This window comes from Exiguobacterium sp. TNDT2, assembly GCF_003331145.1.
Taxonomy (GTDB): Bacteria; Bacillota; Bacilli; order Exiguobacteriales; family Exiguobacteriaceae; genus Exiguobacterium.
Window position 1 is genome coordinate 113,854 of record NZ_QLVE01000004.1, and the last position, 57,671, is coordinate 171,524.

General features: G+C 54.3%; 58 protein-coding genes, 1 pseudogene and 1 riboswitch (2 of these 60 only partly in view). Of the genes and pseudogenes, 56 read left to right on the top strand and 3 right to left on the bottom strand.

The genetic code is table 11. From position 1 onward, the window contains the following. From DPV68_RS03820 to DPV68_RS03855, 8 genes are all read left to right on the top strand, one after another. Positions 1–7, top strand: the 3' portion of a protein-coding gene (locus tag DPV68_RS03820; protein ID WP_114165494.1) for a carbamoyl phosphate synthase small subunit. 1,076 nt of this gene lie to the left of the window's left edge; the window shows 7 of its 1,083 coding nt (coding positions 1,077–1,083); its start codon lies off the left edge, out of view; it ends in the stop codon at positions 5–7. 1 nt (position 8) lies between these two features. Then, positions 9–3,212 carry a carbamoyl-phosphate synthase large subunit gene (carB, locus tag DPV68_RS03825; protein WP_114165495.1) on the top strand — a complete coding sequence of 1,068 codons (3,204 nt, stop codon included), beginning with the start codon at positions 9–11 and terminating at the stop codon, positions 3,210–3,212. Then, entirely contained in the window at positions 3,209–3,928 is a 720-nt protein-coding gene (locus tag DPV68_RS03830; RefSeq protein ID WP_114165496.1) for a dihydroorotate dehydrogenase electron transfer subunit, read from the top strand. The genes carB and DPV68_RS03830 overlap by 4 nt, the downstream gene beginning before the upstream one ends. Continuing rightward, entirely contained in the window at positions 3,925–4,851 is a 927-nt protein-coding gene (locus DPV68_RS03835) for a dihydroorotate dehydrogenase (RefSeq protein WP_114165497.1), read from the top strand. The genes DPV68_RS03830 and DPV68_RS03835 overlap by 4 nt, the downstream gene beginning before the upstream one ends. Further along, complete coding sequence (gene pyrF / locus DPV68_RS03840) at positions 4,826–5,530, top strand: orotidine-5'-phosphate decarboxylase (protein WP_114165498.1); 705 nt, start codon at positions 4,826–4,828, stop codon at positions 5,528–5,530. The genes DPV68_RS03835 and pyrF overlap by 26 nt, the downstream gene beginning before the upstream one ends. Continuing rightward, positions 5,514–6,140, top strand: coding sequence for an orotate phosphoribosyltransferase (gene pyrE / locus DPV68_RS03845; protein ID WP_114165499.1), 627 nt, complete (start codon positions 5,514–5,516; stop codon positions 6,138–6,140). The genes pyrF and pyrE overlap by 17 nt, the downstream gene beginning before the upstream one ends. A gap of 119 nt (positions 6,141–6,259) precedes the next feature. Next, positions 6,260–7,075, top strand: a complete 816-nt coding sequence (locus tag DPV68_RS03850) for a hypothetical protein (RefSeq protein ID WP_232819487.1) — start codon at positions 6,260–6,262, stop codon at positions 7,073–7,075. After that, complete coding sequence (locus DPV68_RS03855; protein ID WP_114165501.1) at positions 7,072–8,007, top strand: FUSC family protein; 936 nt, start codon at positions 7,072–7,074, stop codon at positions 8,005–8,007. Before DPV68_RS03850 ends, DPV68_RS03855 begins: the two co-directional genes overlap by 4 nt. Positions 8,008–8,408: 401 nt before the next feature. Here DPV68_RS03855 and DPV68_RS03860 read toward each other — a convergent pair whose 3' ends face one another. After that, positions 8,409–10,097, bottom strand: coding sequence for an Rqc2 family fibronectin-binding protein (locus DPV68_RS03860; protein ID WP_114165502.1), 1,689 nt, complete (start codon positions 10,095–10,097; stop codon positions 8,409–8,411). Positions 10,098–10,228: 131 nt separating this feature from the next. Here DPV68_RS03860 and gmk point away from each other — a divergent pair, with 131 nt between their 5' ends. The 14 genes and pseudogenes from gmk (at position 10,229) to DPV68_RS03925 (ending at position 24,100) form a co-directional block, all read left to right on the top strand. Continuing rightward, positions 10,229–10,876, top strand: coding sequence for a guanylate kinase (gmk, locus tag DPV68_RS03865; protein ID WP_052090097.1), 648 nt, complete (start codon positions 10,229–10,231; stop codon positions 10,874–10,876). Then, entirely contained in the window at positions 10,876–11,085 is a 210-nt protein-coding gene (rpoZ, locus tag DPV68_RS03870; protein ID WP_114165503.1) for a DNA-directed RNA polymerase subunit omega, read from the top strand. The genes gmk and rpoZ overlap by 1 nt, the downstream gene beginning before the upstream one ends. Before the next feature lie 59 nt (positions 11,086–11,144). After that, the gene (gene coaBC / locus DPV68_RS03875) at positions 11,145–12,335 is read left to right on the top strand and encodes a bifunctional phosphopantothenoylcysteine decarboxylase/phosphopantothenate--cysteine ligase CoaBC (RefSeq protein WP_114165504.1); all 1,191 of its coding nucleotides are present in this window, start codon (positions 11,145–11,147) and stop codon (positions 12,333–12,335) included. After that, the gene (priA, locus tag DPV68_RS03880; RefSeq protein ID WP_114165505.1) at positions 12,332–14,656 is read left to right on the top strand and encodes a primosomal protein N'; all 2,325 of its coding nucleotides are present in this window, start codon (positions 12,332–12,334) and stop codon (positions 14,654–14,656) included. The genes coaBC and priA overlap by 4 nt, the downstream gene beginning before the upstream one ends. Positions 14,657–14,667: 11 nt before the next feature. Beyond that, positions 14,668–15,099 (top strand): annotated as a pseudogene (gene def, locus DPV68_RS15035) (peptide deformylase); the annotation flags it as partial. Between the two features lie 39 nt (positions 15,100–15,138). Continuing rightward, on the top strand, positions 15,139–16,053 hold the full coding sequence (gene fmt, locus DPV68_RS03885; RefSeq protein WP_232819497.1) for a methionyl-tRNA formyltransferase: 915 nt from the start codon (positions 15,139–15,141) through the stop codon (positions 16,051–16,053). 1 nt (position 16,054) lies between these two features. Further along, positions 16,055–17,383, top strand: a complete 1,329-nt coding sequence (gene rsmB / locus DPV68_RS03890) for a 16S rRNA (cytosine(967)-C(5))-methyltransferase RsmB (protein WP_114165507.1) — start codon at positions 16,055–16,057, stop codon at positions 17,381–17,383. A gap of 2 nt (positions 17,384–17,385) precedes the next feature. Further along, on the top strand, positions 17,386–18,471 hold the full coding sequence (gene rlmN / locus DPV68_RS03895) for a dual-specificity RNA methyltransferase RlmN (RefSeq protein WP_034777130.1): 1,086 nt from the start codon (positions 17,386–17,388) through the stop codon (positions 18,469–18,471). Positions 18,472–18,479: 8 nt separating this feature from the next. Beyond that, entirely contained in the window at positions 18,480–19,214 is a 735-nt protein-coding gene (locus DPV68_RS03900; protein ID WP_114165508.1) for a Stp1/IreP family PP2C-type Ser/Thr phosphatase, read from the top strand. Positions 19,215–19,219: 5 nt separating this feature from the next. Continuing rightward, positions 19,220–21,157, top strand: coding sequence for a Stk1 family PASTA domain-containing Ser/Thr kinase (gene pknB / locus DPV68_RS03905; RefSeq protein ID WP_114165509.1), 1,938 nt, complete (start codon positions 19,220–19,222; stop codon positions 21,155–21,157). 44 nt (positions 21,158–21,201) lie between these two features. Beyond that, positions 21,202–22,086 (top strand): ribosome small subunit-dependent GTPase A, encoded by an 885-nt coding sequence (rsgA, locus tag DPV68_RS03910; RefSeq protein ID WP_114165510.1) that lies wholly within the window; start codon positions 21,202–21,204, stop codon positions 22,084–22,086. Between the two features lies 1 nt (position 22,087). Beyond that, positions 22,088–22,744 carry a ribulose-phosphate 3-epimerase gene (rpe, locus tag DPV68_RS03915; protein WP_114165511.1) on the top strand — a complete coding sequence of 219 codons (657 nt, stop codon included), beginning with the start codon at positions 22,088–22,090 and terminating at the stop codon, positions 22,742–22,744. Positions 22,745–22,763: 19 nt separating this feature from the next. Continuing rightward, positions 22,764–22,864: riboswitch (TPP riboswitch) on the top strand. A gap of 76 nt (positions 22,865–22,940) precedes the next feature. Then, on the top strand, positions 22,941–23,513 hold the full coding sequence (thiT, locus tag DPV68_RS03920; RefSeq protein WP_114165512.1) for an energy-coupled thiamine transporter ThiT: 573 nt from the start codon (positions 22,941–22,943) through the stop codon (positions 23,511–23,513). Beyond that, a complete protein-coding gene (locus DPV68_RS03925; RefSeq protein WP_114165513.1) occupies positions 23,513–24,100 on the top strand; it encodes a thiamine diphosphokinase in 588 nt (195 codons plus the stop codon). The genes thiT and DPV68_RS03925 overlap by 1 nt, the downstream gene beginning before the upstream one ends. A 58-nt stretch (positions 24,101–24,158) precedes the next feature. Here the strand turns inward: DPV68_RS03925 and rpmB are convergent, their stop codons facing one another. Continuing rightward, positions 24,159–24,347 carry a 50S ribosomal protein L28 gene (gene rpmB, locus DPV68_RS03930; protein ID WP_015881349.1) on the bottom strand — a complete coding sequence of 63 codons (189 nt, stop codon included), beginning with the start codon at positions 24,345–24,347 and terminating at the stop codon, positions 24,159–24,161. 253 nt (positions 24,348–24,600) lie between these two features. Between rpmB and DPV68_RS03935 the strand changes: the two genes are divergently transcribed. The 11 genes from DPV68_RS03935 (at position 24,601) to rnc (ending at position 34,777) form a co-directional block, all read left to right on the top strand. Beyond that, entirely contained in the window at positions 24,601–24,963 is a 363-nt protein-coding gene (locus DPV68_RS03935) for an Asp23/Gls24 family envelope stress response protein (protein ID WP_114165514.1), read from the top strand. A 22-nt stretch (positions 24,964–24,985) separates the two neighbouring features. Further along, a complete protein-coding gene (locus DPV68_RS03940) occupies positions 24,986–26,677 on the top strand; it encodes a DAK2 domain-containing protein (protein WP_114165515.1) in 1,692 nt (563 codons plus the stop codon). Positions 26,678–26,740: 63 nt separating this feature from the next. Beyond that, positions 26,741–27,403, top strand: coding sequence for an L-serine ammonia-lyase, iron-sulfur-dependent subunit beta (gene sdaAB / locus DPV68_RS03945; RefSeq protein WP_021067084.1), 663 nt, complete (start codon positions 26,741–26,743; stop codon positions 27,401–27,403). A 12-nt stretch (positions 27,404–27,415) separates the two neighbouring features. Next, positions 27,416–28,303 (top strand): L-serine ammonia-lyase, iron-sulfur-dependent, subunit alpha, encoded by an 888-nt coding sequence (sdaAA, locus tag DPV68_RS03950; RefSeq protein WP_114165516.1) that lies wholly within the window; start codon positions 27,416–27,418, stop codon positions 28,301–28,303. Then, complete coding sequence (gene recG, locus DPV68_RS03955; protein WP_114165517.1) at positions 28,290–30,320, top strand: ATP-dependent DNA helicase RecG; 2,031 nt, start codon at positions 28,290–28,292, stop codon at positions 30,318–30,320. Before sdaAA ends, recG begins: the two co-directional genes overlap by 14 nt. A 92-nt stretch (positions 30,321–30,412) precedes the next feature. Continuing rightward, positions 30,413–30,982 (top strand): transcription factor FapR, encoded by a 570-nt coding sequence (gene fapR, locus DPV68_RS03960; protein WP_114165518.1) that lies wholly within the window; start codon positions 30,413–30,415, stop codon positions 30,980–30,982. Further along, the gene (gene plsX / locus DPV68_RS03965) at positions 30,979–31,968 is read left to right on the top strand and encodes a phosphate acyltransferase PlsX (protein ID WP_114165519.1); all 990 of its coding nucleotides are present in this window, start codon (positions 30,979–30,981) and stop codon (positions 31,966–31,968) included. Before fapR ends, plsX begins: the two co-directional genes overlap by 4 nt. 18 nt (positions 31,969–31,986) lie before the next feature. Beyond that, entirely contained in the window at positions 31,987–32,907 is a 921-nt protein-coding gene (fabD, locus tag DPV68_RS03970) for an ACP S-malonyltransferase (protein ID WP_114165520.1), read from the top strand. Further along, the gene (fabG, locus tag DPV68_RS03975; protein ID WP_114165521.1) at positions 32,900–33,640 is read left to right on the top strand and encodes a 3-oxoacyl-[acyl-carrier-protein] reductase; all 741 of its coding nucleotides are present in this window, start codon (positions 32,900–32,902) and stop codon (positions 33,638–33,640) included. The genes fabD and fabG overlap by 8 nt, the downstream gene beginning before the upstream one ends. Positions 33,641–33,698: 58 nt before the next feature. Next, positions 33,699–33,938 carry an acyl carrier protein gene (gene acpP / locus DPV68_RS03980; RefSeq protein WP_021067091.1) on the top strand — a complete coding sequence of 80 codons (240 nt, stop codon included), beginning with the start codon at positions 33,699–33,701 and terminating at the stop codon, positions 33,936–33,938. 59 nt (positions 33,939–33,997) lie between these two features. Continuing rightward, complete coding sequence (gene rnc, locus DPV68_RS03985; protein ID WP_255418296.1) at positions 33,998–34,777, top strand: ribonuclease III; 780 nt, start codon at positions 33,998–34,000, stop codon at positions 34,775–34,777. Between the two features lie 46 nt (positions 34,778–34,823). Here rnc and DPV68_RS03990 read toward each other — a convergent pair whose 3' ends face one another. Beyond that, on the bottom strand, positions 34,824–35,018 hold the full coding sequence (locus tag DPV68_RS03990; RefSeq protein WP_021067093.1) for a DUF1128 family protein: 195 nt from the start codon (positions 35,016–35,018) through the stop codon (positions 34,824–34,826). A gap of 115 nt (positions 35,019–35,133) precedes the next feature. Between DPV68_RS03990 and smc the strand changes: the two genes are divergently transcribed. From smc to flgB, 23 genes are all read left to right on the top strand, one after another. Continuing rightward, positions 35,134–38,691: a chromosome segregation protein SMC gene (gene smc, locus DPV68_RS03995; RefSeq protein WP_198662236.1), complete on the top strand. Its 3,558-nt coding sequence runs from the start codon at positions 35,134–35,136 to the stop codon at positions 38,689–38,691. Further along, positions 38,688–39,689, top strand: a complete 1,002-nt coding sequence (gene ftsY, locus DPV68_RS04000; RefSeq protein ID WP_114165523.1) for a signal recognition particle-docking protein FtsY — start codon at positions 38,688–38,690, stop codon at positions 39,687–39,689. Before smc ends, ftsY begins: the two co-directional genes overlap by 4 nt. Before the next feature lie 96 nt (positions 39,690–39,785). Next, complete coding sequence (locus DPV68_RS04005; protein WP_021067096.1) at positions 39,786–40,109, top strand: putative DNA-binding protein; 324 nt, start codon at positions 39,786–39,788, stop codon at positions 40,107–40,109. Positions 40,110–40,120: 11 nt separating this feature from the next. Then, the gene (gene ffh, locus DPV68_RS04010; RefSeq protein WP_114165524.1) at positions 40,121–41,461 is read left to right on the top strand and encodes a signal recognition particle protein; all 1,341 of its coding nucleotides are present in this window, start codon (positions 40,121–40,123) and stop codon (positions 41,459–41,461) included. Positions 41,462–41,542: 81 nt separating this feature from the next. Further along, positions 41,543–41,818, top strand: coding sequence for a 30S ribosomal protein S16 (rpsP, locus tag DPV68_RS04015; RefSeq protein ID WP_114165525.1), 276 nt, complete (start codon positions 41,543–41,545; stop codon positions 41,816–41,818). A 53-nt stretch (positions 41,819–41,871) separates the two neighbouring features. Continuing rightward, positions 41,872–42,387 (top strand): ribosome maturation factor RimM, encoded by a 516-nt coding sequence (rimM, locus tag DPV68_RS04020; protein WP_114165526.1) that lies wholly within the window; start codon positions 41,872–41,874, stop codon positions 42,385–42,387. Continuing rightward, a complete protein-coding gene (gene trmD, locus DPV68_RS04025; protein ID WP_114165527.1) occupies positions 42,377–43,093 on the top strand; it encodes a tRNA (guanosine(37)-N1)-methyltransferase TrmD in 717 nt (238 codons plus the stop codon). Before rimM ends, trmD begins: the two co-directional genes overlap by 11 nt. Positions 43,094–43,206: 113 nt before the next feature. After that, positions 43,207–43,560, top strand: coding sequence for a 50S ribosomal protein L19 (gene rplS, locus DPV68_RS04030; RefSeq protein ID WP_015881369.1), 354 nt, complete (start codon positions 43,207–43,209; stop codon positions 43,558–43,560). A gap of 82 nt (positions 43,561–43,642) precedes the next feature. Continuing rightward, positions 43,643–44,185, top strand: coding sequence for a signal peptidase I (gene lepB / locus DPV68_RS04035; protein WP_113926544.1), 543 nt, complete (start codon positions 43,643–43,645; stop codon positions 44,183–44,185). Between the two features lie 12 nt (positions 44,186–44,197). Beyond that, on the top strand, positions 44,198–45,058 hold the full coding sequence (gene ylqF, locus DPV68_RS04040) for a ribosome biogenesis GTPase YlqF (RefSeq protein ID WP_114165528.1): 861 nt from the start codon (positions 44,198–44,200) through the stop codon (positions 45,056–45,058). A 41-nt stretch (positions 45,059–45,099) separates the two neighbouring features. Further along, positions 45,100–45,852, top strand: a complete 753-nt coding sequence (locus DPV68_RS04045; RefSeq protein ID WP_114165529.1) for a ribonuclease HII — start codon at positions 45,100–45,102, stop codon at positions 45,850–45,852. Between the two features lie 11 nt (positions 45,853–45,863). Next, positions 45,864–46,712, top strand: a complete 849-nt coding sequence (locus DPV68_RS04050) for a hypothetical protein (protein WP_114165530.1) — start codon at positions 45,864–45,866, stop codon at positions 46,710–46,712. Next, entirely contained in the window at positions 46,709–46,978 is a 270-nt protein-coding gene (locus DPV68_RS04055; protein ID WP_114165531.1) for an EscU/YscU/HrcU family type III secretion system export apparatus switch protein, read from the top strand. The genes DPV68_RS04050 and DPV68_RS04055 overlap by 4 nt, the downstream gene beginning before the upstream one ends. A gap of 111 nt (positions 46,979–47,089) precedes the next feature. Then, positions 47,090–48,250: an ADP-forming succinate--CoA ligase subunit beta gene (sucC, locus tag DPV68_RS04060; RefSeq protein WP_114165532.1), complete on the top strand. Its 1,161-nt coding sequence runs from the start codon at positions 47,090–47,092 to the stop codon at positions 48,248–48,250. Positions 48,251–48,262: 12 nt separating this feature from the next. Next, the gene (gene sucD, locus DPV68_RS04065) at positions 48,263–49,180 is read left to right on the top strand and encodes a succinate--CoA ligase subunit alpha (protein ID WP_034777173.1); all 918 of its coding nucleotides are present in this window, start codon (positions 48,263–48,265) and stop codon (positions 49,178–49,180) included. 54 nt (positions 49,181–49,234) lie between these two features. Further along, positions 49,235–50,026, top strand: coding sequence for a DNA-processing protein DprA (dprA, locus tag DPV68_RS04070; RefSeq protein ID WP_114165533.1), 792 nt, complete (start codon positions 49,235–49,237; stop codon positions 50,024–50,026). A 65-nt stretch (positions 50,027–50,091) separates the two neighbouring features. Then, a complete protein-coding gene (gene topA / locus DPV68_RS04075; protein WP_114165534.1) occupies positions 50,092–52,188 on the top strand; it encodes a type I DNA topoisomerase in 2,097 nt (698 codons plus the stop codon). Continuing rightward, on the top strand, positions 52,140–53,498 hold the full coding sequence (trmFO, locus tag DPV68_RS04080; RefSeq protein WP_114165535.1) for an FADH(2)-oxidizing methylenetetrahydrofolate--tRNA-(uracil(54)-C(5))-methyltransferase TrmFO: 1,359 nt from the start codon (positions 52,140–52,142) through the stop codon (positions 53,496–53,498). Before topA ends, trmFO begins: the two co-directional genes overlap by 49 nt. Before the next feature lie 185 nt (positions 53,499–53,683). Beyond that, complete coding sequence (locus DPV68_RS04085) at positions 53,684–54,565, top strand: tyrosine-type recombinase/integrase (protein ID WP_114165536.1); 882 nt, start codon at positions 53,684–53,686, stop codon at positions 54,563–54,565. Between the two features lie 11 nt (positions 54,566–54,576). Then, positions 54,577–55,125 carry an ATP-dependent protease subunit HslV gene (gene hslV, locus DPV68_RS04090; protein ID WP_114165537.1) on the top strand — a complete coding sequence of 183 codons (549 nt, stop codon included), beginning with the start codon at positions 54,577–54,579 and terminating at the stop codon, positions 55,123–55,125. Further along, complete coding sequence (gene hslU, locus DPV68_RS04095; protein ID WP_114165538.1) at positions 55,122–56,492, top strand: ATP-dependent protease ATPase subunit HslU; 1,371 nt, start codon at positions 55,122–55,124, stop codon at positions 56,490–56,492. Before hslV ends, hslU begins: the two co-directional genes overlap by 4 nt. A gap of 37 nt (positions 56,493–56,529) precedes the next feature. Continuing rightward, entirely contained in the window at positions 56,530–57,309 is a 780-nt protein-coding gene (gene codY / locus DPV68_RS04100) for a GTP-sensing pleiotropic transcriptional regulator CodY (RefSeq protein WP_114165539.1), read from the top strand. 272 nt (positions 57,310–57,581) lie between these two features. Continuing rightward, positions 57,582–57,671: the start of a flagellar basal body rod protein FlgB gene (gene flgB, locus DPV68_RS04105; RefSeq protein ID WP_114165624.1), read on the top strand. It continues 279 nt past the right edge of the window; 90 of the gene's 369 nt are visible here — the first part of the coding sequence; it begins with the start codon at positions 57,582–57,584; its stop codon lies beyond the right edge, outside the window.

Below are 57,671 nucleotides of genomic sequence, written 5' to 3' on the forward strand. Positions count from 1 at the left end.
AATGTGACATGCCAAAACGACCAGATATTCAGAAAATCCTTGTAATCGGATCCGGCCCGATCGTCATCGGACAGGCGGCAGAATTTGACTATGCTGGTACCCAGGCGTGTCTTGCCTTGAAAGAAGAAGGATACGAGGTCATCCTCGTCAACTCGAACCCGGCCACGATTATGACCGACCCGACGACGGCGGACCGCGTCTATATCGAACCGCTCGAACCGGAGTTCGTCGAACGGATTATCCGTCAAGAGCGACCAGACGCGCTCCTCGCCACACTCGGCGGGCAGACCGGCCTCAACTTGGCGATGGAACTCGATCGCCGCGGCGTACTTGAAGATTGCGGCGTCGAATTGCTCGGGACGAAATTATCGGCCATCGAACAGGCTGAGGACCGGGAACAGTTCCGCGACCTCATGTATAAACTCGGGCACGGGGTCCCGGAAAGCGAGATCGTGCAGTCACTCGAGTCGGCTTGGGGCTTTGCCGACCGAATCGGCTACCCGATCATCATCCGTCCGGCGTACACACTCGGAGGAACCGGTGGCGGGATCGCCCATGACCGGAATGAATTTGAGCAGTTCGTCGAATCGGGGCTGAAAGCGAGCCCGGTGACGCAAGTTTTGCTCGAAAAATCGATCGCTGGCATGAAAGAAGTCGAGTATGAAGTGATGCGCGATTCGAGCGACCAAGCAATCATCGTCTGTGCGATGGAAAACTTTGATCCGGTCGGGGTCCATACGGGCGACTCGATCGTCTTCGCACCGACCCAAACACTGTCTGACCGCGACTACCAGATGCTTCGCAGCGTCTCACTCGACATCATCCGCGCCCTCGGCATCGAAGGCGGATGCAACATCCAATTCGCCCTCGACCCGGACAGCTTCACGTATTACGTCATCGAGGTCAATCCGCGTGTTTCGCGCAGTTCGGCGCTCGCCTCGAAAGCGACGGGGTACCCGATTGCCAAGCTGGCTGCGAAAGTGGCGGTCGGATACAAGTTGTCAGAACTGAAGAACCCGGTAACGGAGACGAGTTACGCCTCGTTCGAACCGGCGCTCGACTATGTCGTCGCCAAAATCCCGCGCTTCGCCTTTGATAAGTTCGAGACGGCTGATCGCCGGCTCGGCACGCAGATGAAAGCGACCGGGGAAGTGATGGCGATCGGCCGTAACTTGGAAGAAGCACTCTTGAAGGCCGTCCGTTCGCTCGAACTCGGGACAGAAGACTTGGCTGTGCCACGTCTCGCGCAACTCAGCACCGCGGAGCTCGACCGCGAGCTGACGACACCGACGGATGAGCGGCTGTGGATGCTCTATGAGGCGCTCCGCCGCGGCTACTCGACAGAACAGTTGCATGTGCTGACAAAAATCGATCGTTTCTTCTTATCGAAACTCGCTCGGATTTGGCAACAAGAAGAGACGCTTCAGCATGAGCCGCTTTCGAAAGAACGCCTCATCGAGACGAAACGTCTCGGTTTCAGTGATAAGATGATCGCCCGAATCACGAATGAGACAGTGGAGACGGTGACATCGCTTCGGAACGACTGGGACATCTGCCCGGTGTACAAGATGGTCGACACGTGTGCGGCCGAGTTCGCTTCGGAGACACCATACTTTTACGGGACGTACGAAGTTGAAAACGAAGCCGTTAAGACGGACAAGCCGTCGATTCTCGTCCTCGGTTCGGGACCGATCCGGATCGGGCAAGGTGTCGAGTTCGACTACGCGACCGTCCACTCGATCCAGACGATTCGTGACGCAGGCTACGAAGCGATCATCATCAACAATAACCCGGAGACGGTGTCGACCGACTTCTCAATCTCTGACCGACTTTACTTCGAACCGCTCACGACCGAGGACGTGCTCGAAGTCATCCGTAACGAACAGCCGCTCGGCGTCATCGTCCAGTTCGGTGGCCAGACGGCGATCAACTTGGCGGCCTCGCTCGAAGCGGAAGGGGTCCAAATTTTAGGGACGTCGCTTGAAGATATCGACCGCGCTGAAGACCGGAAAGCGTTCGAAGCGACGCTCTCGGCCGAACGACTCGCCCAACCGCCGGGCAAGACGGCTGTCACGGTCGAAGAGGCCGTCGCTTGCGCCGATATGCTTGGCTATCCGGTACTCGTCCGTCCGTCATACGTGCTCGGCGGCCGGGCGATGGAAATCGTCTATGAGCGCTCGGAGCTCGAACGATATATGCGCCACGCCGTCGTCGCCTCGAAAGACCGTCCCGTCCTCATCGACCGCTACTTGACAGGCATCGAGATTGAAGTCGATGCCATCTGTGACGGGACAGACGTCTACATCCCGGGCATCATGGAACATATCGAACGGGCCGGGATCCACTCGGGCGACTCGATTGCCGTGTATCCGCCGCAACGATTGAGTGAGGCATTGAAAGAAAAAGTCGTCGACTACACGATCAAACTCGCCAAGGCGTTCCGGATCAAAGGGTTGCTCAATATCCAGTTCGTCTACGCGGACGATTTATACGTCATCGAGGTCAATCCGCGGGCGAGCCGGACCGTCCCATTCATCTCGAAAGTGACGGGCCTGCCGATCGCACGCATCGCCACGCAGACGATTCTCGGTAAGAGTTTGAAAGACCTGGGGCTTGGGACCGGACTGCATCCGGAAGCGGACGCGATTTCGGTCAAAGTGCCAGTGTTCAGTTTCGCGAAATTAAAAGAAGTCGATCCGTCGCTCGGGCCGGAGATGAAATCGACCGGTGAAGTCATGGCGACAGACCGCACGCTCGAAAAAGCACTGTATAAAGGACTCGTCGCCGCCGGCATGACGATTGCCTTGAAAGGGAACGTCCTATTGACGGTCGCCGACCAAGACAAGGAAGAGGCGCTCGATATCGCCCGCCGTTTCAACCGACTCGGATTCCGCCTGATGGCCACGTCCGGTACGGCGAAGGCGCTCTCAGCAGACGGCCTACCGGTCTATCCGGTCGGGAAGATTAATGAGTCTGGTGAGACGATGCTGAGCGTCATCGAACGAGGAGAAGTCGACATCGTCTTGAACACGACGACGCGTGACGCCCTCGCGACGAAAGACGGGTTCATCATCCGTCGGGCCGCGGCCGAACAAGGGGTGCTCTGTCTGACGTCGCTCGATACGGTCAAGGCGCTGCTCCAAGTCATCGAGAGCCTGTCGTTCCAAACAACGAGTTTGCCGGCGTTCACGACATTCGGGGTGACCGTATGAGACAACTCGCGACCATTTTATCGAACCGATTGATTGCGACCGCGACGATGGAGATGAAAGTCGAAATCGCACCGCAGGCCGTTGCGCCGGGGACGTTCTTCCACGTGAAGACGTCAGAGCTGTTGCGCCGGCCGCTCTCGGTCGCGAACGTCGAAGGCAACGTCGTCACGTTCCTGTATAAAGTGATCGGCAGCGGGACGGCAGATTTGGCCACTCGTCGGACGGGAGACGCCTTGGACATCCTCGGACCGCTCGGCAACGGCTTTCCGCTCGAACAGACGGGCAAGCGGGTCGTGCTCGTCGGTGGGGGCATCGGAGTGCCGCCGCTCTACTACACGCGGCGTCTGCTCGCCGCTCAAGGGATCGAGACGGTGGCGATTCTCGGATTTGATACGAAGACGAGCATCTTTTATGAAGACGCGTTCCGTGAATTTGGGAAGACGATTATCACGACGGTCGATGGGACGTATGGGGAAATGGGATTTGTGACCGGACCGCTCGCGCGGGTCGAGGCCGATGTATTGTTCAGCTGTGGGCCGGAACCGATGCTGAAAGCGGTCGCCGCGTCACAGATTGAAGAGCGTTATATCTCGATTGAGAATCGAATGGGGTGTGGCATCGGCGCTTGTTTCGCTTGCGTATGCGAAGCGCCAGGCGGCTACGTCAAAGTGTGCAGTGACGGACCGGTATTTCGGGCAGAAGAGGTGACGCTATGAGACTACACGTCGAGTTGCCAGGCTTACAGTTAAAAAATCCGATTATGCCGGCATCAGGCTGTTTCGGATTCGGGGAAGAGTTCGCCAAACTCTATGACTTATCGATGTTAGGCGGTATCATGATCAAGGCAGCGACAGGCGAGTCGCGGTTCGGCAACGGCACGCCGCGGGTCGCCGAGACGGCGCAAGGGATGCTGAACGCCATTGGCCTTCAAAACCCAGGTGTCGACGCCATCATCAAAGACAAGCTTCCGTTCCTGTCGGGATTTGATACCGAGATCATCGCCAACGTGGCCGGCTCGACGCCTGAAGAATACATCCATGTCGCACGCCAGATGAGTGCCGACCCGACCATTAAAGCGCTCGAGCTGAACATTTCCTGTCCGAACGTGAAGTGCGGCGGGATGCAGTTCGGGACCGATCCCGAGATGGCGGCCGAATTGACCCGACTCGTCAAAGCGGCGTCAACGAAACCGGTGTACGTCAAACTATCACCGAACGTCACATCGATTACGGCGATGGCCAAGGCGGTCGAAGCGGCCGGGGCCGATGGCATCACGATGATCAACACGCTCGTCGGGATGCGCATCGACGTCACGACTGGGCAGCCGATTCTCGCCAATCGAATCGGGGGCTTGTCTGGGCCAGCCGTCAAACCGGTCGCGATCCGCATGGTGTATGAAGTCGCCCAGGCCGTCGATATCCCGATTATCGGGATGGGCGGCGTGCGGACGGTGGACGACGTATTAGAGTTTATCTACGCAGGTGCCTCAGCGGTCGCGGTCGGAACGGCCAATTTTGAAAATCCTTACGTCTGTCAGGAAATCATCGAAGCGTTACCGGGACGACTTGACGAACTTGGCATCGATCACATTTTAGACATCAGGGGGAAAGCTTATGAACAGACTGTATCTCGCGCTTGATGTCGAGACGGGCGCCGACGCGTTCCGTCTATTGGAACAAATCAATCAGAAACCGGCCGTCAAAGTCGGGATGGAGCTGTTCTATCGGGAAGGGGGGCGTTTTGTCGAGCAACTCGTCGACAACGGATACCCCGTCTTTTTAGACGTCAAAGTCCATGACATCCCGGAGACGGCACGACGGACGCTCCGTCAAATCGGCCGCCTCGGCGTCGAGTTGACGAACGTCCATACGCTCGGCGGCGAGACGATGATGCGTTACGCCTTGGACGGCTTACGCGATGTGACTGATACGACGAAATTGATTGGGGTCACCCAGTTGACGTCGACCGATGAACGGATGCTCGCCGAGGAGTTACACATCGATGGCGGACTAGAACAAGCCGTCCTCCGACAAGCGGGCATGGCTGGACGGGCCGGACTCGACGGTGTCGTCGCGTCCGTGCATGAGGCCCGCGCGATTCGCCAAGCGCTCGGCTCGTCATTTTTGACCGTGACGCCCGGTATCCGCATGAACGAAACAGCGGACGACCAAGTCCGGATCGCCACACCGAAAGCGGCTCGTGACGCCGGCGTGTCGGCCATCGTCGTAGGTCGGCCGATCACCCAAGCCGTTGATCCGAACGCCGCTTACGAATACTATTTACAGGAATGGAGTCGAACTTATGAGACAAATCGCTGAAGCTTTACTACAAATCGAGGCCGTGACCCTGTCACCGGAAAACCCGTATACGTGGTCGAGCGGGATGAAGAGTCCGATTTATTGCGACAACCGTTTGACGCTCAGTTATCCTGACGTCCGAAATCTCATCATCGATACGCTCGTCGATGCGGTCCGTCCGCTCGATGCCGACGTCATCGCCGGGACAGCGACAGCGGGAATCCCCCATGCGACGCTTGTCGCCGACCGGCTCGGTTTGCCCCTCGTCTACGTCCGTTCGAGTGCGAAAAGACATGGGAAAGGGAATCGAATTGAAGGTCGGTTTGAACCGGGGGCCCGTGTCATCGTGATTGAAGACTTGTTGTCGACCGGCTCATCGAGCATCGAGGCCGCCAAAGCAATCCAGGAAGCGGGCGGGGAAGTGATCAAGATTCAAGCCATTTTCTCTTACAGTCTGAGCCAACTCGCCATCAATCTGTTGGACTCCGGCTTCACTGCGCACGCTCTGATTACACTATCGGATGTGCTCGACGTCGCCGTCAAAAAGCGAATCATCAGTAAAGAAGAAGCTGCCTCTTTACGTGACTGGCGAAACGATCCGACAGGTTGGAACGCACGTGTCACATCGTAATCTACCTTTCTAAGAATCCACCTCCGGGCGGATTCTTTTTCTATTCGGTACATGACATACTGAACGTGTTAGAATAGGGAAAGCAATCAATAAAGGAGAAGTGTATGGCGTATTCTAGAATGAAGGGAAAATCCTTGAAAGCTCGCTTTCAAGCCATCCCAAAACATCGTAAACTTGCGTTCGGACTCGTCCTCACCGTCTTGCCCCTCATCTTTTTCTTGAATTTATTCATATTCAGTCACGTGTTGGCACTCGGGGACACGTACGAGGACCGCTATCAAATGAAGAAACTTCGACTCGAGACAGCGCATGGCAACGTCGAATTTGTTCGGAGCACGAATGAGAAGGTTCAGATTGACGTGTTGCAGACGAACTCAAAAGAGCGTCGCATCAAAGTCAAGTCGGTCGGCGACACAATCTCGGTCGTCGAGCGGTACGGCCAGCTGAGTCAATTCGGCAGCCGGGCGAGCGATGAGCCGTCCCGTTATAAGATTCGCGTCGCCTTGCCGAGTTCGATGACGTCAATCGATGTCGAGGCCGAGCAAGTGACGGGACAAGGACTGATTGCCAAGACAATCATCTTGGAGGCGAACGCTGTCAATGTAAAGAAACTTGAAAGTGATCGACTTCGTGTCGAGACGCGGAGTGATGCGACACTAGAAACCGTCCGTGTCGTCACGGGAGATATCCGCTCCTATCGGAATGCGACCGTGAGCGACATCGTCGTCAATCAAAGCTTGACGGTTCAGACCGAGGCAGGTACGCTCGCCTACGAGCCGCGGAACGCGACCGGACAAGTGAACGTCACGACGACGGGCAATGTGACGGCGTCCAAGCGGTTCAAGGAAATCGGGGGCGGCGTGTATCATCTGTCGAACTCGAACCGGCCGAATATTGAACTCATTTCCGAGACAGGAAAGGTCGAACTGAAATGATCAACAAACGTTACATCCCAAAAGTCGGGCTCCGGACATTGAAAACGGGGATTGCCGTCGCCATCACGATCGCCTTGTCGTGGTACGTGTTCGGTATTTATTCAGGCATGGGGGCCATCGCGGCCGTCGTCGCGATGCAACCGACCGTGAAGCGCTCATCGAACATCGTTTTTAGCCGCATCTTCGGGACGATTGTCGGGCTCATGTGCGGTCTTTTGATTGTCTACGCGTTCGGGGTCAACCCGATTTCAATCGGACTCGCCGTCATCGTCGCGCTCACGCTCAACACAACATTCGATAAGACGCACATGTCTACGTACGCGGCGTTCGCAATCGTGCTCATGCTTGAAAACCCGACAACTGACTTCTTCCATTATGCCTGGACCCGTTCGTTGTTGACGGCCGTCGGTGTGTTCGTCTCGCTCGGTGTCAACTATGCATTCCTTCCGCCTCGTTATGAAGAGCGATTGCTCAGTGAAATTCGAAAGACATCGACCTACATGTTCCATCATTGGCGCGAACTCGTCGGGTCCCCGTCAGAATTACTTGAGACGCGGGCCCGCATCCTCGGGCATCAGGAGCTGCACATGATGCTCCAAGAAGATATGAAAATGACAAACGTGAAATTGAAGCATTTGACAATCAAGCAATACCGTCTATTGATTCACCTTGAGGACAAACTCGTCTTGTTGCTCGAGAGTCTCGCCGAACACCGCGAGGCACTCTTATTGATGGGTGAGGAAGAACGCCGGGCGTTCGAATCCGAGTTTTTATACCTCCTCGCGCATCATCACGACATCCTCTACACATGTGACAAGCCGTATTCGCTGTTCACATTGCCACACGAAGATTTATCCGTTTCTGAAATCTTACATGGGCACTTGCTCGACTATCATGAACAGCTCGAAGCGTTCAAACACAACCCGAAATAAAGTAAGGCCCCGTCGCGATGACGGGGCCTTTACTTGTTGTCAATGTAAGTGGACATGTCATATTTACACATGCCTTTGCCGGCACCCTCCGTTCCTGGGGCGATGCGGATGCCTCCGCAGTGCGTGCCGCACTTTACGGGGTCATCCTTGCATCGCTATCCCCTAGGAGTTCGGGTGCCGGCCTTGGCATGTGTCTGCTCGCCTGTCGATCAGACGTGTACCAATCCTTTCGTTCGTCCGCCGGCGCCCCGACTCCTGCAGGAAAGCAACCCAACGGAGACCCAGCAGCGACATTGAGTCGCGATGCGGCTCCGGGGTTGCCTGCGGAAAGCGTGGGCGCCGAGAGGACGAGTGACCATGGACTAACAAGAAAAGACCACGTCACATGACGTGGCCTGAACTCATTGCTGGAGTGATTTGACGAGTCGCTCATCCGGCGTGACGTACACCGTCTGCTGATCCGTATAGATGACGAATCCAGGTTTGGCGCCGCTCGGCTTTTTTACGTAGCGCGCTTTCGTGTAATCGACCGGCACACCGCTCGAGGCACGGGCTTTCGAGAAGTAGGCCGCGACGGTCGCCGCTTCGAGGAGCGTCGTCTCGTCCGGCTCGCTCGAACGGATGATGACGTGAGATCCAGGAATGTCTTTCACATGAAGCCAAATCTCATCGCGACGGGCGAACTTGAACGTCAAGTAGTCGTTTTGCGTATTGTTCTTCCCGACAAAAAACTCCGTCCCGGTCGACGACGTATATGCTTCGAGCGAAATTTTCTTCGTTTGTTTTTTCTTCTGACTCCGTTGTTTCATGTAGCCGCCTTCGGCCAACTCTTCTCGAATCTCGACGATATCGGCCGGTGAGGCGACATCGAGCTGGGCGACGAGCGTCTCTAAATACTCAATCTCGGCGTCGTTCAATTCGATTTGTTTCTGCACTTCGACTTTGGCGACTTTCAACTTGTTGTATTTCTTGTAGTATGCTTGCGCATTCTCATTCGGCGTCTTGAGCGGGTTGAGCGGGATATCGATCATCCCGCCTTCCTCGTCGTAATAATCGACGACGTGGGCGACGGTCATGCCTTTCTCAAGTTGGAACAAGTACGTCGTCAACAGCTCCCCATATTTTTGAAGCTCGTCGGACCGTTCCGTCGCCTTCAAGTCGTCGAGCAGTCGTTTGCGCTTCAACAGGTTTTTCTCGAGCTCGGATTTGAGCAGACGCTCGACGTCGTGGGCTTGTTGTTTGACGCGATCGCGGTTCGCTTTTTCATAGAAGAAACGGTCGAGCACGTCTTTGCTCGTCTCATAGCGCTCTTCAGAGGTGATTTCACCGGACGTGAGCACGATCGGACTGAAGCGCTCTTTGCCCGACGCGAGCTGTTGGAAGACGTAAGGGCCTTCGAGGTCGCTCATGACGCTCTCGAACGCCTCTTCGATGCTCGCCCGGTTCGGGAGTTTGGCCCGATGGACGATTTCTTGTGCGATTTGCGGGCTGAGCCCGGCGAAATTGGCCACGAGTTGCTTGTCGAGTTTTCCGACGTTCCAGTCGATGCGTTTCAAACCGGCTTCTCGCTCCGTCAACGGATCACACTTGTCTTGGGCCGGTGGCAACAAGTAATCGCTGCCCGGCATGATCGTCCGGTACGTGTTCTGTGACGGCGGGAGATGCTTGATGGCGTCTAAAATCTTACCGTCCTCGTTCGTCAAGACGACGTTCGAGTGCCGTCCCATCAGTTCGATATACACTTTCTTATTATCTTCGTCGCCGAGCTCGTTTCGTGAACGGATCGACAGGACGATGACACGGTCACGGCCGACTTGTTCGATTGCCGTGATGAAGCCGCCTTCGATATGTTTTCTGAGCATCATACAAAACATCGGCGGTTCTTGCGGGTTCTTCGTCGGGTTGTCGGTCAGTTGGAGCCGTGCGTACATCGCGTTCGCCGAAACGAGCAATTGGACGCTTTGGCGGTTCGAGCGGATTTGAATCATCAAGTCGAGGGAATACGGTTGGTGCACGCGATTGATGCGCCCTCCAACGAGCGCTTGTAATTCTGTTACAACACGATATGTCATTAATCCATCATATGCCACTAGTCTCATCACCTTTGTTCTTTTTCTGTCTCTACGTTATCAGATTCACGGAAAATATGGTACGATGAAGTAGGAAATCCGAACTTCTTCTTGCCGGAACAATTGATTGACTGCTATTATAATTAAATGTGATGTTAGAAGATGGAGGTCTTGCAGTGAATTTTAAAGAACGAGGATTATTAATCGTCTTGTCTGGCCCGAGCGGCGTCGGAAAAGGGACAGTGTGCCGCGTGCTCCGTGAGGAAGAGGACAACAACCTTCAATATTCGGTCTCAGCAACGACCCGGAAACCGCGTGAAGGGGAAGTAGAAGGCGTGCATTACTTCTTTAAGACGAGAGAACAATTTGAAGACATGATCGAGCATGATCAATTGCTCGAACACGCTGAATTTGTCGGCAATTATTATGGGACACCGGTCGAATGGGTTCGTGAGACACTGGAGAGCGGAAGAGACGTCATCCTCGAGATTGAAGTCCAAGGTGCGTTCCAAGTGAAAGAGCGTTTCCCGGAAGCGGTCTTTTTATTCTTGGCTCCGCCAAGCTTGCAAGAACTACGCAACCGCTTAGTCGGTCGAGGCACGGAATCGGAAGACGTGATCAAGCAACGCTTGCTCGTCGCCCGGGAAGAAATTGAATTGATGGATGCATACGATTACGTCGTTACGAATGATGAAGTGGACAAAGCGATCGACCGTATCAAAGCGATCGTGACGGCCGAGCATTGTAAACGTGAACGTGTCGCGTCTCTCTATAAAAAAGCCATGATGGAGGTCATTTAATGTTATACCCTTCGATTGATGCCTTACAACGTATCATCCCGTCGAAATACACGATCGTAACGGTTGCCGCGAAGCGAGCCCGCCAAATCCAGGACGGAAAAGCACCGAAAGTCGCCGCGCCAAAATCGTATAAGCCGGTCGGTCAAGCGCTAGAAGAATTGTATTCGGGTGACACGACAATCATCGCGAACGAAAAAAACAACGGATGAATTGTGACCCAAGTCGGATACGACTTGGGTCTCATTGTCTATAAGGGGGAGAAATGTGAATGTTGAACGATCGGAATATCTTGCTTTGTGTGAGCGGCGGGATCGCGGCGTATAAGGCGTGCGCGCTCACGTCAAAACTCGTCCAGGCCGGTGCGAACGTGCACGTGGCGATGACCGCCTCAGCCGAGGAGTTCGTCGGGAAAGCGACGTTTCAGGCGCTCAGTCGCAATGCGGTACACACCGACGTGTTCGAGGAACACGACCCGACCAAAATCGCCCACATCGACGTCGTCGACACGAGTGATTTGATCGTCGTCGCACCGGCCACGGCGAACATGATCGCGAAACTCGCGGCCGGTATTGCCGACGACTTCATCACGACCTCGATTTTAGCGGCGAAATGCCCGGTCATCGTCTCACCGGCGATGAACGTCAATATGCTCGAACATCCGGCCACGCGCCGCAACATCGAGACGCTCAAAACGTTCGGTTATCAAATCATCGAACCGGGCGTCGGCAATCTCGCGTGCGGTTGGATCGGCGGGGGTCGTTTGCCGGAACCGGAAGACATCGTCCGGATTATCGAGAGCCAATTCGTCCCGAAACTTCTGCTCGGGAAGCAAGTGTTGATCACGGCGGGGCCGACGGTCGAACGCATCGACCCGGTCCGGTTCCTATCGAACGACTCGTCAGGCAAGATGGGCGTCGCGCTCGCCGAGGCGGCCCGCGACATGGGAGCCTACGTCACACTCGTCCACGGTCCACTGCAAGTACCGGTACCGGATGGAGTAACCGCCATCGCCGTCGAATCCGGGACGGAGATGCTCGAGACGGTGCTCGCGCGCTTCGATGACCAAGACCTCGTCATCAAATCGGCCGCCGTCGCCGACTATCGCCCAAAGACGGTCCATAGCGAGAAACATAAAAAAGTGCACGGGCCGTTGACAATCGAACTCGAAGAGACGACCGATATCTTGAAGATGCTCGGGGAGAAGAAAACGCATCAGCTCCTCGTCGGCTTTGCGGCCGAGACGGAGAACCTCGAGCAACACGCCCGCGACAAAATCGCCCGCAAGCGGGTCGACTATCTCGTGGCCAATGATGTGTCGCAACCGGATATCGGCTTCCGCTCTGACGACAACGAGGTCATGTTGTTTCGGGCGGACGGTGCTCACGTCCGCTTACCACGACAGAGCAAACGTGAACTCGCCGTCGAGTTGCTCACCCATTTTAAGGAAGATTTGCGATGATCGCCCATGTCCATGTCGACGCACCCGTCATCACGATCGACCGTCCGTTCGATTATGAGGTCCCGTCCCAGTTCGAGACGTTAATCGAACCGGGCATGCGTGTCTCGGTCCCGTTCGGCTCACGACGCCTGCTCGGAATCGTGACCGGTGTCTCGGAAGGGACACGCGAAGGCTTGAAGCCACTTGAAGCATTATTAGATGAAGAATCATCTCTGACGGACGAGTTGCTCGACTTATCGACCCACGTGAAAGAGACGACGCTCTGCTTCCGGTCGTCGGCACTCCTCGCGATGCTGCCGGCAGCGTTGAAGGTGAGTTATGACAAAGAGATTAAAGGTGAGACGCTTCCAGACGGTGTTCGGGCCGGCACCCATCTTTCCGAGTACCCAAAAGAAACGCAGTCCGTCATCTTGGCGCTCGCCAAAAAAGGGGACATTTTGCTCGCGCCGGTGTTAAAAGAAAAACGGACGGTCAAGACGGACCTCGTCATCGAGCTCATCGACGCGACGCTCATCCCGGCCCGTGCGAAGAAACAACAAGAAGCGATTCAGTTGCTGCAAGACGTACCGCGCATGTATTGGTCGTCGTTACGTCAAATCGGATTATCGCGCGCGCAACTGCAAAAGATGGAGTTGCTCGGTGCCGTCAACGTGACCGAGGTCGAACTGAACCGCGATCCATACGCCATGATTGAACAAGTCATCGAGACTGTCGAACTGAACGAAAGTCAAGCGACGGCCGTCCATGCCATCTACGACGCCAAAGCCGGGGAGACGTTGCTCTTGCACGGTGTCACCGGTAGCGGGAAGACCGAGGTCTATCTCGAAGCGATCGGTCAAGTCGTCGACGATGGCAAACAGGCGATTTTGCTTGTCCCAGAAATCTCGCTCACGCCGATGATGGTGAAACGGTTCAAACGCCGTTTCGGCGACCGGGTCGCCGTGCTCCATAGCGCCTTGTCGCAAGGCGAGAAATACGATGAATGGCGGAAAATCAAACGACGAGAAGTCGACGTCGTCGTCGGGGCCCGCTCGGCCATCTTCGCACCGCTCGAAAACATTGGCCTTATCATCTTAGATGAAGAGCATGAGACGACGTACAAGCAAGAAGAGAACCCGCGCTATCATGCGCGTGACGTCGCGATTTGGCGAGCGCATTACCATGAGTGTCCGGTCGTGCTCGGAAGTGCGACCCCGTCTCTCGAGTCTTACGCCCGCGCCCAAAAAGGTGTCTACCGTTATCTGCAACTCAGCGAACGGTACGGCGGCGAGATGCCGCCGGTGCATATTATCGATATGCGACGCGAACTCGCCAAAGGGAATACGACGATGTTTTCAGAAGATTTATTTGTCGCTATCAACGACCGCATCGCCAAAAAAGAACAGTGTGTCATCTTGCTCAACCGTCGTGGCTTCACGACGTTCGTCATGTGCCGCGACTGCGGGGAAGGACTCACTTGCCCGCACTGCGCCGTCAACTTGACATATCACCAACACGGCGACCGGCTCAAATGCCACTACTGCGGCTACGAGATTGGGATGCCGTCGAAGTGCCCGACGTGTGACAGCAAGAAAATCAAACAGTTCGGCACCGGCACGCAAAAGATTGAGACCGAGCTGTTGAACCGCATCCCCGAGGCGCGAATCATCCGAATGGACCAAGACACGACGTCCCGAAAAGGGTCGCACGAGCAACTGTTGAAACGCTTCGAGGATGGAGAGGCTGACATTTTGCTCGGCACTCAAATGATCGCCAAAGGACTCGATTTCCCGAACGTCACACTCGTCGGCGTGCTCGCAGCGGATGCGACACTCGGCATGCCCGATTTCCGGGCGACCGAGCGCACGTTCCAACTCGTGACCCAAGTCGCCGGTCGTGCCGGGCGAGGCATTCTGCCTGGTGAGGCGTACGTGCAGACGTACAACCCGGACCATTATGTCATCGAGACGGCGAGTGAACACGATTATGAATCGTTTTACGCCCGGGAGATGCAGCTGCGCCAAGTCGGCAATCATCCTCCGTATTGGTACGTCACACTTGTCACGTTCGCGGCGGAAAGTCCGCTCGTCGCCCAAGCCGAGGCCGAGCTGTTCGCTTCTGATTTTGTCGAGGCGCATGTGGCGCAGTCACGGCTGAACGGCCCGATGCCGGCGCCGCTGTCGAAACTAAAGAACTTGTACCGCTATCAGTTGTTCATCAAGACGAAACACCCTGAAGCGCTATATCCGGTCCTCGCCGCGTTGCAACAGGCACGCGCGAAGGCGATCAGTAAAAAAGAATATCAATTGAGTATCGACGTAAACCCATACGTATTCATGTGAGGTGGAACCAAATGTATAAAGTAGTAGAGATTCCAAATGAGATTTTACGGGTCACGTGTGATCCGGTGACGAAATTTGATAAAAAGTTGCGTCAGACGGTCGATCGACTGTTCGACACGATGTACGAATATGACGGCGTCGGCGTTGCCGCCCCGCAAGTCAACTTGAACCAACGGCTCGCCGTCGTCCATACAGATGATGAGACCGGTCCGCTCGTATTGATCAATCCAGAGATCATCGAGACGTCGGGAAGCGAGGTCGGTCTTGAAGGGTGCTTGAGTATCCCGGGAGAGTTCGGATTCGTCGAACGGCATGAGACGATCGTCGTCAAGACGCAAGACATGAAGGGCCGCTACCAACAAGTGAAGGCGAGCGGTTTCTTCGCCCGGGCAATTCAACATGAGATCGATCATCTCGACGGGGTGTTGTTCACGGACAAACTCGCCGTGCCGGAAAAAGGGACGGATCAACGCATCGTCTTCATGGGCACTCCGACGTTTGCCGTATCCGTACTTGAGCGCTTGCTCGAAGAAGGATACAATGTCGTAGGTGTCGTCTCGCAACCGGACAAGCCGGTCGGACGAAAACGCGAACTGAAACCGACGCCGGTGAAAGAGAGTGCATTGCGCCACAACATCCCGGTGTTACAGCCTGAAAAGGTGCGGACCGATTACGCGGACATCTTGGCACTCAAACCGGACTTGATCGTGACGGCAGCGTACGGTCAAATCGTTCCGACCGAACTGTTAGAAGCGCCGAAACATGGAGCCATCAACGTCCATGCCTCACTATTGCCGAAACATCGGGGTGGTGCTCCAATCCATCAAGCCATCCTCGACGGAGACAAAGAGACGGGCGTCACGATCATGTACATGGTCGATAAGCTCGATGCCGGCGATATGATTGCCAACACGGTCGTACCAATCGAAGAATTGGACACGGTCGGTACGTTGTTCGACAAGCTCGCGGTCGCAGGGTCTGACTTGTTAATCAAGACGCTTCCTGCCTTCCTTGCTGGTTGGATTGAAGCCGTGCCGCAGGATGAGCGTGACGTCACGTTCGCACCGAACATCAGCCGGGAGCGGGAACAGATTGACTGGACCATTTCCGGCACAGACATTTATAACCATATCAGAGGGATGAATCCGTTCCCGACTGCGTATACGACGATTGCGGGTGAACGGGTCAAACTGTTCTTCGGGTCGAAGACGACAGGGACGGGTGAACCGGGAACGATTGTGCGGCTTGAAGAGGATGGATTTGTCGTCGCGACAGGCGACGCGGTCGCCATTAAAGTGATCGATTTGCAACCATCTGGTAAAAAACGAATGGATGGGGCCACGTTCATGCGTGGGGCCGGTCAAAAGTTACAAGTCGGCGATCGATTAGGAGGATAATATGAACGTACGAGTTGCAGCGCTTGATACGCTAATCAAAATCGAACAAGGCGGCGCCTATTCGACGATTGCGGTCAACGACCTATTGAAACAAAAAAAATTAGCGACGAAAGACGTCGGCCTCTACACGGAGCTCGTCTACGGGACGCTCGGCCGGAAACGGACGCTCGATTATATTTTAGAGAAGCGGGTCCAAAACCCGAAAAAATTGGACAAATTTGTCTTGCCGCTCTTGCGGATGAGCGTCTATCAACTGTTTTATCTCGACAAGATCCCGGATCGGGCCGTGTTGCATGAAGCGGTTGAAATCGCGAAAAAACGGGGCCATTCCGGGACAGGCAAGTTCGTCAATGGCGTTTTGCGCAACGTCATCCGGGACGGGTACCCAGATTTGAGCACGTTGCCGGACGCTGAACGGATTGCCATCGAACATAGCCATCCTGATTGGCTCGTTGCCGAATGGGTGGAGACGTATGGTGTCGAAGCGACCGAGGCGATGTGTAAATTAAACAATGAGCCGGCTCCGGTCACAGTGCGGGTCAACCGCCAGCGCGTCACGGTCGAAGAGATGATTGAGCGGCTCGCCGAAGTCGATGTCGTCGCGACACGTTCCGAGCTGTCAGCGGACGGTCTCGTCATCGAGTCCGGAAACGTGCACACGACAGCGTTCATCGATATGGGCTTGTTGTCGATTCAAGATGAGAGCTCGATGATCGTCGCCGATGCGCTTCAAGCCGGGAAAATGGAACGCGTGCTCGATGCGTGTGCCGCACCGGGTGGAAAAGCGATGCATACGGCCGAACGGATGGACGGCGGAACGCTCGTCGCGCTCGACTTGCACCCGCATAAAGCGAAGTTGATTGAACGTCAAGCGAAGCGTCTGCATATCGATGGAGTGACCGCACTTGCCCTCGATGCCCGCCAGGCTGGGGATCAATTCGAACCGGAAAGCTTCGATCGAATCTTACTCGACGTCCCATGCTCGGGACTCGGTGTCATCCGTCGCAAGCCCGATATCAAATGGACGAAGGACAAATCTGCCCTTGCCGGACTCCCGAAAGTCCAACGTGAAATCATCGACGCCGTCTTGCCACTCCTCAAACGAGGTGGTACGCTAGTGTACTCGACATGTACAATCGACCCGACTGAGAATGAACAGCAGGCTGATTACATTTTGTCGAATGGACTGACGTGGGATGAGACACTCCAGGACCGTCTTCCCCAAGTATTGCGTCCGATGGTGTCATCGGACCGAGCTGAACTCAAATTACTCCCGACGTCGTTCGGGACGGACGGTTTCTATATCGCCGCATTTAAGAAAGAGGTATAAACATGAATCCAAAAGCAGTTGAAAAAAATCCATTGGTCGGTGCCAAGCCTTCCCTCTATTCCCTCACGTATTCAGAGCTCGAACAGTGGCTCATCGAGGCAGGAGAAAAATCGTTCCGCGCGAAACAGTTATATGACTGGATGTACGTCAAGCGTGTGACGTCGTTCGACGATATGACGAACGTCTCGAAACCGCTCCGTGAGAAGTTGGACGCGGCGTTCCAATTGACGACGTTGAAAGAACTCGTTCGTCAAGAGTCACAAGACGGCACGATCAAGTTTTTGTTTGAACTTCAAGACGGTTACTCGATCGAGACGGTGCTCATGCGCCATGAGTACGGCAACTCGGTCTGTGTCACGACGCAAGTCGGCTGCCGCATCGGTTGCACGTTCTGTGCCTCGACGCTCGGCGGTTTAAAACGTAATTTAGAAGCCGGCGAAATCACGGCGCAAGTGCTCGACGTGCAGCGCGCCCTCGATGCGAGCGGAGAGCGAGTCGACTCGATCGTCGTCATGGGGATCGGCGAACCGTTTGACAATTACGATGAATTGATGCGTTTCTTGCGCACCGTCAACCATGATGACGGCTTGAACATCGGTTCACGCCACATCACCGTGTCAACGAGTGGGATTGTGCCGAAAATCTACAAGTTTGCTGACGAAGGGATGCGTATCAACTTCGCCATCTCGCTTCATGCGCCGACGACAGAGATTCGGACGCGTCTCATGCCGATCAACCGTGCCTACAACTTGGACAAGTTGATGGAAGCGGTCAATTACTATACAGAGAAAAGCGGTCGCCGCATCACGTTCGAATACGGTTTATTCGGCGGGGTCAACGACACGGAAGAACACGCGCATCAACTCGCTGACTTGTTGAAAGGCGTCAAATGTCACGTCAACTTGATTCCAGTCAACCACGTGCTCGAGCGCGACTACGTCCGCACACCACGTAAACAAATTTTTGCCTTTGAAAAAGTGCTCAAAGATCGAAAAGTGAACGTGACGATTCGTCGCGAACAAGGTTCGGATATCGATGCGGCTTGTGGGCAGCTTCGAGCGAAGGAGCGCGAACAAGAAACGAGGTAATCAGGAAGATGGAATTAGCATACCGAACCGACCGGGGCCAAGTGAGAGCGCAGAACGAGGACGCCGTCTTGATTTTAGGGGACGAACGTGCCGGAATCGCACTCGTGGCCGATGGTATGGGAGGGCATGAAGCCGGGGAAGTCGCGAGTCAGCTCGTCATTGAGCAGTTTCGTCGTGCTTTCCCCACGCTTCCGGCCTCACCGATGGAAATGGAGAATTGGTTTCGAGACAATGTTGAACTGGCCAATGAGCAAGTGCTTGATTTCTCGAAGCAAGCGAACCTGCTCATGATGGGGACGACAATCGCCGGCGTCTGCTGGCATGACGAGACAATCGTGATCGTCCATGTCGGAGATAGCCGTGTGTATGCCTTGCGTGACAATAAACTTCAACAGTTGACGGAGGATCATTCTTACGTCAATGTGTTGAAGCAACTCGGGGAGTTGACTGAAGAAGAGATGCGTGTTCATCCGAAACGTAATATCATCACCCGAGCAATCGGCTCGAAAGAGCATGTCGAACCTGATCTGCAAGTATTTGCCGAACCCGAGTTTGACACGATTTTAATCTGTACGGACGGCTTGACGACGCATTTGACCGATGACGAGATCAAGCAAGTCTTGGAACGTCCCGTCTCGGCTGACGTCAAGGCAAATCAATTGATTGATCGAGCCAACCGTTTGGGGGGGAGTGACAATATCACTGTCGCCCTCGTCCAGTTCACAGAGAGAAAGAGAGGATGAATCCGATGCGAAGTGGAGAACGAATCAACGATCGTTATCGGATCGAACAGCAAATCGGCAGCGGCGGCATGGCAAATGTCTACCGGGCTCACGATGAGATTTTAAACCGAACCGTCGCCATCAAGGTGTTGCGATCTGAATTCTCGCACAATGAACAATTTATACGCCGGTTTGAGCGTGAAGCCCATGCGGCAACAAGTCTGAACCATCCAAATATTGTGGCCATTTATGACGTCGGGGATGAACGCGACATCTATTACATCGTCATGGAACATGTCGATGGGATGACGCTGAAACAATATTTACAAGAAGAGTACATATCTGTCGACGAGGCGCTCCGCATCATGGGACAGATATGTGATGCGATCGACCACGCTCATGCGAATCGAATCATTCACCGGGACATCAAACCGCAAAACATGATGATCGACCAAAGCGGTAACGTCAAAGTGACGGATTTTGGGATTGCGGTGGCCATGTCGAACGCGACGCTTACCCATACGATGTCGGTCCTCGGATCGGTCCACTACTTTTCTCCCGAGCAGGCACGCGGGAAGTTCGCCGATGAGAAGTCAGATATTTACTCGCTCGGCACGGTGCTCTATGAACTTGTGACCGGCCGCGTGCCGTTCATCGGCGAGACGCCGGTCGCCGTCGCGTTGCAGCATCTGCAAGACGACCCGATTCGACCGATGGATTTGAACCCGAACATCCCGCAAGCGCTTGAAAACTGTATCATGCAGGCGCTCGCGAAGTCACCGGGCGCGCGTCATGCCTCGGTCGCCGCGTTCAAAAAGGATTGCATGACGGCACTTGATTCAGAACGTGCGAATGAACCGAAGCGTTCGAATGAGGAGCAAGATGCGTTTGATCAGACGCTCGTCATGGCGCCGCTCGTACAAGATGACCCAATTGCTAAAGAGACACCCGAGCAACCGGTTGCAGTAACTGAACCTGTGAAAGACAAACCGAAACGGAAGAAGAAGTGGTGGCTTTGGATTTTGCTTGCGCTCCTGTTGATTGGTGGCGGGATCGGAGCCTACGTCATCGCTGACGAAATGTCCCGAGCCGTCGTCCCGGACGTCGTCGGCATGACGAGCGACGAGGCGACGACCGAACTTGAGGCGGTAGGTTTTGTCGTCGAGACGACCGAGCGAATGAGTGACAACATTCTCGTCGGCAATGTCATCTCGCAGACGCCACAAGCCGGACGAAAGCCGAAGCGCGGGACGACCGTGACGATTGTCGTCTCGGCCGGAAAAGAGACGGTCGAGATGCCGGACGTTGAAGGGTTGTCCCAATCTGCAGCCGAACGGACGCTCAAAGACCTCGATTTCACGGATATCGAGATTCAATCGGAGGCGTCTGAGACGGTCGATAGCGGGGATGTCATCTCTCAATCGATTACTCCAGGCGATGAGGTCGTCCCCTCTGAAGAGACGGTGACCCTTGTCGTCTCAACAGGAAGCAATAAAATCGAACTCGCCAATTTGGCTGGGTATACGTTCGAAGAAGCGACGACGTACGCCGAACAGAATAGCTTAAAAATCGTCAAACGGGACGAGTATTCAACGAGCGTGCCTGCGAACCAAATTATCCGTCAACTCCCGACGGCCGGGACGGCAGTCGACCCGGGGACGGAATTGACCGTTATCGTGTCGCAAGGTGTCGAACCGACTGACGTGTCGATTGAGCGTGAAGTCAACGTCGAAATCGAGCCGCCCGCTGAAGGCGAAGAGCCCGTGGCGCTCGAAGTCGTCATTCGGACGGTCGACGCACGTGGCGAAATTGAAGTGTTGCGTGATAAGATAACGGAGACGACGACGTATTCGTATACACTTGTCATCGCACCGGACGAAGTCGGAACCGCGACGATTGAAGTCGATGGTGAAATCGTTCGTACGGATACGGTGACCTACGCACAAGCAAAAGATTCACAATGAAGAGGTGGCGTGCGCGTCACCTCTTTTTCTAAGGAGGGAATGGAATGAAAGGTACGATCATTCGATTACAAGGCGGCTTTTATGACGTCATGACGGAAGAGAAGCAAGAGATCCGTTGTCGCGCCCGCGGCAATTTCCGCAACCGTAACATCTCGCCTGTCGTGGGCGATGATGTCGATATCCAAGACCAAGGGGACGGCACCGGTTATATATTGGCCGTCGACGAGCGTTCAAACCATCTCGTCCGTCCGCCGATCGCCAATATCGATCAAGCGTTCTTGCTGTTCTCGGTCAAGGAACCGGCGTTCTCGTTCCATCTGCTCGACCGTTTCCTCGTCTTGATCGAATCGAAGCAAGTCCATCCGATTATCGTCTTGACGAAGATGGATCTGTTGATGGAGTCGGAACGGAAAACGATTCACGAAGCAGCAACTTTATACCGCTCGATCGGCTATGAGGTCATCGAGACGTCGATCGAAGACGGATCGGGGATTGAACAAATTCGCGGTTCGTTCAAAGAGAAGACGAGCGTATTCGCCGGACAGACTGGGGTCGGCAAGAGTTCGCTCTTGAACGCGGTCGCGCCGGAACTAGAACTCGCGACCGGAAAGATCTCGAAGTCGCTAGGCCGTGGCAAGCACACGACGCGTCACGTCACGCTCATCACGCTCGCTGACGGGCTCGTCGCTGACACGCCAGGCTTCTCGAGCCTTGAGTTCCCGGAAGAACTTGAAGTCGAGGAGATGCGCTGGTGTTTCCCTGAGTTCGTCGAGCGCCATGACGACTGCAAATTCCGCGGGTGTGCCCATTTGAATGAGCCGGGCTGTGCCGTCAAAGCGGCCGTCGAGGCGGGAGAAATCGCTTCCACCCGTTATGAGAATTATGTTACGTTTATGGCAGAGTTAAACGATAGACAACGGAGGTACTGACATGATTAAAATTGCACCATCGATTTTAGCAGCGGACTTCGCCAACCTAGAGGCAGAAGTGAAGGCGGTCCAAGAGGCCGGCGCGGATTACATCCATTTTGACGTCATGGACGGTCAATTCGTCCCGAACATCTCGATTGGGCTCCCGGTGCTCGCGAGTTTACGAAACAAGTCGGACATGGTACTCGACGTCCATTTGATGATCGACCAGCCCGAACGGTTCGTCGAAGATTTCATCAAGGCCGGGGCGGACATCGTCACCGTCCACGTCGAAGCGACGAACCACTTGCACCGCGTGTTGCAACAAATCAAAGCGGCCGGCGCCAAGTGTGGTGTCGTGCTCAACCCGCACACGCCGCTCTCATCGATTGAACACGTGCTCGGTGACGTCGATATGGTCCTCCTCATGACGGTGAACCCTGGCTTTGGGGGTCAGAAGTTCATCGAATCGGTCGTGCCGAAAATCGCGGCACTGAACGAGATGCGCCAAGCGCGCCGTCTCGACTTTGAGATCGAGATTGACGGCGGTGTCAACACAGAGACGGCGAAATTATGCATCGATGCCGGGGCTGATGTGCTCGTGGCCGGGTCGGCCATCTATAACGAGCCGAGCTATAAAGACGCAATCGATGGCATTCGTCACGCATCTCGTGTATAATCGTTCATAGAACAACAAATATTGTCGCAAGGGGTGTCACATTCTGTGGCTGAGAGGCATACGCTAACCCTTTGAACCTGTTCCGTTCACACGGACGTAGGGATGTGGCGAAAATGCACGTTGCTACTCGATAGCAGCATGGCGTTTACGTCATGCTGCTTTTTGTCGTTCGCTCATATAAGAAGGAGGGAATAAGATGAAACAACGTTTAAAACTACAGGCGCTCATTGAAATCTCATTGTTCGCCGCACTCGGCTTAATCTTTGATTTGCTCATCCCGTTTCGGATGCCGCAAGGCGGGTCGATCAGCTTGGCGATGTTGCCGATTTTCGTAATGGCGTATCGTCACGGCTTAAAAGGCGGACTTGCGACCGGTGCACTCGTCGGAACGCTGCAACTATTATTCGGGGCCTACATTTTCACACCGGTCCAATTCCTGCTCGACTACACGTTCGCTTACGGTGTCGTCGGCATGGCGGGACTGTTTGCCGGTCAAGTGAAACGAGCCGCCAAGGATGAGGCGAAAAAGACGCTCATCGTTTATTTGGTGCTCGGGGCACTCCTTGGCTCCCTGCTTCGCTACGGCGCCCACGTCTTGTCGGGCATCGTCTTCTTCGCCGAGTACGCGGAAGGGCCAGTCGTGGCCTACTCGTTCGCCTATAACATGACGTATATGCTCCCGTCCTTCCTCGTGTCGGCCGTCGTTCTCGTCCTCTTGTTCGTATCGGCGCCGCGTTTCGCCACGCTCGCGACCCGGGACGTCCGCTGATGCGGGTGCTGATCGTGGCAGCCAGCCCGGAACCAATCGCAAACCTCCCCGCTGACGTCGATTACGTCATTGGCGTCGACGGGGGATACGAGACGCTGTTAGCCCACGGGTTGAACCCGGATCTCGTCGTCGGCGATTTCGACTCGGTCACGGGCGATGTGCCGACAGATGCCGTCCGTTATCCATCTGAGAAAGATGTGACCGACCTCGAAATTGCGCTCGAGGCGGCCCGCGGCCACGGGGCGACGGAGATGCTCGTCTACGGCGCTCTCGGCGGGCGGCTTGATATGACGCTTAGCAATATCGGTCTGCTTGAGGCGTATCCGGAGATGCGTCTCATCACGGCAGGGCAGACGGTGCGACTCGTCGGGAAAGGGCGCTATGAACTCCCGCGTCAAGACGATCACTATTTGTCGCTCATTCCATGGAAGCGTGCGAACGTCACCATCCGTGGTGTCAAATATTCGCTCGACCGTCACGATGTCGTCAGCCATGAGGCGCTCACCATCTCGAACGAGTGGGATGCCGCTGTGGCGGATCTTCTCGTCCATGAAGGTATGGTGCTCGTGCTGTCTATCAAAAAATGAACGCAAAAAAATCCCATCGGCGAATGCCGCTGGGATTTATTTCGTTCGTGTATAAAAATTATACGCGTTCAACGAGACCTGATTTAAGAGCGCGAGCTGAAACCCAAACTCGTTTAGGTTTACCGTCAACGAGAATACGAACTTTTTGTACGTTTACACCCCAAGTACGTTTTGTCTTGTTGAGTGCGTGCGAACGGTTGTTACCTGATTTAGGTGATTTACCTGTTACGTAGCATTTACGTGCCATGCGTTTCCCCTCCTTTTTTATGTGGGTTCGTCCTAATAGACACTCGTTTATATTAGCACGGGTTTTTTCACGATGCAACTAGAAAATCATAGGATGACAAGAAAAAAACTTGACATTACTGGAAAGGATTTTAATAATGAATGAGGGTTACGGCGATAATTGACCGAGTTTATGGAGCAGGTTCTTTTAATAACTAGGTACTTATTGTAGAATGTAGTGAAGGAATCATTCCGAATGAAGGAGGCTACTCCATATGGCAATTGAAATGAAGACAACATATGGCAATATTGACATCACGAACGACGTGGTCGCAACACTCGCAGGCGGTGCGGCGATGGAATGTTTCGGCGTTGTGGGAATGGCGTCTCAAGCTCAATTGAAAGACGGGATTGCAGAACTATTGAAGCGTGAAAACTACGCCCGAGGCGTGGTCGTACGTCAAGATCGAGAAGACGTACATATCGACATGCACATCATTGTAAGCTACGGGACGAGAGTGTCGGAAGTCGCCTACAACGTGCAAAGCCGTGTGAAATACACGCTCGGTGAAACTTTAGGATTAAACGTTTCGTCGGTAAACATATTCGTACAAGGCGTTCGTCTGACGAATGACTGATGAGAACGAAGGAGGATTTGGTGTGGGTTTAAAACGTTTAGATGGATTGGTATTCGCGAACATGGTCGCGAACGGTGCAGCCAACTTGAGCCAAAATGCGGATTATGTCGATTCGCTTAACGTCTTCCCGGTGCCGGACGGCGACACGGGGACGAACATGAATTTAACGATGACATCGGGTGCGAAGGAAGTGGCCGCGCTCGACACAGCGAATATCGCTGATGTCTCATCGAAGTTTGCACGCGGTCTCTTGATGGGGGCACGCGGGAACTCGGGTGTTATTTTGAGCCAGTTGTTCCGTGGTTTCGGAAAAGCGATCGAAGGCAAGGCAGAAGTGTCGACGGTCGATTTCGCCGAAGCGTTGAAACGTGGTGTCGACACGGCATACAAGGCGGTTATGAAACCGGTTGAAGGAACGATTTTGACGGTAGCTCGTGAAGCGGCCGACGAAGCGCTCCGTGCTTCAGAGTCGACGAGTGACTTCAACGAATTCATGGAACGCGTGATTGTGGAAGCGAAAGCTTCACTCGAGCGGACTCCAGACTTACTGCCGGTCTTAAAAGAAGTCGGCGTCGTCGATTCGGGCGGCCAAGGACTGCTCGTCATATATGAAGGGTTCCTTGCGAGCCTCGAAGGCAAAGAACTCGAGAAGCCACATGCACCGGTCATGGATGCGCTCATCGAGGCCGAACATCATGCCCACGCCGCGCAAGGATTCATGTCGACCGAAGACATCGAGTTCGGTTATTGCACGGAAATCATGGTCCGTTTCCAAGACGAGAAATTGAAGGACGCCCCGTTCAACGAGGACGCGTTCCGCAACGAATTGTCTGAACTCGGAGACTCGCTCCTCGTCGTCGCGGATGAGGAGTTGCTCAAAGTCCACGTTCACGTCGAAACGCCAGGTGACGTCATCACGAAAGGACAGCGTTTCGGGGAGCTCGTCGCTGTCAAAATCGAGAACATGCGTCAACAACACTCGACCATTCTAGAAGAAGAACATGGCGCCAACCAGCACGGCGTTCAAACAGCTGCTCCGACGGCAACTAAGGCGAAAGCGCCATTCGCAATCGTCACGGTCGCGATGGGCGAAGGCGTCAGCGACTTGTTCCGTTCACTCGGGGCGGCTCACGTCATCGAAGGCGGTCAGACGATGAACCCGTCGACGGAAGATATCGTCAAGGCGATTGAAGCAGCCAACGCGGATCACGTCTTCATCTTCCCGAACAACTCGAACATCATCATGGCTGCCGAACAAGCGGCCTCGGTCGCACCTTGCGGCGTCTCGGTCATCCCGACGAAGACGGTGCCACAGGGACTCGCGGCAGCGATCGCGTTCAACCCGGAAGCCGATGTCGACACGAACGAAAACGTTATGAAGACGGCGGCAAGTGCCGTCAAGTCTGGTCAAGTGACGTATGCGGTCCGTGATACGAGCATCGATGGTGTCGAGATTCGTAAAGATGACCACATGGCGATCGCCGAGAAGAAAATCGTCGCCTCATCGGCCTCGAGCCTCGAAGCGGCGAAAGCGCTTGTTGACGCCCTCGTCGACGCCGACGATGAGATCATCACAATCTTGACGGGCGAAGGTTCGTCAGCAGAAGACGTGGAGGCACTTTCGGCGTACATCGAGTCGAAGAACGACGAGATCGAAATCGAGGTTCATGACGGGAAACAACCGCTCTACTCCTACATTTTTAGTGTGGAATAAGCTGTCACTCAGCCCTACCTTCTGTATAATGAAGGTAGGGTTTTTTTGAAAGGGGGAAATGCGATGAAATATCGCAGTGTGTTTGACATCATCGGACCGGTCATGGTCGGTCCATCGAGTTCGCATACGGCCGGAGCTGCCCGCATCGGCCTTATGGCTGGGAAGTTATTCGGGCGAACGCCACGGCTCGCGCACATCACGTTTTATGGTTCGTTCGCCGATACGTATCGGGGGCACGGGACCGATGTCGCCATCGTCGGCGGCATCATGGGCTTCGATACGTTCGATTTGCGCATCCCGCAAGCGCTCGATATCGCCAAAGAGCGCGGCATCGAGGTCGTCTTTGAGACGAGCGACGCGCTGACGGACCATCCGAACACGGCCCGGGTCCACCTCGAGGACGAGGACGGCACGTTTGAAATCGTCGGGATTTCAATCGGCGGCGGGACGATCGAGATCACCGAGTTGAACGGATTCCCGCTCAAATTGTCAGGTGGCGGTCCGGCACTCGTCGTCTTGCACCACGATCGCTTCGGGGCGATCGCGGCCGTGACAGGTATTTTGGCCAGACATGAATTGAACATCGGCCATATGGAAGTGAGCCGTCATGAGAAAGGCAAACAAGCGCTCATGGCGATCGAGATTGATGAACATCTATCAAAAGACGTGTTAGCGGAAATCGAGCGGTTACCTCAAATCGAACGGGTAGCCATCTTTGGGGAATAAGGAGAAACCACTATGTTTAAATCAGTAGAAGAATTAGTCAGAACGGCAACAGAACGCGGTATCCCGATCTCTGAAGTGATGATCGAGCAAGAAGTGCACGTCAGACGCTCGACGCGTGAAGACGTCGTCGGCATGATGGAGCGCAACCTTGAAGTGATGGAAGAAGCGGTCGCGCGGGCGCTCGAAGGCGTGACGTCCGTAACGGGGCTGACCGGGAACGATGCCGTGCTCATGACCGACTATATCCGTTCGGGCAAATCGCTCGCCGGAGACTTGATTTTAGATGCGGTCGCAAAAGCAATCGGCACGAATGAAGTCAACGCGGCGATGGGACGCATCTGTGCGACCCCGACGGCCGGAAGCGCCGGCGTCGTACCGGGTACGCTGTTTGCGGTGAAAGAGCGTCTTGAGATGGACCGTGAGGCAATGATTCGGTATTTGTTCACGTCAGGGGCGTTCGGCTTCGTCGTCGCCAACAACGCCTCGATTTCAGGAGCGGCTGGTGGTTGTCAGGCGGAAGTCGGCTCAGCGACGGGAATGGCCGCCGCGGCCATCGTCGAAGCGGCCGGCGGAACGCCGGAACAATCGGCGACGGCGTTTGCGATCGCCTTGAAAAACATGCTCGGTCTCGTCTGTGACCCGGTGGCGGGGCTCGTCGAGGTGCCGTGCGTCAAACGGAATGCCATGGGCGGGGCGAACGCCATCGTCGCGGCCGATATGGCACTCGCCGGGATCACGTCTCGCATCCCTTGCGACGAGGTCATCTCGGCGATGCATGAGATTGGCCAGATGATGCCGACCGCGTTGAAAGAGACAGCGCGTGGTGGTCTCGCCAATACGCCGACGGCACACCGTCTCGAACGAAACATCTTTGGAGAGAAAGAAAATGTCAAGAAGTGAGGCGCTGACGACGCTCAAAGGAGTCGGGCCAGAGATGGCCAAAAAATTAGAGACGATGGGTCTCGAACGAGTCGAGGACGTGCTAGAGCACGTCCCGTTTCGTTATGAAAATTATAATAGCGGCACGGTGACGACGGCCATCCACGGCGACCTCGTCAAATGGAGCGGCACCGTCCAGGCGGAACCACTCGTCCGTTATTATAGTAAAGGCAAGAACCGGCTCCAATTTCGGCTATTGCTCGAGGAGCGCTACGTCGTCCACGTGACGATGTTCAACCGGGCGTTCTATAAAGACAAGCTGACGCTCGGTGCCACCGTGACCGTCAAAGGGAAATGGGACATGAACCGGATGACGATCAGTGCGACCGACCTCGAGTTCGGTGAACTGTCGGACGGACTGCAACCGATCTATTCGCTTCGCGCCGGGCTGACACAGAAAAACTTCAGCCGCATCGTCAAACTCGCGTTCGAACAGACGACCTCGTTCGAGAACCGCCTGCCCGAATTGATTCGGCAGCGCTACCGTCTCGAGGACCGGGAGGCGATGTTAAAAGGGATGCATTTCCCTGATTCGGTCGAGACGTACAAACAGGCACGCCGCAGTTACGTCTATGAAGAATGTCTGCTCTATCAGTTGAAACTTCAGGCGTTCCGAAAGATGGAACGGTCGGGTAAAGGCCGCGCCCTCACGCTTGATAAGCCTCAGTTGAACGAGTTCGTCAAACAACTCGCGTTCCCGTTGACGGGGGCGCAGACGCGCGTCATCCGGGAAATCGTCGGGGATTTAGAAAAGCCCGAACGGATGAATCGCTTGCTACAAGGGGATGTCGGGAGCGGAAAGACAGTCGTTGCCGCGATCGCCTTGTATGCGACGGTGAGCGCCGGCTATCAAGGGGCGCTCATGGTCCCGACCGAGATTTTGGCCGAGCAGCATCTCGCCTCGCTCCAGGCATTGTTCGAACCATACGGGATTCGAGTCGGGTTGTTGACGAGTTCTGTCAAAGGAAAGGCCCGTAATGAACTGCTGCAGGCAATCAAAGCAGGGGATGTCGATATCATCGTCGGGACGCACGCCTTGATTCAAGGACCGGTCGAGTTCTCGCGCCTGCATTTGGCGATCACCGACGAGCAACACCGGTTCGGGGTCGAACAGCGCAAGATGCTCCGCGACAAGGCAGAGCTCGCCGACGTGCTCTACATGACGGCGACTCCGATTCCACGGACGCTCGCCATTAGCGCTTTCGGCGAGATGGACGTCTCGACGATTGACGAGATGCCGGCCGGGCGGAAACCGATTGAGACGTATTGGGCGAAGACAGACCAAATCGATCGGGTCCATGCGATGGTCGACCGCGAACTCGCGCTCGGACGCCAAGCGTATGTAATCGCGCCGCTCATCGAGGAATCGGATACGCTCGAGGTTGAGAGTGCGACCGCGCTCTATGACATGTTACGGGAACGCTTCCCGAACTACGGGGTTGGTCTCATGCATGGAAAACTGTCGAGTACCGAGAAAGATGACGTCATGAAGGCGTTCGCCGGCAATACGCTCCAAATTCTCGTCTCGACGACTGTCGTCGAGGTCGGCGTGAACGTCCCGAACGCGTCGCTCATCATCATTCATGACGCGGAACGGTTCGGTTTGGCGCAACTGCACCAGCTGCGCGGGCGTGTCGGTCGAGGCGCCGACCAATCTTATTGTATATTGGTAGGGGACCCGAAGTCAGATGTCGGCAAGCTTCGCTTGAAGACGATGACGGAGACGAACGACGGCTTCGTCTTAGCAGAGAAAGACTTGGAGCTGCGCGGGGCCGGTGATTTCTTTGGGACGGCCCAGAGCGGTCTGCCGAGTTTCCGCGTCGCCGATCCCGTACTTGATTTAAAAGTGATGGAAGTGGCGATGCAGGACGCGGTCCGCCTGCTCGGCAGCGAGTCATTTTGGAACGAAACGACATATGCGCCACTCCGTAAATACTTGAAACGACTCGACTTGCTCGTCGGGGAACGTTTGGAATGAGAAACAACGCTTGAAAATACATTCTAAAGAATATATACTGCTATTAGTACCAGGTATTAAGTTCTTTAGCATAGAGTTTAGGAGGGAACTGAATGCGGGTACCTAAGAAAGAGCGGCAACGCTTATTGCAAGAGACGATTGATCGTAACCCGTTCATCAAAGACGAAGAGCTGTCAAAGCAGTTCGCCGTCAGTATTCAAACGATTCGTCTCGACCGGATGGAATTAAAAATCCCGGAAGTGAGAGAACGGATCAAGCATGTAGCCTCAGAACGCCTTGACGAAGTGAAGTCGCTCGCCTTGAGCGAGGTCATCGGTGATATGATTGACTTGAAGCTTGATGAATCTGCCATCTCGGTTCTTGACATTGAGAGAGAACACGTCTTTAGCCGCAATGAGATCGCCCGGGGACATATCTTGTTCGCCCAGGCCAACTCGTTAGCGGTGGCGCTCATCAATGATGAATTGGCGTTGACCACGAAAGCGGACATCCGCTTTAGCCGCCAAGTCCATCTTGGAGAGCGAGTCGTTGCCAAGGCTCGTGTAATCAAACTGCGTCGGGACGGAAGAACAGACGTCACGGTGGAAAGTTATGTCGGCGATGAGTGTGTCTTTAGCGGAGACTTCACGATTTATCGTCGCGGTGAGGAGGAACAGGCATGAAATTAGCAATCGATGCAATGGGCGGGGATCATGCCCCGAAAGCAATCGTGGAAGGCGTCAAACAGTTTGCCGACGCGTTCCCAAACGAATCGATGGAACTGTTTTTAGTCGGAGATGAGGTCAAGCTCACCTCTTACGGATTGACCGATTCGCGGATTAAAATCATTCCAGCGAGCGAAATCATCACAGGAGAAGACGAACCGGTCCGGGCCGTCCGCCGCAAAAAGGACAGCTCACTCGTCGTGGCGGCCAAACTCGTTAAAGACGGAAAAGCCGACGCGCTCGTCTCGGCTGGAAATACCGGCGCCCTCATGGCGGCGTCACTATTCGTCATCGGCCGAATCCCAGGCATCGAGCGTCCCGCGTTGTCACCTACGTTCCCTACATACATGGGTAACGGTGTTGTCATTTTAGACGTCGGGGCCAATCCGGACGCAAAAGCTGAGCACTTGGTCGACTATGCGATCATGGGCTCGCTCTATGCCGAGCACGTCCGTGGAATCAAACGTCCGCGGGTCGCGCTACTCAACATCGGGACCGAGGCTGGGAAAGGAAACGCCCTCACGAAAGAGGCGTACCCCCTCCTTGAACAAGCCCCGGTCCACTTTGTTGGCAACGTGGAAGCGCGCGAGGCGCTGACCGGTGACGTCGATGTCATCGTCACGGAAGGGTTCGCCGGGAACATCTTACTCAAAGGTGTCGAAGGCTCGTCGTCGATGCTCATGAAAATGATGAAAGAGCAGTTCACGAGCGACCTCGTTTCAAAGCTCGCCGCTCTCGTCTTGAAACCAAAGCTAAAACGATTGAAACAAACATTAGACTATCGAGAACACGGTGGCGCCGGCTTGTTCGGCATTGATGCTCCGGTCATTAAGGCGCACGGTTCGAGCGATGCGCTCGCCATCATGAGCGCGCTCAAACAGGCAAAAATCATGGTCGATCATGACGTCGTCACGAAAATTAAACAAGCAAAGACTACAAACTAATTCAAAGAAGGTGAGTACATGGGGAAAACAGCATGGATTTTTCCAGGACAAGGGTCACAAACCGTAGGCATGGGCCAAACGTTCCTCAACAATCCTGAACAACTGCAAGCAGTCAGCCGTCGCCTTGGATTTGATTTACTCGATGCCATGGCGGCAGGATCAAATGAAGAGCTTCAACGTACCGAAGTGGCGCAGCCAGCCATCGTGGCGCATGCGGCATCACTCGCGCATGCTTACGCTAACGCTGGTGCCGTACCAGACTTGGTGATCGGTCACAGTGTCGGAGAATATGCGGCACTCGTCGTCGCCGGTGTCATCGATTTGGAAGAAGCGAGCGTGCTCGTCCACGAACGCGGTAAGCTCATGTCAGAAGTGAAGGATGGGACGATGGCGGCCGTCATCGGCATGACCGATCTCGACGAAGCGTTCCATGTGACAGAGAAAATCAGTGCTAGCGGGAACCTTGTACAAATTGCCAACTATAACTGTCCAGGTCAATTCGTCATCTCGGGCCATGTGGACGCAATCAAACAGGCCGAAACCGACTTAAAAGAGGCAGGCGCGAAACGCATCTTACAGCTTGACGTCTCAGGGGCGTTCCATAGTTCTTACATGGTGCCCGCCGCGACGCGGTTCAAAGATGTACTCGCCTCGTCGCCATTCAGACCGGCGACGGTCGAAATCATTTCAAACGTCGATGCGGATGTTCATACTGAACCAGAAAAACTGAAAGCACTTCTCACCGAACAATTGTATGCCCCGGTCCGATTCGAAGCGTGTGTCCGTAAAGCAATCGATGCTGGCGTTGATACGTTCATTGAGTTCGGTCCGACGTCACCTTTGTCAGGTCTCATCAAACGGATCGATTCGAACGTGACGCTCAAACAAGCGACGACGCTCGAAGAGGTGGCCGCGTTAGGAGGAGAAGTACGTGCATGACCAGGTAGCGATCGTGACAGGCGCATCTCGTGGAATCGGGGCCGCCATCGCGAAGCGTTTAGGGGAAGACGGCTTTCGGGTCGTCGTGAATTACTCGGGTAGTGTGGAGAAAGCGAATGCCGTCGTCAGCGAAATTGAAGCGAACGGCGGCGAGGCGATCGCCGTCCAGGCGGACGTCTCGAACAGTGATGACGTGAAAGCGCTCATCAAGACGGCGGTCGATACGTATGGCCGCATCGATTGCCTCGTCAACAATGCGGGCATCACACGTGACGGTCTGCTCATGCGCATGAAAGAGTCCGATTTTGACGATGTCCTGTCCACGAATTTAAAAGGCGCGTTCTTGACGTCGCAAGCCGCAACGCGGACGCTCTTGAAATCGAAGTCAGGGCGCATCATCAATATCGCCTCGGTCGTCGGCATCACGGGGAACGCCGGACAGGCGAACTATGCGGCGGCAAAAGCCGGGCTGATCGGTCTGACGAAGTCGGTCGCGCGTGAACTCGCCGGTCGACACGTGACGGTGAACGCCGTCTGTCCTGGTTTCATCCAGACGGACATGACTGACGCCCTTAACGATGCTCAACGAGAGGCGACACTTGGACAAATTCCGTTCAATCGCTTCGGTCAAGTCGAAGACGTGGCGAACGTCGTCTCATTCCTTGCTTCACACCAAGCGGCTTACGTGACAGGTCAGACGATCGCCGTTGACGGCGGGATGACGATGGCGTAAAACAGAACTTTACCAATCGAAACACATTTTATATACTTTAATTTGGAGGGATTTTATCATGACAACAGAACAAATCTTAGTAGACGTACAAGCAGCAGTGGCAGAGAAACTCGGGAAAGATGTATCTGAGATCACGGCCGACAAATCGTTCAAAGACGACCTCGGTGCGGATTCGCTCGAAGTGATGGAAATGGTCATGGACCTTGAAGACAAGTTCGATATTACAATCGAAGACGAAGATGCTGAGAAGCTCGCGACTGTTGGCGACGTCGTCGCTTACATCGAAACTAAATTGTAATCAAGCCTCCCCACCGCTCGTCATGAGCGGTGGGCTTGTGCTTATACACGGAGGGAATTATGACAAAGGATAAACGACGGTTTGACCGTCAAGGCTCGGCGCAACGACGGCGACGACATGAGCTCGAGCGGTCACGGATCATCGAGCAGTTCAAAGTACTAGAAGAACGGCTGTCGGTTCGATTCACGAACCAAGACTTACTGATGCAGGCGTTCACCCACTCCTCATACGTCAACGAACAACGCGGTCTGAAAAAAGACAATGAGCGTTTAGAGTTTTTAGGCGACGCGGTGCTCGAGTTGACGGTGTCTCGGTTTTTATATGAGACGTACCCGGAGCGCTCCGAGGGGGAATTAACGAAGTTGCGGGCGGCCATCGTCTGTGAGCCGTCACTCGTCAACTTTGCGGAAGCCTATGCTTTCTCTGACTTTATCTTGCTTGGGAAAGGCGAAGAGTTGACCGGCGGGCGCAAACGTCCGGCGTTACTCGCCGATGTGTTCGAGTCGTACATCGGAGCGCTCTATCTGGACCAAGGAATCGAGTCAGTCGAACAGTTCCTCGCCGAAGCGGTTTTTCCGAAAGTCTTGGCCGGTGTGTTCGAAGAACAGACCGATTATAAGAGCCAGCTCCAAGAGAGCGTCCAGCGGGAAGGGCTTGGTCCCGTCTCGTACACGATTATCGAAGAGCGCGGACCGGCCCATAGCCGGGAGTTCGTCGCCCACGCCCGCCTGTCTGACGATATCGTTGGCGAAGGCATCGGCCGGTCGAAGAAAGAAGCCGAGCAGCTCGCGGCGAAAGAAGCGTTGATTGAATTCAACCGGCAGTACGCCGGCTTATGACAAAAGGAGTGGGTCTCAATGGACCCACTCCTTTTCAGTCATCTCATCATGTCAATTGTCCGAGTTCTTCGACGATTCCATCCACTTCAGAGATCGACAGCGATGAGCGGTTCATCACGTAGTCGTAAATCTCCTTGACGGCCGAGGCGTCGGCACGGTTATATTCTTCCGCTTTAATGGCGCCGCGGTTGATGATGTTCATTTTGTCGAGAATTTCCTCAATCATTTGTTCGTTCGTCATCGGTCGTACCCCTTTCTGCAGTTGTTTTTAGAATAGCATGATTCTAGCATTTTGACGAACTGGCAACTGTGGTAAAATAAACAAATGAATGCTTACTGAGGATAGGATGGTCACGATGCACTTAAAACGAATCGAACTCGCTGGCTTTAAATCATTCGCCAAGCGGATTGAACTAGATTTTCGTCCCGGCGTCACAGCCGTGGTTGGACCGAACGGGAGCGGAAAATCTAATATATCGGACGCTGTTCGCTGGGTACTCGGTGAGCAGTCGGCCAAATCGCTTCGCGGAGCGAAAATGGAAGACATCATCTTTGCCGGGAGCGAAGGTGAGAACCATCGCAACGTTGCCGAAGTGACGCTCGTCTTGGACAACACGGACGCTCATTTGCGCTTACCGTACGAAGAAGTGAGTGTGACACGGCGCGTCACACGGAGCGGCGATAGCGACTACTTCATGAACAAAAAGCCATGTCGGCTCAAAGACGTGATCGACCTGTTCATGGATACGGGCCTATCACGCGACGCGTTCGCCATCATCGGTCAAGGCCGGGTCGAACAAGTCATTTCAGGGAAACCGGAAGACCGTCGGGCCGTCATCGAAGAAGCGGCCGGGGTGTTGAAGTACCGGCAACGTAAAAAGCAAGCCGAGCGGAAGCTCCAAGACACCGAGCTGAACTTGTCTCGGGTCGATGACATCTTGTATGAACTCGCCGACCGAGTCGAACCGCTCCGTGAGCAAGCCGCACTCGCCCGCGAGTACCAAGTCGCCAAAGCGCGTCATGATGAACTCGAGACGGGCATTCTCGGCGCTGAGATTACAGACCTTGGTACGGGCATCGCTCGTGTGTCCGAACAGTTGCGGACGGCCGAGACGAATCTCGCCGAGCAAGACGGCGCATTGACCTCGATTTCAGACGAGCGGACGACGCTCGAGGCGACTCTCGCCGACGATCGGGAAACACTCGACACGCTCCATCAAGAAGAACGAATCCAAGCGACCGAACTGGAACGGTTGACAGGGGAAATCAAGCTCGCGAAAGCCCGGGAAGAGCATGGGGCGGAGACGAAAGAACGTCTCGAGCGCCAACGAATCGAGTTGGCCGAAGAGACTGAACAGTTGACGCAGAGGTTGAACGCGGCCAACGCGGATATGGCGTCAAAAGTCGAGACGTTACAAACCGTGGAGGCAGCACGAGCCGAACTCGACACCCAGTTGACGGCAGCGACGCGTGACTTTAACGCAGAAATCGAGCAGCTTCAAGGTGAGGCGTTCGAACTGGCGACGACACGCGCGACGCTGAGCAATCAACAGAAGCGGGAGCGGCGTGATATCGAACAAGCCGAGGAAGCGAAAGTACGTCTGCTTCGCGAAAACAAGGACCGCCTCGACGTACGGACCGAACAGACGGCATCGCTCGAGGCCGAACAGGCTCGTCTCGACGAGGCTCGGAACACTTGGGAGACGCTTGTTGCGGAAGAAGCCGATTTGACCGAACGGGAAGCGACGATTCGGGACAAGCTGTCGCGGGCCGAGCAGTCGTACCACGACCTCGACCGGCGGCGTCAGAAGACCGAGGATCGGATTGAGTTGCTCGAACGGATGAAACAGTCGTATGAAGGCTATTTCCATGCCGTCAAATTCGTGTTGAAAGAACGAGGACCGGGCGTGCTCGGTGCGGTCGCGGAATTGATTCGCGTTCTCCCGACCTATGAAGCCGCCATCGAGACTGCACTCGGCCAGACACAACAACACATCGTCGTCGAGACGGAAGCGGTCGGCCGCCGTGAGATCGACCGATTACGGAAAGCGAGCGCCGGGCGGGCCACGTTCGTACCGATGACGACCGTGAAGGAGCGTTATGTCCCGAGTGAAGTCGCGCACCGGCTCGAATCAGTCGACGGATTCGTCGGCATCGCCGCCGACCTCGTCGAGACGGACCCAGCCTACGACAAATTGAAACGATCCCTTCTCGGCGCCGTGATCGTCGCCAATTCGCTCGAGGTCGCCAACCGGATCGCCCAAACGACCGGATATCGCTATCGCATCGTCACGCTCGATGGGGACATCGTCAACGTCGGCGGTTCGATGACCGGGGGTAGCCGGAAGCAAGGCGTCGCCTTGTTCACCCAGTCCCGGGAACTTGATGACTTGAAACACGGGTTGACGCAAGGACTGGCCATGCTCCATGAGCAACAGTTGCGCGTGACGACGTATACCGATGAGATGTCGCGGTTGCGTGAGTCGCTTCAATCAATCAGGCTCAAAAAACGCGAGGCCGAAGAGACGCTCCGGTCGACGGAACAGGCGTACCGAAGCTTGGAGAGGGTGTCGCAAGACGCCAAGGCGCAACTCGAACTGTTCGACCATGAGATGGCCCGCTATGCCCATACGATTGAAGCCGCGACGAACGAATTGACGCGGCTCACACAAGAGCTCGAGGCGACCGATGCCAAACAAGCCTCGATTCGGACCGAGCTCGAGACGCTTCGAGGTGAGCAGGCGATAGGTGCTGCAACGACGGGGCAACTGCAGGAAGCCATCCGTCAAAACGAGCTCGATCGCCAACGGCACACGCTCGACCTCGACCGCGTCCGTTCAGAGGGCGAACGGCTCGAGGCCGAGGTTGCCAAACAGACGGCACGTCTCGGACAAATCGAACGTGAGCTCGAACATGTGACAAACGGTCGAATCGTCACGTCTGCCGAGCTCGAGCTCGAACAGGTCGAAGCGGTCAAACAAATGGATGGATTGAAAGACCGGCTGACGCAACAGACGAAACAGTTGCACGCCGAAGAAGAGTCGTACCGCATCCTCAGACAGCGGGAACAACAGGCGGTGGATGTGCGCCGTCGACTCGAAGTAAATGTCCGCAAGCTCGAAACCGAGTCGAACGAGCTCGAGTTGAAGCGGAAGTGGAAACTCGATGCGCTCGAGGAGCGAGGACTCGTCTTCGATTTGCTCCCGACGCTCGCAATCCCGCTCGATGAGGCGAAAGAAGAGTTCAAATTGCTCGTCCGTCAAATCGAAGAGATTGGACCAGTCAACTTGAATGCAATCGAGGAGTTCGACCTCGTCAATGAGCGGTTCACGTTCTTGTCCGAGCAACGCGATGATCTTGTCAGCGCCAAAGAAGACTTGTATGACATCATCACCGAGATGGACCGCGAAGTGACGCGCTTGTTCAAAGAGACGTATACGCTCGTCCGTGGTCATTTCAAACAGACGTTCCACGAGCTATTCGGCGGTGGTGAGGCCGACTTGAAACTCGTCGACGAGTCCGACCTGCTCAATACGGGCATCGAGATCGTCGCCAAACCGCCCGGGAAGAAACTACAGACGCTCAGTCTGCTCTCGGGCGGAGAACGGGCGTTGACGGCGATCGCGCTCCTGTTCGCTATCTTGAAGACGAGACCGGTCCCGTTCTGCGTGCTCGATGAAGTCGAGGCGGCGCTTGACGAGGCGAACGTGCATCGGTTCGGGGAATATATTCGAACGCTGTCGATCGACACGCAATTTGTCATCATCACCCACCGCAAAGGGACGATGGAAGCGGCAGACACGCTCTATGGCGTAACGATGCAACAAAACGGTGTCTCCGAGGTGCTTTCGGTCGAACTATCCGAGGCGAAACGCGTCGTCGAGACGGAACAAGAGATGGAGGAATTAAGTTGAGTTTTTTTAAAAAGTTAAAAGAGAAATTGACGACCTCGACGCAAGAGGCGTCACAAAGATTTACCGACGGATTGACGAAAACGCGTGACGGATTCGCCAGTGCCGTCAACGATCTCGTCTATCGGTTCCGTGAAGTCGATGAGGATTTTTTCGATGAGCTCGAGGATCTGCTCATCCAGGCTGACGTCGGAGTGACGACGACGATGGACCTCGTCGAAGATTTGAAAGAAGAAGTGAAGCGTCGCAATTTGAAAGACCCGGTCGCGGTCCGTGACGCGCTCGTCGAAGTCGTGGCGAAGCGACTCCAAGAAGACGAGTCGGATCGAGAATTGAACATGCAGGATGGATTGACCGTCATCTTGTTCGTCGGCGTCAACGGCGTCGGGAAAACGACGACGATCGGAAAACTCGCACACCAGTTGAAGTCAGAAGGACGGTCGGTCATGCTCGCGGCAGGGGATACGTTCCGGGCCGGTGCCATCGACCAGCTTCAAGTCTGGGGCGAGCGTGCCGGTGTCCCGGTCATCCGTCAAGCGGAAGGGTCAGACCCGGCCGCGGTCGTGTTCGATGCCGTCCAGGCAGCGAAATCACGCGGTGTCGACGTCTTGATTTGTGACACAGCCGGACGCTTGCAAAACAAGGTCAACTTGATGAATGAGCTTGAGAAAGTGAAGCGCGTCATCGAACGCGAAGTACCGAACGGACCGCACGAAGTGTTGCTCGCGCTTGACGCGACGACAGGGCAGAACGCGATGGTCCAAGCAAAAGCCTTCAAAGAAGCGACAAACGTGAGCGGGATCGTCTTGACGAAGCTCGACGGGACGGCCAAAGGCGGAATCGTGCTCGCGATTCGAAACGAGCTCGATATCCCGGTCAAATATGTCGGTCTCGGTGAGAAAGTCGATGATTTACAAGCGTTCGACCCTGAACAGTTCGTATACGGCTTATTTGGTGACATCTTCGAAGAAAAACAACAGACAAACGATGACCTCGCCTAAGTTTCTCTGTTAAGAAAAAAACTTGACAAGAGATGGGGACGGCTGTACTATTGGTAGTTGTAAAGGGATTTCACTTAACATGTGGAGGTGGAGGTCGTGTCGCTCGAAAAGACGAATCGAATGAACTATCTGTTCGATTTTTATCAAGCGCTTCTCACACCGAAACAGCGCAACTATATGTCTCTTTATTACCTAGATGACTACTCGCTCGGAGAGATTGCGGAAGAGTTTGAAGTCAGCCGTCAAGCGGTCTACGATAACATAAAGCGCACCGAAGCGATGCTTGAGCAGTATGAGGAGAAGTTGGCCCTATTCGAGAAATTCGAACAGCGGCAACAACTGCTTCAAACGCTCAAACGTCAAGTCGAGCATTCGCCCGACGCGACAGAAACGATTTCGGCGCTTGAGAATTTAGAGTAGGGGGCTGAAGCATGGCATTTGAAGGATTATCCGAACGGTTGCAATCGACACTGGCGAAAATGCGGGGGAAAGGTAAAATTTCCGAAGCAGATGTCAAAGAGATGATGAGAGAAGTTCGTCTCGCTCTCCTTGAAGCCGATGTCAACTTCAAAGTGGTCAAACAGTTCGTCAACGACGTGAAAGAACGGGCCATCGGCCAAGACGTCATGAAATCGTTGACACCAGGCCAACAAGTTGTCAAAATCGTTCATGAAGAGCTAACGACTTTGATGGGAAGCGACGTCGTCCCAATCACATTTAACCCAAAACCACCGACAGTCGTCATGATGGTCGGGTTACAAGGTGCAGGGAAAACGACGACGACCGGGAAGCTTGCGAACTTGATTCGCAAAAAGCATAACCGGAGTCCACTTCTCGTCGCGGCGGATATTTATCGGCCCGCGGCCATCAAACAGCTCGAGACACTCGGCAAGCAGCTCGATTTACCGGTGTTCTCACTTGGCGATCAAGTGAAGCCGGAAGAAATCGTCACAAAAGCGCTCGAGTACGCCAAAACCAATCATCACGATTTCGTGTTGATCGATACGGCCGGTCGCCTTCACATCGATGAGACGCTCATGGGCGAACTCGAAAACGTGAAGACGATTGCCAAACCAAATGAAATCTTCCTCGTCGTCGATGCGATGACGGGTCAAGATGCGGTCAACGTGGCCGACAGCTTCAATGAGAAACTCGGAATCACCGGCGTCGTGCTCACAAAACTCGACGGTGACACACGTGGTGGGGCAGCCCTTTCAATCAAGGCAGTCACGGGAGCGCCGATTAAGTTCGTCGGTCTCGGTGAAAAGTTGGATGCCCTCGAACCATTCCACCCGGAACGCATGGCGTCACGGATCCTTGGGATGGGGGACGTGCTCACGCTCATTGAAAAAGCCGAGTCACAGATGGACCAAGATGCCGCGAAAGAGCTTGAAAGCAAAATTCGCGACGCATCGTTCACGTTCGATGATTTTATCGAGCAGTTGGGTCAAGTGAAAAACATGGGCCCAATTGATGAATTGCTTTCGATGTTACCTGGTGCAGGTAAGATGAAAGGGTTGAAGAACGTCCAAATCGACGAGAAACAACTCGATCATGTCGAGGCGATCATTCGCTCGATGACAAAGCATGAGCGCACGAATCCTGAAGTGCTCAACGCAAGTCGTCGCAAGCGAATCGCAAAAGGGAGCGGTCGTTCCATCCAGGAAGTGAACCGTCTCATCAAACAGTTCGATGACATGAAAAAGCTCATGAAGCAGATGTCAGGACAAATGAAAGGGAAGAAAAAAGGTCTCGGCCTTCCGTTCTTCTAAGAAAACTTTTGTCAGTCGGGCAAAAAAACAGTATACTATTAAAGTTGTCAATTCTTAAACACATGATGGAGGTATATTACCATGGCAGTTAAAATTCGTCTCAAGCGCATGGGCGCAAAAAAATCACCTTTTTACCGGATCGTTGTAGCTGATTCACGTTCACCACGTGATGGCCGCTTCATCGAGCAAGTCGGTCACTACAACCCGGTTGCAAAACCAGAAGCAGAAGTTCGCATCGACGAAGAACTCGCTCTCAAATGGTTGGCAGACGGCGCGAAGCCTTCTGACACAGTACGTAACTTGTTCTCTAAAGCAGGGATCATGGAGAAATTCCACAACGCGAAAAACGCGAAGTAAGGATGTGGCCGACCTTTTATGAGGTCGGCCCATTTTTGTGAGGAGGCATAACAATGGAATGGTTATATGTAGGTAAGATCGCCAACACCCATGGCTTAAAAGGAGAATTGAAGCTGCTCGCCGCGACCGATTTCCCGGAGGAGCGCTTCAAGAAGGGCGAGACGCTCTATTTGGACGTCGACGGCAAGAAGGTACCGTTCGAAGTGACGACATATCGTCCGCATAAACAGTTCCATCTCGTGACGTTCAAAGGGCTCGAGAACATCAATCTCGTCGAGAAGTATAAAGGGATGAAGTTGTACGTCCACGTCGAGCACGTCCACGAGTTGCCGGAACATGAGTTTTACTATCACGAGATTATCGGTTGTGAGGCCGTCGTCGACGGTGAGGTCATCGGTGTCGTTGATGACATCTTCGAGACCGGTGCGAACGACGTCTGGGTCATCAAGCGTCCTGGCAAGTCGGATGCGCTCATCCCGTACATCGAATCGGTCGTGAGCGACATCGATGTCGAGGCGAAACGTGTCGTCATCACCCCGATCCCGGGAATGATTGACGATGAGGATTGATGTCTTAACGTTATTCCCCGAGATGTTCGCACCGCTCGACCATTCCATCGTCGGACGGGCGCGCAAGCTCGGACAAGTCGAGATGACGTTCACGAACTTCCGTGACTTCTCGACGAACAAGCACCATAAAGTCGACGATTACCCATACGGGGGCGGGGCGGGCATGCTGCTCACCCCGCAGCCGATCTTTGACGCCTTTGACGCCATCGCAAAGAAACGTCCCCGCGTCATCGTCACGACGCCGACCGGGCGCCGTTTCGACCAAAGGTTAGCAGAAGAGTGGGCGACCGAGGAACATCTGATTTTTTTATGCGGCCATTACGAAGGGTTCGACCAACGAATCCATGACGTGCTCGCGACGGACGAAGTGTCGATCGGCGATTTCGTCATGACAGGCGGTGAGCTCGCGGCGATGGTCATGATCGATGCGACGGTGCGGCTCATCCCGGAAGTGCTCGGCGATCAGGCGAGCCACGAGGACGACTCGTTTTCGACGGGGCTCCTCGAGTACCCGCACTACACGCGGCCGGCAGAATTCCGTGGCCTCAAGGTGCCAGACGTCCTCTTGTCAGGCAATCACGCCAACATCGAGGCGTGGCGCCGCGAACGGTCGCTTGAACGCACGTATCGCCGGCGACCGGACCTGCTTGAGCGGGTCGACCTGTCAGAGGCGGATAAAAAATTTATTGAATCGTTGCACGATTGACCAAATTATGCTATGTTTGAACATGTGGGTTAACCCCACCGATTACCGATGTTCCGCTGTTGGATGCTTGGGCAGATGAAGATATGAACATTGAAGAAAAAGGAGAACAATTCATGAACACACAAAAACTGTTCCGTGAAATCACAGAAGAACAATTTAAATCGGACGTACCTGCTTTCCGTCCTGGTGACACAGTACGTGTCCACGTTAAAGTCGTAGAGGGAACGCGCGAGCGTATCCAGATCTTCGAAGGCGTAGTCATCAAGCGTAAAGGTGGCGGCATCAGCGAAACATTCACGGTCCGTAAGATTTCTTACGGCGTAGGTGTTGAGCGTGCATTCCCGCTTCACTCACCACGTGTCGCGCAAATCGAAGTCGTTCGTTACGGTAAAGTCCGTCGTGCGAAACTCTACTACCTCCGCAACCTTCGCGGTAAAGCAGCACGTATTAAAGAAATCCGTCGTTAAGATGGGGATTAAGCTTGTCGCTTGCGACAAGCTTCTTTTTTTCTAGTACAATAAGTTCAAACGGACAGAGGAGTGAGGCAAGTTGAAAGAAGTGTTCAGTTGGCTTAAGGCGATCGTCGTGGCGCTCGTCATCGCGTTCGTGATCCGGACGTTCATCTTTGTACCTGTCATCGTCGAAGGAGAGTCAATGATGCCGACGCTCCAAAACGCCGATCGCATGATTGTCAGCAAAATCTCTAATTACGTCGGTGAGCTCGACCGGGGCGATATCATCGTCTTCCACGCGACGGAATCGAAAGACTATATTAAACGCGTCATCGCCATCCCTGGCGATACGCTCGAATATCGGGACGATACGCTCTACTTGAATGGTGAGGCGGTCGAAGAGCCGTATTTAGAAGATTTCCAGGCCCAGATGAACGGCTTTCCTCTTACCGAGAACTTTACGCTCGAACAAGTGACGGGCGAGACGGTCGTCCCAGAAGGTTCGTACTTCGTCATGGGCGACAATCGACAAAACTCGAAAGACAGCCGTGAAATCGGCTTTGTCCCGAAAGAAAACGTCGTCGGCAAAACGAACTTCGTGTTTTGGCCGCTCGGTGACTTCGGGACCGTACAAGAATAAGGTGGTGTTTGTTTGGCAATTCAATGGTTCCCTGGCCACATGGCCAAGGCACGAAGACAAGTAACAGAAAAGTTAAAGCTCATCGATGTCGTCATCGAACTCGTCGATGCACGCGTCCCCCAATCGAGCCGTAACCCGATGGTCGATGAGATCACGGAAGGCAAACCGCGTCTCATCGTCTTGAATAAAGCCGATATGGCTGATCCCGTCGTCACCGACGCCTGGCTCCGCGCCTTGAAGCGCGATGACATCGAGGTCGTCGCCGTCGACGCGAAACATAGTAAAGGCTTGAAGCATCTCATGTCGGGTGCCGAGAAGCTCATGCAAGACAAGCATGACCGCATGCGTGAGAAAGGCCGGAACCCCGGTCCGATTCGCGCGCTCATCATCGGCATCCCGAACGTCGGCAAGTCGACGCTCATCAACCGCCTTGCCGGACGCAACATCGCTGTCACCGGAGACCGTCCGGGTGTCACGAAGCGTCAGCAATGGATCAAGATGAAAGGCGGCGAGATGGAGTTGCTCGATACGCCAGGGATTCTTTGGCCGAAGTTCGAGGACCAGATGGTCGGCTACCGTCTGGCGGCGACCGGTGCCATCAAGGACGATATTTTGAACTTAGACGATATCGCGCTTTATGCGGCCCGTGAGTTATCGGCCCGCTATCCGGACCAGGTGAAAGAGCGATTCAAAATCGATCATCTGCCGGAAGATGCCGTCGAACTGCTCGAATTGATCGGAAAGAAACGTGGCCTCGTCAGCGGCGGCTATGTGGATTTCGAGAAAGCGAGCGAATTACTACTGAACGAACTGCGTCATGAGAAAATCGGACGGGTCTCTCTCGAGACGCCAGCCGATCATGACATGGCGTGAAGTCCTGTGCAAACAGGGCTTTTTTGAATAGGAGGAACGGCATGACGATTCAAGCGATTAAACAACGGATTCAGACGGTCCGATATGAAGAGTGGGAACAGGTTCGGGCCGAACTGAATGACGACCCGCGGGCAGGCGTCCAGACGCTCATCCGGCAACGAGAGCGACAGTTCGAACGAGAACGTGCCCTCCATGTCGATTATATGGCCCGGAGCGTGTTCGAAAACGATTGGAAGGCCCAAGGGTTCAAACGTATCGGCGGCGTCGATGAGGTCGGTCGAGGTCCACTTGCGGGTCCCGTCGTCGCGGCGGCCGTCATCTTGCCGGAAGGGTTCTATCATCCGGACCTGAACGATTCGAAAAAGATGACGAAAGGGGCGCGTGAAGTCGTGTATCGCGTCCTCATGGACGAGGCATCGGTCGGCGTCGGCATCGTCGACGCCGACGTGATTGACCGCGTCAACATTTACGAGGCGACGAAACTGGCGATGATGGAGGCGGTCCGGCAACTCGGTGAAGTCGATGCGCTCTTGATCGACGCGATGACGCTCGACCTCGACGTTCCGCAGCAGTCGCTCATCAAAGGAGACGCGCGGAGCGTCTCGATCGCGGCGGCGAGCGTCGTCGCCAAAGTCGTCCGCGATAACATGATGGAAGATTTCGCCGTCCTCTATCCCGGTTACGGGTTCGAGCGGAACGCGGGCTACGGAACGAAAGCACACTTGGCCGGCCTCACGGAACACGGGATCACGCCGATCCACCGAAAATCGTTCGCGCCGATTAAACATATGTAGGAGGGGAAACGATGCGCATCGATCACCAAGGCGTCATGCCGTTCAAAGTAACGGAACAGAACTCACGGCAACTGCTCATCGGCAATACGGTCGTCGGCCGGGTGCTCCAGCTGTTGCCGGGCGGCGAGGCGGTCATGCAACTGCCGCAAGGCATGTTCCGGGTCGGGGTGAACGCCGACGTCAAAGAGAACGTGACGTACAAGATGGTCGTCACCGAGCTCGAACCGAAGCTCGTTTTAAAGGTCGTGCCGCAGCAAGCAGAAACACTCGCGCAAGCAGCGCGGTCACCGCTCGCCCAGCTCGTCAGCGAGCTCGGGCGCCTTGCTCGTCAGCCGCTCGACACGCCCGAATCGCTGCAGGCACAAGGACGACAACTGCTCGAGAGCGGGGCCGGGTCGGATGTGAAACAGCTCGTCGGTGAGCTGTTCAAAGTGAAAGGGGACCCGAAGTTCGAACAGTTCGTCCGGGCCCAAGAGACGTTCAACGCGCTCCAGACGCCGCCGTATGTCGCTCAAGCATTTCACATACCACATTTAGGGCCGTTTGAACAAGTACGGTTCCGTCTCGAGGCACCGAAAGGCGAGGTCATCGATTCCGACCACGCTCGCATCGTACTATTCCTCGAGACCCCGAAGTATGGAGAGACAGGCATCGACCTGCTTGTCCAAAAACGGCACGTGTCGATAAAAGTGTTCAACGAGCAGCATGACTTGAGCGCGTTCGTCAGCGCCTACGAGCCGTTACTTGGGCGCGCACTTGGAGCGAGCGACTATGAGCTGTCCCGTTTCTCGTTCGAAGTAAAGCGGGAATCCGTGCCAGACACGTTCGCCCCGCTCGGAAAGGTGGATCAACGCGTATGACCGACCGTAAACAAGCGATTGCCTTGTCCTATGAGCAATCGATGGAGTCTCCGCGCGTCGTCGCTAAAGGTGGCGGACTCGTCGCCGAGCGCATGCTCGCGCTCGCCCAGGCGAACGGGGTCCCGATCCATGAGGACCCGGCACTTTTGTCGCTTTTGTCCGCCCTGCAGATTGAGGAGCACATCCCGGACGACCTATATCAGGTCATCGCCGAGCTTTTCGTGTTTCTTTATCAGATGGAACAAGGAAAAATCGAGGATGTCTAGGGGTAGATGTGAAAAAAAGATGAAAACTTAAAGCAAGAACGATAGACAGCGCTTTCAGTTTTTCGTTACAATAGACATGCCGATATTAAAGGGGACTAAGGGGGAAATGAAATGAATATCCATGAGTATCAGGCGAAAGAATTGCTTCGGGCGTTCGGAGTGGCCGTACCTACGGGCTATCCGGCGTTCACGGTTGAAGAAGCAGTCTCAGCCGCCGCCAAGCTAGACGGTGAACTAAAAGTTGTCAAAGCCCAGATTCACGCAGGGGGCCGCGGGAAAGCTGGCGGTGTCAAACTTGCGAAGACGGATGAAGAAGTCAAACAGTACGCGTCAGAGATTCTCGGCAAGACGCTCGTCACGCATCAGACTGGACCTGAAGGAAAAGTCGTGCAACGTCTTTATATCGAAGAAGGTTCTGCAATTGATCAGGAATTTTACTTAGGACTTGTGCTTGACCGTTCGATCGGCCGAATTGTCATCATGGGTTCATCAGAGGGCGGTATGGACATCGAGGAAGTCGCTGAACATACACCTGAAAAGATTCATAAAGAAGTCGTCGACCCGGTCGTCGGACTCCGTCCGTTCCAAGCGCGCCGTCTTGCCTTCAAGATGGAAGTGCCGACCAAGCTCGTCAACAAGTTCAGTGACATGGTCATGAAACTATACAAAGTGTATGTCGAGACGGATTGTACGATTGCAGAGATCAACCCGCTCGTTACGACGAAAGACGGAAACGTCATCGCCCTCGATGCGAAGCTTAACTTCGACAGCAACGCGCTCTATCGTCATACCGACATCGTCGATCTTCGTGACACGACGGAAGAAGACCCGCGTGAAGTCGAGGCGTCGAAACACGACCTCAGCTATATCGCGCTCGATGGAAATATCGGTTGCCTCGTCAACGGAGCCGGTCTCGCTATGGCGACGATGGATATTATCAAGCATTACGGCGCCGAACCCGCTAACTTCCTCGATGTAGGCGGCGGTGCGACGAAAGAAAAAGTAACGGAAGCGTTCAAATTGATTTTGTCAGACGACCAAGTCAAAGGCATTTTCGTCAACATCTTCGGTGGCATCATGAAGTGTGACATCATCGCTGAAGGTATCGTCGCGGCGACGAAAGAAATCGGTCTCGATTTACCACTCGTCGTCCGTTTAGAAGGCACGAACGTGGATGCGGGACGACGCATTCTCGATGAATCTGGACTTGCGATCACTTCGGCGAGCTCGATGGCTGACGGTGCAGAAAAAATCGCGGCACTCGTTCGATAAGGGGGAAACGACATGAGTATTTGGGCGAATCAAGATACAAAAGTGATCATTCAAGGGATCACGGGGAAACAAGGTCTGTTCCACGGCGAACAGATGCTGGCATATAACACGAAATTGGTCGGAGGGGTGACACCTGGTAAAGGTGGCACGACCGTTCTTGACGGCGTACCGGTCTTCAACACCGTATCAGAGGCCGTCGAAGCGACGGGCGCGAACGCGTCAATCATCTACGTACCACCTGCGTTCGCGGCTGATTCAATCATGGAGGCGGCCGATAGCGGGATTGAACTGATCATCTGTATCACAGAAGGTATCCCGGTCATCGACATGATTCAAGTGAAGCGTTACCTCGAGGATAAACCGGCTCGTCTCATCGGCCCGAACTGTCCGGGTATCATCACGCCAGGGGAAGCGAAACTTGGCATCATGCCGGGCTATATCCATACGAAAGGCCACGTCGGAATCGTCTCGCGCTCAGGGACGCTCACGTACGAGGCGGTCCATCAGTTGACGACGGCTGGCATCGGTCAATCGACAGCGGTCGGGATCGGTGGCGACCCGGTTAACGGGACGAACTTCATCGACACGCTCCAAGCGTTCAATGAAGACGAGGACACGAAAGCGGTCATCATGATCGGTGAAATCGGCGGAACGGCTGAAGAAGAGGCCGCTGAATGGGTGAAAGCGAACATGACGAAACCTGTCATCGGTTTCATCGGTGGTCAAACGGCTCCTGAAGGGAAACGAATGGGTCATGCCGGTGCCATCATCTCGGGCGGAAAAGGAACGGCCGCCGAGAAAATCAAGACGTTGAACGCAAACGGGATTGAAGTCGCCGAGACGCCTGCCGTCATCGGAGAGACGCTCATCCGGGTGTTGAAGCAAGAAGGGTTATATGAAGCTTGCGTGACGGGGCAACCGACCACGTAAACCATTCGAAATGAGGGATGCGTGCCATCCCTCATTTTTTTAGAGGTGATTGTGATGAATCAAACAATCGCTCGATTCGCGGCTGAACGGCTGCCGGTCGAGTTCGTCCATCATTACTTGTCTCATCCGGGTTTTAGCACCCGCCAGTTCCATCCGAACGTCTGGAACAAAGCAAAACGGGCACTTCGTTCAACGGTCACGTATGACCGTTTTTTGACGTGGGAAGACGATGCGTTCCCGCGCGCGTTGCTTGACATCCCAAATCCGCCGTATTGTTTGTTTTATCGAGGCGATTTAGAGGTACTACAACAACAAACGACCGCTTTGGTCGGAAGCCGTGAATTGAACCGGATCAGCCATCGACTCGTCGAACACTTCCGCCCTTTAATAGAAGAAACTGTATCGGTATCGGGTGGGGCGCTCGGTATCGACGGGCTCGTCCATGAGTTGTCGCTACGGCACGACCGTCCGACGATCGCCATCCTCGGGTCCGGTTTTTCGCATATGTATCCTCATGTCCATCAGCCGCTGTTCGAACAGATTTCGAGACACGGTTTACTTCTCACTGAATACCCGCCGGAAACACCAGTCAAAAAATTTCAATTTTTAGAACGAAATCGTCTCGTCAGCGGACTCGGCGACCAGCTCGTCGTCATACAGGCACGTCAGAAGAGCGGGACGATGAATACGGTCGCACATGCGCTCGAGCAAGGAAAGACGGTGTTCGCGGTGCCAGGAAGTCCGCTCGATCCGCTCGCGGCAGGACCGAACCGATTGATTGAGGACGGGGCGATTCCATTGACGACTTCCGAACAAATTCTTATGGCTTCAAGGATTGGACGTTGACAAACCGACGCCAACATGAATATCATGGTAGGGATTTAAATGACCTCTAAAAGGGGAGCAGATGTATGGCAAAATATTTGGTGATCGTCGAATCACCGGCGAAAGCAAAAACCATTAAACGTTATTTAGGATCGAATTACACTGTCAAAGCGTCAATGGGTCACGTCATCGATTTACCGAAGAGTCAACTCGGTGTCGACGTGGAACATGACTTTGAACCGAAGTACATTACGATTCGTGGAAAAGGTCCAGTTTTGAAAGAATTGAAGACGGCAGCCAAAAAAGCGACGAAAATCTTTCTCGCGGCTGACCCGGATCGCGAAGGGGAAGCGATCGCCTGGCATTTAGCGCGTGCCCTCGGCGTCGACGAAACGACAGAATGTCGCGTCGTCTTTAACGAGATCACGAAAGATGCGATCAAGGAGTCATTCAAGCACCCACGTAAAATCAATCACGATCTCGTCGACGCCCAGCAGGCACGACGGATTTTGGATCGTCTCGTCGGATACGGGATGAGCCCATTATTATGGAAGAAAGTTAAAAAAGGTTTATCGGCCGGACGCGTCCAATCGGTAGCCGTCAAAATGATTATCGACCGGGAGCGAGAAATCAACGCCTTCGACCCTGAAGAGTATTGGACGATCAAACTCACGCTTAACCATGAGGGCGAATTGTTCGAGACATCTTTTTATGGGAAAGACGGCAAGAAATTGGAGCTCAAGAGCGAGGCAGACGCCGACGCGGTGCTCAACGCGATCGACGACTCGTTCAAAGTCATCGACGTCACGAAGAAAGAGCGGAAACGGAACGCCTCGCTCCCGTTTACGACGAGTTCGCTCCAACAAGATGCGGCCCGTAAGCTCAACTTCCGTGCCAAGAAGACGATGATGCTCGCCCAACAGCTTTACGAAGGGATCGACCTCGGGAAGAAAGAAGGTACCGTCGGTTTGATCACGTATATGCGCACCGATTCGACACGGATCTCCGATTTGGCAAAAGAAGAAGCGAAATCGTATATCGAGTCCACGTTCGGTGAAGAGTATGTCGCATTACAGAAACAGAAAGAAAAGAAGGCGGCAAACGCCCAGGACGCCCACGAAGCGATTCGACCCACGTCGGCATTGCGTGATCCGGCCTCGGTGAAAGCGTACTTGTCACGCGACCAGCTCCGACTGTACAAGTTGATTTGGGAGCGTCTCGTCGCGAGTCAAATGGCGCCGGCCATCCTCGACACAGTGAAAATCGACGTCGAGTCGAACGGTATGATTTTCCGTGCCAACGGATCGACCGTCAAATTCCCAGGTTTCATGAAAGTGTATATCGAATCGAAAGATGATGATATCGAGGATACGAATCCAGAAAAAGAAGGGTTGCTGCCACCGCTCGAAGTCGACGACCTCGTCAAATTCGACACGATTGAGCCGAAACAGCACTTCACCCAACCGCCGCCGCGTTATAGCGAGGCACGACTCGTCCGGGCGATGGAAGAGCTCGGGATCGGTCGTCCGTCGACGTATGCGCCGACGCTCGACACGATTCAAAAACGTGGCTACGTCGTCCTCGAAGAGAAGAAGTTCGTCCCGACGGAGCTCGGTGAACTTGTCATCGAGATGATTGACGAGTACTTCAATGATTTCATCACCGTACAGTTCACGGCCGACATGGAGACGCTCCTCGACTCGATCGAGAACGAGGAAGTCCAATGGACCGACGTCGTTGCCCCGATTTATCGCAGTTTCGAGAAACGCTTGAAACGGGCCGAGGCCGAGATCGAGAAAATCGAAGTGAAAGATGAACCGGCCGGCATCGACTGTGAAGTATGCGGTGCGCCGATGGTCATCAAGATGGGCCGCTACGGGAAATTCATGGCGTGCTCGAACTTCCCGAACTGTACGAACACGAAACCAGTACAAGTCGAGATCGGTGTCCCATGTCCGAGCTGCGAAGACGGACAAGTCGTCGAGCGACGCAGTAAAAAGGGCCGACTGTTCTATGGTTGCTCGAACTATCCAGACTGTGAGTTCGTCTCATGGGACAAGCCGGTCGCGAAACCGTGTCCGGAATGTGATCACATGATGGTCGAGAAAAAAATCAAAGACGGTGTGAAATATCAATGTACGAACTGTACCCATGCCGAGGTACATCAGTTAGAGGAGGATTAACTTTGCAGCAACGTGTAACTGTGATCGGAGCGGGCCTCGCCGGCTCCGAGGCGGCTTGGCAACTCGCGAAGCGCGGGATTCAAGTCGATTTGTATGAAATGAGACCGGTGCGAAAGACGCCGGCGCACCATACGGACCAATTCGCGGAATTGGTCTGCTCGAACTCGCTCCGGGCGAACGGACTCCAAAATGCGGTCGGTGTCTTGAAGGAAGAGATGCGTACGCTCGACTCGCTCATCTTGAAAGCGGCGGATACGGCGAGCGTACCGGCCGGCGGCGCTCTCGCCGTCGACCGTCATGACTTCGCCGGATTCGTGACGGACACGTTGAAGAACCATCCGAACGTGACCGTGTACAACGAAGAAATCACGGCGATTCCGGACGGGATTGTCATCATGGCGACCGGTCCGCTCACGTCACCGGACCTCTCGGCTTCGCTCAAAACGTTCACGGGTGAAGATTACCTTTACTTCTACGACGCCGCGGCGCCGATTTTGGACGGTGAGACGATCGACCGGGACAAGGTGTACTTGAAGTCACGTTACGATAAGGGTGAGGCGGCGTACCTCAACTGTCCGATGACGGAAGAAGAATTCGACTTGTTCTACGACGAGCTCGTCAAAGCAGAAGTCGTCCCGCTCAAAGAGTTCGAGAAAGAGATTTACTTCGAAGGTTGCATGCCGTTTGAAGTACTCGCCCAACGCGGTAAGAAGACGCTCTTGTTCGGACCGATGAAACCGGTCGGCCTCGAAGATCCGAAGACGGGCAAACGCCCGCATGCGGTCGTGCAGTTGCGGCAAGATAACTCGGCCGGGACGCTCTTCAACTTGGTCGGTTTCCAGACGCACCTTAAATGGGGCGAACAGAAACGTATTCTTCAACTCATTCCAGGTCTTGAGAACGCCGAGATCGTACGCTACGGTGTCATGCACCGGAACACGTTCATCAATTCACCAAGCCTGTTGAAACCGACGTATCAGGCGCGGACACGCGACACGTTGTTCTTCGCCGGACAGATGACCGGTGTCGAAGGATACGTCGAATCGGCGGCATCCGGACTCCTCGCCGGAATCAACGCGGCGAAGTTGATTGCCGGGGAAGAGCTCGTCGTTCTCCCGCGTGAGACGATGCTCGGTTCGATGGCCCACTACATCACGACGACGGACGGGAAGCACTTCCAACCGATGAATGCGAACTTTGGTCTCGTGCCGTCGCTTGAAGACGCCCCGAAGAAAATGAAGAAACAAGAACGTTACGAGCGTTATGCCAACCGTGCCCTCGAAACGATTCAACAATATAAAGAGATTTAAGGGAAGGAGCCATTTTTTGGCTCCTTTTTTATGAACTTAAATTTCAATTGTGTAACTTGTACAACACTTTGAAAATTTTCTGATTATTGAAGAGGTATCTATTGTCACCTCTGACTGTGTATGCTATGCTAATTTCGATTTGACGGGAACATGCGTTTTTAAGCTGAAAACGAGGGGGCGAGAGGATGGGCTTCGTTGACGACCAACTATCATTTTTACGCTATTGCCAAGTCGAACGCCGATTGTCTCCTCATACGAAACGCTCTTACGAGCAGACGCTCGACCAGTACGCCGTTTATTGCCACTCGACACATCAAGATCCATATGATGTGCAGTCGGCGCGGCGTTATTTATATGCCCTTTATGAGGCAGACACCGCCACGACGACGGTCGCTCAAAAAGTGTCGTGCCTTAAACAGTTCGGGAAATTTGTGGCACGCGAGACGGGCGGCGAACCGTTGTTCCACGGACTGACGTCGCCGAAACGGCGCAAGACGCTGCCGACATTCGCCGTACCGAGTGATGTCGAACAACTCTTAAAGGCAGCAGAAGGGCAAGACGACCCGCTCCTGCGGGCACGTGACGTCGCGATCGTCGAGATGTTGTACGGGACAGGCATGCGTGTCGCCGAGTTGTGCGGCATGGATGTGTCGTCTTATGATGCGGGCCTCGCCTTCGTTCATGTCGTCGGGAAAGGGAAGAAAGAACGTTACATCCCAATCGGACGGTTTGCCATCGAGGCGCTAGACCGTTACTTGGACGTCCGGCAAACGTGCGCAACGTCTTCGGAAACGGCATTATTTCTTAATCAAAAAGGGAATCGGGTGACAACGGACCAAATTCGCTACGTCATGAAGCGTCTCCGGAAGCTTGGGGGCCTTCATAAGCCGTTGACACCACACTCGCTCCGTCATAGCTTTGCGACGGACCTGCTCGAGCGTGGGGCGGACCTTCGTGCCGTCCAGGAACTGCTCGGACATGAGTCACTCTCGACGACGGGTCGTTACACCCACGTCTCGACCGAACGTCTGCGAGCGGTTTATCAAGCAACGCATCCGAGAAAGTAGGAGGTCATCAGATGTTTCATGCAACCACGATTTTTGCGGTCCGTCATAACGGACACGGCGCGATGAGCGGAGACGGACAAGTCACGTTCGGGAATGCCGTCATCATGAAAAACAAAGCCAAAAAAGTACGACGTCTTTACGGCGGCAAAGTTGTCGCCGGATTCGCCGGCAGTGTCGCCGATGCATTCACGTTATTCGAAAAGTTTGAAGCAAAACTTGAGATGTACAACGGAAATTTGCCGCGTGCGGCCGTCGAGCTGGCCAAGGAATGGCGCGGGGATAAAATGCTCCGCCAACTCGAGGCGTTGTTGATCGTCATGGATCGTGACCATTTATTGCTCGTCTCTGGGAACGGAGAAGTGATCGAACCAGACGACGGTATCTTGGCCATCGGTTCGGGCGGGAATTACGCGCTCGCCGCTGGACGTGCCCTCGTCCGTCACTCGTCGGAAAAAACGGCTGAAGAGATTGCCCGGGCCGCGCTCGAGATTGCCGGGGAGTTGTGCGTTTATACGAACGACCAAGTTATCGTAGAAACGATTGGAGGCAATTCTGAATGAAACGTGAACTGACACCACGCCAAATCGTAGCGGAGTTAGACCGCTTCGTCATCGGACAGAAAGATGCAAAACGCGCGGTCGCTATCGCGCTCCGCAACCGTTATCGTCGTCAAAAATTGAGTGCCGACTTGCGCGATGAAGTGACACCGAAAAATATTTTGATGATCGGACCGACCGGTGTCGGGAAAACGGAAATCGCACGACGGTTGGCCAAACTTGTCGGCGCGCCGTTCGTCAAAGTCGAAGCGACGAAGTTCACGGAAGTCGGCTATGTCGGCCGTGACGTCGAATCCATGGTTCGGGACCTCGTCGAGGCGTCAGTCCGGCTCGTGAAGGAAGAGAAGAAAGAAGGCGTGAAAGGACAAGCAGAGGTCGCCGCGACCGAGCGGATTCTCGACGCCCTACAAGGCAAAGCTAAGGCCGAGCCGTCCGCCTCGAATCCGTTCGAGGCGCTGTTCGGTGGCCAAGGTCAAAAGACCGAGGAACCGACGAGCACACAGTCGTCCGATCGCGTGCAACTGCGCCGCTTGCTCGAACTGGGTGAGCTCGAGGAACGGTTAATTGAAGTCAACCTTGAAGAAAAACAGACCGTCGACTTGTTCCAAGGACAAGGCATGGAAGGGTTATCGAATCTTCAAGACATGCTCGGTCAAATCGTGCCGAAGAAACGGAAGAAACGCAAACTGCCGGTCCATGAAGCGCGGCCGCTCATCGTCGCCGAGGAAGCAGAGAACTTGCTCGACATGAACGAGGTTCATGACGAGGCCGTCCGCCGCAGTGAACAGATGGGCATCATCTTCGTCGATGAAATCGATAAAATCGCGACAAAATCACAAGATCATGCCGGCGTCTCACGGGAAGGGGTCCAACGGGACATTCTTCCGATTGTCGAAGGGTCGACCGTCGTGACGAAGTATGGTCCGGTCAAGACGGACCATGTGCTCTTTATCGCCGCCGGCGCGTTCCACGTGGCAAAGCCGTCCGACTTGATTCCTGAACTGCAGGGCCGTTTCCCGATTCGTGTCGAATTGAGCAGCTTGACCGAAGAAGACTTCGTCAAGATTTTGACCGAGCCGTCGCAGGCGCTTATCAAGCAGTACACCGCTCTTCTCGAGTCTGAGGAGATCAGTGTCGAGTTCACGCATGCTGCCATCGAGGAAATCGCTCGAATCGCCACGCATGTCAACCGGGAGACAGACGACATCGGGGCGCGCCGTTTATACACCATCATGGAGCGCGTGCTCGAGGACTTGTCGTTCGAGGCGGCCGATATGCCGCAAACGCACGTTCAAATCACACCGGCTTATGTCAAAGAGAAGGTCGGATCGATTGCGGAAGATCGAGACTTGAGCCAATTTATACTATGAGATTCTGTATGCACATACAGGGAGGAAAATACGAATTATGAACTTACTAGACAAAACACGCCAATTGAACACGATGCTTCAACAAGAGGCAAGCGCACACGTTGATTTTAAAGAGATGGCGGATAAAATGCGCGAAGTACTCGAAGCAAATACGTTCATCGTGAGCCGTCGCGGCCGTTTGCTCGGTTTTGCGATCAAACAACAAATCGAGAATGAACGGATGAAGGCGTTTTTAGTCGATCGCCAATTCCCTGAGCCTTATGCCTCGAATTTGTTCAACGTGAAAGAGACGACAGAAAATATCGGCATCGACAGTGAATATACGGCCTTCCCGGTGGAGAACCGTGAGTTGTTCCTCGACTCGATGACGACGATCGTCCCGATCATCGGAGGTGGCGAACGTCTTGGCACGCTCGTCCTCGGGCGTCTCAATAACGAGTTCACGGAAGATGACCTCGTCTTGGCGGAATATAGTGCGACGGTCGTAGGAATGGAGATCCTTCGTGAAAAAGCGGCCGAAGCCGAAGCGTCGGCCCGTAAAAAAGCGGTCGTACAAATGGCAATCAACTCGCTTTCCTACTCTGAGCTTGAAGCAATCGACCACATTTTCGAAGAGCTTGGTGGAAATGAAGGTTTACTAGTTGCTTCCAAAATTGCCGATAGAGTGGGAATTACACGTTCAGTCATCGTCAATGCGCTTCGTAAATTGGAAAGCGCTGGCGTCATCGAATCTCGTTCGCTTGGTATGAAAGGAACGTATATTAAGATACTGAATGACAACTTCTTATTTGAGCTTCATAAGTTGAAATCAAATTGAAATAAAACAATCACGCGCTTTTTTTCAAAAGAAATCTATGATTTAGGTCTTTCGGCTTACAAAGTTGTTCTCTTTAATACGGGAACGGCTTTTTTTAGTGCAAAAGTAATTATTTTCAGAATTTGTCGTAAATTCGACAAAAAGAGACGATAGCATTTACCTGTTTTGACAAAAATATCTTTCAACACTGTTACAGATTTGTTTCAATGTAATAGTAGATTTTCCAAATAAGGTATATACATGCATTCTTTTGGTGAAAGTGAGTGAAACGTGTGAATTGGATCGGCACCGACTATCAATTAATGAAGCAAGCGATCAATCATTCGGTCGTAAATCAGAAGGTCATCAGCCATAACCTATCA

Coding starts and splice junctions, on each gene's coding strand:
- carB (WP_114165495.1), top strand. CDS start 9: ATGCCAAAACGACCAGATATTCAGAAAATCCTTGTAATCGGATCCGGC.
- DPV68_RS03855 (WP_114165501.1), top strand. CDS start 7,072: ATGATCAACAAACGTTACATCCCAAAAGTCGGGCTCCGGACATTGAAA.
- codY (WP_114165539.1), top strand. CDS start 56,530: ATGAACTTACTAGACAAAACACGCCAATTGAACACGATGCTTCAACAA.
- DPV68_RS03925 (WP_114165513.1), top strand. CDS start 23,513: ATGCGGGTGCTGATCGTGGCAGCCAGCCCGGAACCAATCGCAAACCTC.
- DPV68_RS04045 (WP_114165529.1), top strand. CDS start 45,100: ATGACGATTCAAGCGATTAAACAACGGATTCAGACGGTCCGATATGAA.
- topA (WP_114165534.1), top strand. CDS start 50,092: ATGGCAAAATATTTGGTGATCGTCGAATCACCGGCGAAAGCAAAAACC.
- plsX (WP_114165519.1), top strand. CDS start 30,979: ATGAAATTAGCAATCGATGCAATGGGCGGGGATCATGCCCCGAAAGCA.
- rpsP (WP_114165525.1), top strand. CDS start 41,543: ATGGCAGTTAAAATTCGTCTCAAGCGCATGGGCGCAAAAAAATCACCT.
- DPV68_RS03850 (WP_232819487.1), top strand. CDS start 6,260: ATGAAGGGAAAATCCTTGAAAGCTCGCTTTCAAGCCATCCCAAAACAT.
- rimM (WP_114165526.1), top strand. CDS start 41,872: ATGGAATGGTTATATGTAGGTAAGATCGCCAACACCCATGGCTTAAAA.
- rlmN (WP_034777130.1), top strand. CDS start 17,386: ATGAATCCAAAAGCAGTTGAAAAAAATCCATTGGTCGGTGCCAAGCCT.
- rnc (WP_255418296.1), top strand. CDS start 33,998: ATGACAAAGGATAAACGACGGTTTGACCGTCAAGGCTCGGCGCAACGA.
- rpe (WP_114165511.1), top strand. CDS start 22,088: ATGATTAAAATTGCACCATCGATTTTAGCAGCGGACTTCGCCAACCTA.
- gmk (WP_052090097.1), top strand. CDS start 10,229: ATGTTAGAAGATGGAGGTCTTGCAGTGAATTTTAAAGAACGAGGATTA.
- hslU (WP_114165538.1), top strand. CDS start 55,122: ATGAAACGTGAACTGACACCACGCCAAATCGTAGCGGAGTTAGACCGC.
- acpP (WP_021067091.1), top strand. CDS start 33,699: ATGACAACAGAACAAATCTTAGTAGACGTACAAGCAGCAGTGGCAGAG.
- priA (WP_114165505.1), top strand. CDS start 12,332: ATGATCGCCCATGTCCATGTCGACGCACCCGTCATCACGATCGACCGT.
- smc (WP_198662236.1), top strand. CDS start 35,134: ATGCACTTAAAACGAATCGAACTCGCTGGCTTTAAATCATTCGCCAAG.
- DPV68_RS03935 (WP_114165514.1), top strand. CDS start 24,601: ATGGCAATTGAAATGAAGACAACATATGGCAATATTGACATCACGAAC.
- sucD (WP_034777173.1), top strand. CDS start 48,263: ATGAGTATTTGGGCGAATCAAGATACAAAAGTGATCATTCAAGGGATC.
- fmt (WP_232819497.1), top strand. CDS start 15,139: ATGGGCACTCCGACGTTTGCCGTATCCGTACTTGAGCGCTTGCTCGAA.
- pyrF (WP_114165498.1), top strand. CDS start 4,826: ATGAACAGACTGTATCTCGCGCTTGATGTCGAGACGGGCGCCGACGCG.
- rpmB (WP_015881349.1), bottom strand. CDS start 24,347: ATGGCACGTAAATGCTACGTAACAGGTAAATCACCTAAATCAGGTAAC.
- DPV68_RS03990 (WP_021067093.1), bottom strand. CDS start 35,018: ATGACGAACGAACAAATGATTGAGGAAATTCTCGACAAAATGAACATC.
- DPV68_RS04085 (WP_114165536.1), top strand. CDS start 53,684: ATGGGCTTCGTTGACGACCAACTATCATTTTTACGCTATTGCCAAGTC.
- recG (WP_114165517.1), top strand. CDS start 28,290: ATGTCAAGAAGTGAGGCGCTGACGACGCTCAAAGGAGTCGGGCCAGAG.
- sdaAA (WP_114165516.1), top strand. CDS start 27,416: ATGTTTAAATCAGTAGAAGAATTAGTCAGAACGGCAACAGAACGCGGT.
- rplS (WP_015881369.1), top strand. CDS start 43,207: ATGAACACACAAAAACTGTTCCGTGAAATCACAGAAGAACAATTTAAA.
- trmD (WP_114165527.1), top strand. CDS start 42,377: ATGAGGATTGATGTCTTAACGTTATTCCCCGAGATGTTCGCACCGCTC.
- rsmB (WP_114165507.1), top strand. CDS start 16,055: ATGAACGTACGAGTTGCAGCGCTTGATACGCTAATCAAAATCGAACAA.
- DPV68_RS04050 (WP_114165530.1), top strand. CDS start 45,864: ATGCGCATCGATCACCAAGGCGTCATGCCGTTCAAAGTAACGGAACAG.
- fapR (WP_114165518.1), top strand. CDS start 30,413: ATGCGGGTACCTAAGAAAGAGCGGCAACGCTTATTGCAAGAGACGATT.
- ffh (WP_114165524.1), top strand. CDS start 40,121: ATGGCATTTGAAGGATTATCCGAACGGTTGCAATCGACACTGGCGAAA.
- rsgA (WP_114165510.1), top strand. CDS start 21,202: ATGAAAGGTACGATCATTCGATTACAAGGCGGCTTTTATGACGTCATG.
- rpoZ (WP_114165503.1), top strand. CDS start 10,876: ATGTTATACCCTTCGATTGATGCCTTACAACGTATCATCCCGTCGAAA.
- DPV68_RS04055 (WP_114165531.1), top strand. CDS start 46,709: ATGACCGACCGTAAACAAGCGATTGCCTTGTCCTATGAGCAATCGATG.
- fabD (WP_114165520.1), top strand. CDS start 31,987: ATGGGGAAAACAGCATGGATTTTTCCAGGACAAGGGTCACAAACCGTA.
- coaBC (WP_114165504.1), top strand. CDS start 11,145: ATGTTGAACGATCGGAATATCTTGCTTTGTGTGAGCGGCGGGATCGCG.
- pknB (WP_114165509.1), top strand. CDS start 19,220: ATGCGAAGTGGAGAACGAATCAACGATCGTTATCGGATCGAACAGCAA.
- thiT (WP_114165512.1), top strand. CDS start 22,941: ATGAAACAACGTTTAAAACTACAGGCGCTCATTGAAATCTCATTGTTC.
- dprA (WP_114165533.1), top strand. CDS start 49,235: ATGAATCAAACAATCGCTCGATTCGCGGCTGAACGGCTGCCGGTCGAG.
- pyrE (WP_114165499.1), top strand. CDS start 5,514: ATGAGACAAATCGCTGAAGCTTTACTACAAATCGAGGCCGTGACCCTG.
- sucC (WP_114165532.1), top strand. CDS start 47,090: ATGAATATCCATGAGTATCAGGCGAAAGAATTGCTTCGGGCGTTCGGA.
- DPV68_RS03830 (WP_114165496.1), top strand. CDS start 3,209: ATGAGACAACTCGCGACCATTTTATCGAACCGATTGATTGCGACCGCG.
- DPV68_RS03835 (WP_114165497.1), top strand. CDS start 3,925: ATGAGACTACACGTCGAGTTGCCAGGCTTACAGTTAAAAAATCCGATT.
- sdaAB (WP_021067084.1), top strand. CDS start 26,741: ATGAAATATCGCAGTGTGTTTGACATCATCGGACCGGTCATGGTCGGT.
- trmFO (WP_114165535.1), top strand. CDS start 52,140: ATGTACGAACTGTACCCATGCCGAGGTACATCAGTTAGAGGAGGATTA.
- hslV (WP_114165537.1), top strand. CDS start 54,577: ATGTTTCATGCAACCACGATTTTTGCGGTCCGTCATAACGGACACGGC.
- DPV68_RS03900 (WP_114165508.1), top strand. CDS start 18,480: ATGGAATTAGCATACCGAACCGACCGGGGCCAAGTGAGAGCGCAGAAC.